General features: G+C 73.8%; 59 protein-coding genes, 1 tRNA gene, 2 pseudogenes and 1 riboswitch (2 of these 63 only partly in view). Of the genes and pseudogenes, 39 read left to right on the top strand and 23 right to left on the bottom strand.

Annotated elements, in window-relative coordinates:
• On the top strand, positions 1–72 hold the 3' portion of the coding sequence (gene cysS, locus HCJ94_RS06165; RefSeq protein WP_167999974.1) for a cysteine--tRNA ligase. 1,344 nt of this gene lie to the left of the window's left edge; 72 of the gene's 1,416 nt are visible here — the last part of the coding sequence; its start codon lies off the left edge, out of view; the stop codon is at positions 70–72.
• The gene (rlmB, locus tag HCJ94_RS06160; RefSeq protein WP_167999973.1) at positions 72–1,193 is read left to right on the top strand and encodes a 23S rRNA (guanosine(2251)-2'-O)-methyltransferase RlmB; all 1,122 of its coding nucleotides are present in this window, start codon (positions 72–74) and stop codon (positions 1,191–1,193) included. The genes cysS and rlmB overlap by 1 nt, the downstream gene beginning before the upstream one ends.
• A 60-nt stretch (positions 1,194–1,253) precedes the next feature.
• Here the strand turns inward: rlmB and HCJ94_RS06155 are convergent, their stop codons facing one another.
• Positions 1,254–2,345: an ABC transporter ATP-binding protein gene (locus tag HCJ94_RS06155; protein ID WP_167999972.1), complete on the bottom strand. Its 1,092-nt coding sequence runs from the start codon at positions 2,343–2,345 to the stop codon at positions 1,254–1,256.
• Between the two features lie 333 nt (positions 2,346–2,678).
• On the opposite strand from HCJ94_RS06155, the gene HCJ94_RS06150 reads away from it, so the two are divergent.
• Positions 2,679–2,755 (top strand) — tRNA-Thr (locus tag HCJ94_RS06150).
• Positions 2,756–2,810: 55 nt separating this feature from the next.
• Here the strand turns inward: HCJ94_RS06150 and HCJ94_RS06145 are convergent.
• A complete protein-coding gene (locus tag HCJ94_RS06145) occupies positions 2,811–3,386 on the bottom strand; it encodes a DinB family protein (protein ID WP_167999971.1) in 576 nt (191 codons plus the stop codon).
• Between the two features lie 247 nt (positions 3,387–3,633).
• Between HCJ94_RS06145 and HCJ94_RS06140 the strand changes: the two genes are divergently transcribed.
• Positions 3,634–4,101 (top strand): hypothetical protein, encoded by a 468-nt coding sequence (locus tag HCJ94_RS06140; RefSeq protein ID WP_167999970.1) that lies wholly within the window; start codon positions 3,634–3,636, stop codon positions 4,099–4,101.
• A 62-nt stretch (positions 4,102–4,163) separates the two neighbouring features.
• Here HCJ94_RS06140 and HCJ94_RS06135 read toward each other — a convergent pair whose 3' ends face one another.
• Positions 4,164–5,000 (bottom strand): hypothetical protein, encoded by an 837-nt coding sequence (locus tag HCJ94_RS06135; RefSeq protein ID WP_309227162.1) that lies wholly within the window; start codon positions 4,998–5,000, stop codon positions 4,164–4,166.
• Between the two features lie 206 nt (positions 5,001–5,206).
• On the opposite strand from HCJ94_RS06135, the gene HCJ94_RS06130 reads away from it, so the two are divergent.
• Both HCJ94_RS06130 and HCJ94_RS06125 read left to right on the top strand, forming a co-directional pair.
• The gene (locus HCJ94_RS06130) at positions 5,207–6,250 is read left to right on the top strand and encodes an ice-binding family protein (protein WP_167999969.1); all 1,044 of its coding nucleotides are present in this window, start codon (positions 5,207–5,209) and stop codon (positions 6,248–6,250) included.
• Positions 6,251–6,338: 88 nt separating this feature from the next.
• The gene (locus tag HCJ94_RS06125) at positions 6,339–6,557 is read left to right on the top strand and encodes an alpha/beta fold hydrolase (protein WP_240943977.1); all 219 of its coding nucleotides are present in this window, start codon (positions 6,339–6,341) and stop codon (positions 6,555–6,557) included.
• Positions 6,558–6,628: 71 nt separating this feature from the next.
• On the opposite strand, the gene HCJ94_RS06120 is transcribed toward HCJ94_RS06125, so the two are convergent.
• The 3 genes from HCJ94_RS06120 to HCJ94_RS06110 all read right to left on the bottom strand — a co-directional run bounded on the left by HCJ94_RS06120 (position 6,629) and on the right by HCJ94_RS06110 (position 7,867).
• A complete protein-coding gene (locus HCJ94_RS06120; protein WP_167999968.1) occupies positions 6,629–7,342 on the bottom strand; it encodes a poly-gamma-glutamate hydrolase family protein in 714 nt (237 codons plus the stop codon).
• Positions 7,343–7,406: 64 nt separating this feature from the next.
• The gene (locus HCJ94_RS06115) at positions 7,407–7,655 is read right to left on the bottom strand and encodes a flavin reductase (protein ID WP_167999967.1); all 249 of its coding nucleotides are present in this window, start codon (positions 7,653–7,655) and stop codon (positions 7,407–7,409) included.
• Positions 7,655–7,867, bottom strand: coding sequence for a hypothetical protein (locus HCJ94_RS06110; RefSeq protein WP_167999966.1), 213 nt, complete (start codon positions 7,865–7,867; stop codon positions 7,655–7,657). Before HCJ94_RS06110 ends, HCJ94_RS06115 begins: the two co-directional genes overlap by 1 nt.
• A 203-nt stretch (positions 7,868–8,070) precedes the next feature.
• Between HCJ94_RS06110 and HCJ94_RS06105 the strand changes: the two genes are divergently transcribed.
• From HCJ94_RS06105 to HCJ94_RS31415, 6 genes and pseudogenes are all read left to right on the top strand, one after another.
• Positions 8,071–8,817: a DUF5753 domain-containing protein gene (locus HCJ94_RS06105; RefSeq protein WP_167999965.1), complete on the top strand. Its 747-nt coding sequence runs from the start codon at positions 8,071–8,073 to the stop codon at positions 8,815–8,817.
• A complete protein-coding gene (locus HCJ94_RS06100) occupies positions 8,805–8,999 on the top strand; it encodes a DUF397 domain-containing protein (RefSeq protein ID WP_167999964.1) in 195 nt (64 codons plus the stop codon). Before HCJ94_RS06105 ends, HCJ94_RS06100 begins: the two co-directional genes overlap by 13 nt.
• 18 nt (positions 9,000–9,017) lie before the next feature.
• Positions 9,018–9,422 (top strand): helix-turn-helix domain-containing protein, encoded by a 405-nt coding sequence (locus HCJ94_RS06095; RefSeq protein ID WP_167999963.1) that lies wholly within the window; start codon positions 9,018–9,020, stop codon positions 9,420–9,422.
• Between the two features lie 35 nt (positions 9,423–9,457).
• Positions 9,458–9,877, top strand: coding sequence for a VOC family protein (locus HCJ94_RS06090; protein WP_167999962.1), 420 nt, complete (start codon positions 9,458–9,460; stop codon positions 9,875–9,877).
• A 5-nt stretch (positions 9,878–9,882) separates the two neighbouring features.
• Positions 9,883–10,320 (top strand): DUF998 domain-containing protein, encoded by a 438-nt coding sequence (locus HCJ94_RS06085; RefSeq protein WP_167999961.1) that lies wholly within the window; start codon positions 9,883–9,885, stop codon positions 10,318–10,320.
• Between the two features lie 87 nt (positions 10,321–10,407).
• Positions 10,408–10,941, top strand: a pseudogene (locus HCJ94_RS31415) (low temperature requirement protein A); the annotation flags it as partial.
• An 84-nt stretch (positions 10,942–11,025) separates the two neighbouring features.
• Here HCJ94_RS31415 and HCJ94_RS06075 read toward each other — a convergent pair.
• Positions 11,026–11,688 carry a type 1 glutamine amidotransferase domain-containing protein gene (locus tag HCJ94_RS06075; protein ID WP_240943976.1) on the bottom strand — a complete coding sequence of 221 codons (663 nt, stop codon included), beginning with the start codon at positions 11,686–11,688 and terminating at the stop codon, positions 11,026–11,028.
• 72 nt (positions 11,689–11,760) lie between these two features.
• Here HCJ94_RS06075 and HCJ94_RS06070 point away from each other — a divergent pair, with 72 nt between their 5' ends.
• The 3 genes from HCJ94_RS06070 to HCJ94_RS29530 all read left to right on the top strand — a co-directional run bounded on the left by HCJ94_RS06070 (position 11,761) and on the right by HCJ94_RS29530 (position 15,190).
• Positions 11,761–12,645, top strand: coding sequence for a LysR family transcriptional regulator (locus HCJ94_RS06070; RefSeq protein ID WP_167999960.1), 885 nt, complete (start codon positions 11,761–11,763; stop codon positions 12,643–12,645).
• Between the two features lie 89 nt (positions 12,646–12,734).
• Positions 12,735–13,505 (top strand): enoyl-CoA hydratase/isomerase family protein, encoded by a 771-nt coding sequence (locus tag HCJ94_RS06065; RefSeq protein ID WP_167999959.1) that lies wholly within the window; start codon positions 12,735–12,737, stop codon positions 13,503–13,505.
• A 131-nt stretch (positions 13,506–13,636) separates the two neighbouring features.
• Positions 13,637–15,190 carry a protein kinase domain-containing protein gene (locus HCJ94_RS29530; RefSeq protein WP_309227161.1) on the top strand — a complete coding sequence of 518 codons (1,554 nt, stop codon included), beginning with the start codon at positions 13,637–13,639 and terminating at the stop codon, positions 15,188–15,190.
• A gap of 39 nt (positions 15,191–15,229) precedes the next feature.
• On the opposite strand, the gene HCJ94_RS06055 is transcribed toward HCJ94_RS29530, so the two are convergent.
• The 3 genes from HCJ94_RS06055 to HCJ94_RS06045 form a co-directional block, all read right to left on the bottom strand.
• Positions 15,230–15,673, bottom strand: coding sequence for an HNH endonuclease (locus HCJ94_RS06055; RefSeq protein WP_167999958.1), 444 nt, complete (start codon positions 15,671–15,673; stop codon positions 15,230–15,232).
• A gap of 381 nt (positions 15,674–16,054) precedes the next feature.
• Entirely contained in the window at positions 16,055–17,581 is a 1,527-nt protein-coding gene (locus HCJ94_RS06050; RefSeq protein WP_167999957.1) for an FAD-dependent oxidoreductase, read from the bottom strand.
• Between the two features lie 30 nt (positions 17,582–17,611).
• Positions 17,612–18,100 (bottom strand): MSMEG_6728 family protein, encoded by a 489-nt coding sequence (locus HCJ94_RS06045; RefSeq protein WP_167999956.1) that lies wholly within the window; start codon positions 18,098–18,100, stop codon positions 17,612–17,614.
• Between the two features lie 77 nt (positions 18,101–18,177).
• Between HCJ94_RS06045 and HCJ94_RS06040 the strand changes: the two genes are divergently transcribed.
• Entirely contained in the window at positions 18,178–19,974 is a 1,797-nt protein-coding gene (locus HCJ94_RS06040; protein ID WP_167999955.1) for a potassium channel protein, read from the top strand.
• A 3-nt stretch (positions 19,975–19,977) separates the two neighbouring features.
• Here HCJ94_RS06040 and HCJ94_RS06035 read toward each other — a convergent pair whose 3' ends face one another.
• Both HCJ94_RS06035 and HCJ94_RS06030 read right to left on the bottom strand, forming a co-directional pair.
• A complete protein-coding gene (locus HCJ94_RS06035) occupies positions 19,978–21,201 on the bottom strand; it encodes an APC family permease (protein WP_167999954.1) in 1,224 nt (407 codons plus the stop codon).
• A gap of 10 nt (positions 21,202–21,211) precedes the next feature.
• The gene (locus HCJ94_RS06030; protein WP_167999953.1) at positions 21,212–21,979 is read right to left on the bottom strand and encodes a phosphatase PAP2 family protein; all 768 of its coding nucleotides are present in this window, start codon (positions 21,977–21,979) and stop codon (positions 21,212–21,214) included.
• Positions 21,980–22,090: 111 nt separating this feature from the next.
• Here HCJ94_RS06030 and HCJ94_RS06025 point away from each other — a divergent pair, with 111 nt between their 5' ends.
• A complete protein-coding gene (locus tag HCJ94_RS06025; RefSeq protein ID WP_167999952.1) occupies positions 22,091–23,302 on the top strand; it encodes a DUF4032 domain-containing protein in 1,212 nt (403 codons plus the stop codon).
• Positions 23,303–23,414: 112 nt separating this feature from the next.
• Here the strand turns inward: HCJ94_RS06025 and nagA are convergent, their stop codons facing one another.
• From nagA to HCJ94_RS06010, 3 genes are read right to left on the bottom strand one after another with little or no spacing between them, the layout of a single operon-like run.
• On the bottom strand, positions 23,415–24,524 hold the full coding sequence (nagA, locus tag HCJ94_RS06020) for an N-acetylglucosamine-6-phosphate deacetylase (protein ID WP_167999951.1): 1,110 nt from the start codon (positions 24,522–24,524) through the stop codon (positions 23,415–23,417).
• Complete coding sequence (locus tag HCJ94_RS06015) at positions 24,521–25,411, bottom strand: ROK family protein (protein ID WP_167999997.1); 891 nt, start codon at positions 25,409–25,411, stop codon at positions 24,521–24,523. Before HCJ94_RS06015 ends, nagA begins: the two co-directional genes overlap by 4 nt.
• A gap of 41 nt (positions 25,412–25,452) precedes the next feature.
• Positions 25,453–26,382, bottom strand: a complete 930-nt coding sequence (locus HCJ94_RS06010; protein WP_167999950.1) for an SIS domain-containing protein — start codon at positions 26,380–26,382, stop codon at positions 25,453–25,455.
• Positions 26,383–26,573: 191 nt separating this feature from the next.
• Here HCJ94_RS06010 and HCJ94_RS06005 point away from each other — a divergent pair, with 191 nt between their 5' ends.
• The 16 genes from HCJ94_RS06005 (at position 26,574) to HCJ94_RS05930 (ending at position 37,693) form a co-directional block, all read left to right on the top strand.
• Complete coding sequence (locus HCJ94_RS06005) at positions 26,574–27,359, top strand: DeoR/GlpR family DNA-binding transcription regulator (protein WP_167999949.1); 786 nt, start codon at positions 26,574–26,576, stop codon at positions 27,357–27,359.
• Between the two features lie 119 nt (positions 27,360–27,478).
• On the top strand, positions 27,479–28,486 hold the full coding sequence (locus HCJ94_RS06000) for an ATP-binding cassette domain-containing protein (RefSeq protein ID WP_167999948.1): 1,008 nt from the start codon (positions 27,479–27,481) through the stop codon (positions 28,484–28,486).
• Positions 28,483–29,502 carry an ABC transporter permease subunit gene (locus tag HCJ94_RS05995; RefSeq protein WP_167999947.1) on the top strand — a complete coding sequence of 340 codons (1,020 nt, stop codon included), beginning with the start codon at positions 28,483–28,485 and terminating at the stop codon, positions 29,500–29,502. The genes HCJ94_RS06000 and HCJ94_RS05995 overlap by 4 nt, the downstream gene beginning before the upstream one ends.
• Before the next feature lie 188 nt (positions 29,503–29,690).
• Positions 29,691–30,125, top strand: coding sequence for a DUF3263 domain-containing protein (locus HCJ94_RS05990; protein WP_167999946.1), 435 nt, complete (start codon positions 29,691–29,693; stop codon positions 30,123–30,125).
• A 465-nt stretch (positions 30,126–30,590) separates the two neighbouring features.
• Positions 30,591–31,421, top strand: coding sequence for a hypothetical protein (locus tag HCJ94_RS05985; protein WP_167999996.1), 831 nt, complete (start codon positions 30,591–30,593; stop codon positions 31,419–31,421).
• Between the two features lie 103 nt (positions 31,422–31,524).
• Complete coding sequence (locus HCJ94_RS05980) at positions 31,525–32,034, top strand: GNAT family N-acetyltransferase (RefSeq protein WP_167999945.1); 510 nt, start codon at positions 31,525–31,527, stop codon at positions 32,032–32,034.
• A gap of 264 nt (positions 32,035–32,298) precedes the next feature.
• Entirely contained in the window at positions 32,299–32,721 is a 423-nt protein-coding gene (locus HCJ94_RS05975; protein WP_167999944.1) for a hypothetical protein, read from the top strand.
• A 2-nt stretch (positions 32,722–32,723) separates the two neighbouring features.
• Entirely contained in the window at positions 32,724–33,935 is a 1,212-nt protein-coding gene (locus HCJ94_RS05970) for an SRPBCC family protein (protein WP_167999943.1), read from the top strand.
• Complete coding sequence (gvpJ, locus tag HCJ94_RS31630) at positions 33,932–34,354, top strand: gas vesicle protein GvpJ (protein WP_167999942.1); 423 nt, start codon at positions 33,932–33,934, stop codon at positions 34,352–34,354. Before HCJ94_RS05970 ends, gvpJ (HCJ94_RS31630) begins: the two co-directional genes overlap by 4 nt.
• 1 nt (position 34,355) lies before the next feature.
• Positions 34,356–35,132, top strand: coding sequence for a GvpL/GvpF family gas vesicle protein (locus HCJ94_RS05960; RefSeq protein ID WP_167999941.1), 777 nt, complete (start codon positions 34,356–34,358; stop codon positions 35,130–35,132).
• Positions 35,133–35,135: 3 nt separating this feature from the next.
• Positions 35,136–35,480: a gas vesicle protein GvpG gene (locus HCJ94_RS05955; RefSeq protein WP_167999940.1), complete on the top strand. Its 345-nt coding sequence runs from the start codon at positions 35,136–35,138 to the stop codon at positions 35,478–35,480.
• A gap of 1 nt (position 35,481) precedes the next feature.
• Complete coding sequence (locus HCJ94_RS05950) at positions 35,482–35,826, top strand: gas vesicle protein GvpO (RefSeq protein ID WP_167999939.1); 345 nt, start codon at positions 35,482–35,484, stop codon at positions 35,824–35,826.
• Between the two features lies 1 nt (position 35,827).
• Positions 35,828–36,187 carry a gas vesicle protein GvpJ gene (gvpJ, locus tag HCJ94_RS31625; RefSeq protein WP_167999938.1) on the top strand — a complete coding sequence of 120 codons (360 nt, stop codon included), beginning with the start codon at positions 35,828–35,830 and terminating at the stop codon, positions 36,185–36,187.
• Positions 36,184–37,008 (top strand): GvpL/GvpF family gas vesicle protein, encoded by an 825-nt coding sequence (locus HCJ94_RS05940; RefSeq protein ID WP_167999937.1) that lies wholly within the window; start codon positions 36,184–36,186, stop codon positions 37,006–37,008. The genes gvpJ (HCJ94_RS31625) and HCJ94_RS05940 overlap by 4 nt, the downstream gene beginning before the upstream one ends.
• On the top strand, positions 37,005–37,322 hold the full coding sequence (locus HCJ94_RS29525; RefSeq protein WP_240943974.1) for a gas vesicle protein: 318 nt from the start codon (positions 37,005–37,007) through the stop codon (positions 37,320–37,322). The genes HCJ94_RS05940 and HCJ94_RS29525 overlap by 4 nt, the downstream gene beginning before the upstream one ends.
• Positions 37,319–37,693: a gas vesicle protein K gene (locus HCJ94_RS05930; protein WP_167999936.1), complete on the top strand. Its 375-nt coding sequence runs from the start codon at positions 37,319–37,321 to the stop codon at positions 37,691–37,693. Before HCJ94_RS29525 ends, HCJ94_RS05930 begins: the two co-directional genes overlap by 4 nt.
• An 8-nt stretch (positions 37,694–37,701) precedes the next feature.
• Here the strand turns inward: HCJ94_RS05930 and HCJ94_RS05925 are convergent, their stop codons facing one another.
• From HCJ94_RS05925 to HCJ94_RS05895, 7 genes are all read right to left on the bottom strand, one after another.
• The gene (locus tag HCJ94_RS05925; protein ID WP_167999935.1) at positions 37,702–39,990 is read right to left on the bottom strand and encodes an AAA family ATPase; all 2,289 of its coding nucleotides are present in this window, start codon (positions 39,988–39,990) and stop codon (positions 37,702–37,704) included.
• Between the two features lie 63 nt (positions 39,991–40,053).
• Positions 40,054–40,701, bottom strand: coding sequence for a hypothetical protein (locus HCJ94_RS05920; protein ID WP_167999744.1), 648 nt, complete (start codon positions 40,699–40,701; stop codon positions 40,054–40,056).
• Positions 40,702–40,746: 45 nt separating this feature from the next.
• A complete protein-coding gene (locus HCJ94_RS05915; RefSeq protein ID WP_205800703.1) occupies positions 40,747–41,505 on the bottom strand; it encodes a GTP-binding protein in 759 nt (252 codons plus the stop codon).
• A complete protein-coding gene (locus tag HCJ94_RS05910) occupies positions 41,483–41,962 on the bottom strand; it encodes a DUF742 domain-containing protein (RefSeq protein WP_167999934.1) in 480 nt (159 codons plus the stop codon). Before HCJ94_RS05910 ends, HCJ94_RS05915 begins: the two co-directional genes overlap by 23 nt.
• Complete coding sequence (locus tag HCJ94_RS05905) at positions 41,959–42,429, bottom strand: roadblock/LC7 domain-containing protein (RefSeq protein WP_167999933.1); 471 nt, start codon at positions 42,427–42,429, stop codon at positions 41,959–41,961. The genes HCJ94_RS05910 and HCJ94_RS05905 overlap by 4 nt, the downstream gene beginning before the upstream one ends.
• Positions 42,426–45,122 (bottom strand): sensor histidine kinase, encoded by a 2,697-nt coding sequence (locus tag HCJ94_RS05900; RefSeq protein WP_167999932.1) that lies wholly within the window; start codon positions 45,120–45,122, stop codon positions 42,426–42,428. The genes HCJ94_RS05905 and HCJ94_RS05900 overlap by 4 nt, the downstream gene beginning before the upstream one ends.
• The gene (locus tag HCJ94_RS05895) at positions 45,109–46,281 is read right to left on the bottom strand and encodes a hypothetical protein (RefSeq protein WP_167999931.1); all 1,173 of its coding nucleotides are present in this window, start codon (positions 46,279–46,281) and stop codon (positions 45,109–45,111) included. The genes HCJ94_RS05900 and HCJ94_RS05895 overlap by 14 nt, the downstream gene beginning before the upstream one ends.
• Positions 46,282–46,656: 375 nt before the next feature.
• Between HCJ94_RS05895 and HCJ94_RS05890 the strand changes: the two genes are divergently transcribed.
• Together HCJ94_RS05890 and HCJ94_RS05885 are read left to right on the top strand one after the other, a co-directional pair.
• The gene (locus HCJ94_RS05890; protein ID WP_167999930.1) at positions 46,657–49,524 is read left to right on the top strand and encodes an alpha/beta fold hydrolase; all 2,868 of its coding nucleotides are present in this window, start codon (positions 46,657–46,659) and stop codon (positions 49,522–49,524) included.
• Complete coding sequence (locus HCJ94_RS05885; RefSeq protein WP_167999929.1) at positions 49,524–50,456, top strand: ABC transporter permease; 933 nt, start codon at positions 49,524–49,526, stop codon at positions 50,454–50,456. The genes HCJ94_RS05890 and HCJ94_RS05885 overlap by 1 nt, the downstream gene beginning before the upstream one ends.
• Positions 50,457–50,649: 193 nt before the next feature.
• Here the strand turns inward: HCJ94_RS05885 and HCJ94_RS31400 are convergent.
• Positions 50,650–50,886 (bottom strand): annotated as a pseudogene (locus HCJ94_RS31400) (hypothetical protein); the annotation flags it as partial.
• Positions 50,887–51,205: 319 nt separating this feature from the next.
• On the opposite strand from HCJ94_RS31400, the gene HCJ94_RS05875 reads away from it, so the two are divergent.
• The 4 genes from HCJ94_RS05875 to paaN form a co-directional block, all read left to right on the top strand.
• Positions 51,206–51,430, top strand: coding sequence for a winged helix-turn-helix domain-containing protein (locus HCJ94_RS05875; RefSeq protein WP_167999928.1), 225 nt, complete (start codon positions 51,206–51,208; stop codon positions 51,428–51,430).
• Between the two features lie 205 nt (positions 51,431–51,635).
• Positions 51,636–51,771: riboswitch (SAM riboswitch) on the top strand.
• Between the two features lie 10 nt (positions 51,772–51,781).
• Positions 51,782–53,068, top strand: coding sequence for a threonine synthase (gene thrC / locus HCJ94_RS05870; RefSeq protein ID WP_167999927.1), 1,287 nt, complete (start codon positions 51,782–51,784; stop codon positions 53,066–53,068).
• Between the two features lie 274 nt (positions 53,069–53,342).
• Positions 53,343–54,362, top strand: coding sequence for a GNAT family N-acetyltransferase (locus HCJ94_RS05865; protein WP_167999926.1), 1,020 nt, complete (start codon positions 53,343–53,345; stop codon positions 54,360–54,362).
• Between the two features lie 52 nt (positions 54,363–54,414).
• On the top strand, positions 54,415–54,487 hold the start of the coding sequence (gene paaN / locus HCJ94_RS05860; RefSeq protein WP_205800701.1) for a phenylacetic acid degradation protein PaaN. The gene runs 1,601 nt beyond the window's last position; 73 of the gene's 1,674 nt are visible here — the first part of the coding sequence; it begins with the start codon at positions 54,415–54,417; its stop codon lies off the right edge, out of view.

Raw genomic sequence — 54,487 nt, 5'->3', positions numbered from 1 at the left:
CTCAAGCAGGCCGGCGTGGTGGTCGAGGACACCCCCCAGGGCCCCCGTTGGACTATTGGAGAGCAGGACTGATGGCCGGCAACTCGCAGCGCCGTGGCCGGCGACTGACGCCGAAGGCAGGCGCCCCGAAGGGCTCCGGCGGCAAGGGCAAGGACGCCCTCGCCGGCCGGGGCCGCACCCTGCCCGCCGACGAGCGGCCCTGGCACAAGGCGTACTCGGGCACCGAGAAGCTGCCCCAGCGCACCGCCTGGAAGCAGGACAAGGAGCGCCGGGCCGCCGCCGAGGAGGGGCGCGCCCCCAAGATCGGCAAGCCTGGCACGAAGGACACCACCTGGGGCAAGGGCGGTGGCCGGGGCGTACCCGCCGGCAAGGGCGGCGGGCGGGGCAAGCCGGCCGGCCGGAGCGGCCCCCGGGTCGCCCCCGGCCGCAAGGCGAACCCGGCCAAGGACGCGCCGGAGCTGCTGGTCGGCCGTAACCCGGTGCTGGAGTCGCTGCGCGCGAACGTGCCGGCGACCGCCCTCTACGTCGCGCAGGGCATCGACATCGACGACCGGGTCAACGAGATCATCCGCACCGCCGCCGACCGGGGCATCGCCCTCCTGGAGGTCAGCCGCGCCGAGCTGGACCGGATGACCGGCGGTGTGCTGCACCAGGGGATCGGCCTCCAGGTGCCGCCGTTCGCGTACGAGCCCTTCGAGGATCTGATGGCGGCCGCACTGGAACAGGCCGCGCCGCTGCTGGTCGCGCTCGACGGGGTCACCGACCCGCGCAACCTGGGCGCCGTGATCCGGTCCGCCGCCGCGTTCGGCGCGCAGGGTGTGTTCGTACCCGAGCGGCGGGCCGCCGGGATCACCGCGACCGCCTGGCGGACCAGCGCCGGCGCGGCGGCGCGTGTCCCGGTCGCCCAGGTGACCAACCTGACCCGGTCGCTGAAGGCCTGCAAGGACGCCGGCTTCGTCGTGGTCGGCCTGGACGCCGACGGCGAGACCGACCTGTACGACCTGGAAGCCGCCGTCGGCCCGCTGGTCGTCGTGGTCGGCTCCGAGGGGCGCGGGCTGTCCCGGCTGGTCGGCGAGACCTGCGACCTGACCGTCAGCATCCCCATGATCTCCGACGTCGAGTCGCTCAACGCCAGCGTCGCGGCGGCCGTGACCCTCGCCGAGGTGGCGCGCCGCCGGGCCGTCGAGGGCTGACGGTTCCGCAGACACGAAAAGGGGCGGTCCGCCGAAGCGGGCCGCCCCTTTTCTCGTACGTCAGATCCGGGTGCCGGTCTTCGCGTGGAAGACGTGGCTGCGGCCGGTACGCGGCTTGACGAACACGGTGTCACCCATGTTCGGCATGTGGCGCCGGTCGGTGCGGACCACGAAGCGCTCGTTGGCGCCGCCCAGGGCCGCGTGGCCGTAGACGTTGGCGTCCGAGCCGAGGTCCTCGACCAGTTCGACGACGACCGGCATGCCGCCCTCGGTCGGGCTGACCAGGTCGCAGTCCTCCGGGCGGAAGCCCACGGTCACCTTGCCGTCGCCGCCCTCGGCGCGGGCCGCCTCGACCTGCTCACGGGTGAGCGGGATGTACATCTCGGCGAACTCGGCGCCCTTGTCGTTCAGCGGCACGGTCTTGATGTTCATGGCCGGGGAGCCCATGAAGCCGGCGACGAAGACGTTCGCCGGGGTGTCGTAGAGCGCCCGCGGGGTGTCGACCTGCTGGAGCTCACCGTCGAGCAGGACGGCCACCCGGTGACCCATGGTCATGGCCTCGACCTGGTCGTGGGTGACGTAGACGGTGGTGACGCCGAGCTTGGCCTGGAGCGACGCGATCTGCGTACGGGTCTGGACCCGGAGCTTGGCGTCGAGGTTCGACAGGGGCTCGTCCATGAGGAAGACCTGCGGCTCGCGGACGATCGCCCGGCCCATGGCCACCCGCTGGCGCTGGCCGCCGGAGAGCGCCTTCGGCTTGCGGCCGAGGAACTCCTCGAGCTGGAGCAGCGCCGCCGCCTCCTTGACCCGCCGGTCGATCTCCGACTTCGAGGTCTTGCGCAGCTTGAGCGCGAACGCCATGTTCTCGTACACCGTCATGTGCGGGTAGAGGGCGTAGTTCTGGAAGACCATCGCGATGTCGCGGGCCTTCGGCGGCAGGTGCGTGACGTCCCGGTCGTCGATGTAGATCGAGCCCTGGTCGACGTCCTCGAGGCCGGCGAGCATGCGCAGGCTGGTGGACTTGCCGCAACCGGAGGGACCGACCAGGACCAGGAACTCGCCGTCGCCGATCTCCAGGTCGAGCTGGTTGACGGCGGGCCGCTCGGTGCCCGGGTAGATCCGGGACGCCTTGCTGTAGGTGACCGTAGCCATGGGGGGATGCTTCCTTTCACCGGCAGGAACGTGCCGGACGATCCGAGTGAAGGAGCGACCGGTACCCTGCGGGTACCGGCCAACGGCCGGCGCCCCGTTGCCGAGGTGTCGACCGTGTCACTGCACGGTAAACGCCTTTTCCTGCGCTGCCAAGGCGGGGAAGCGGCGGGTGGGACGGACGGCATACGCATACCGGTCACTCGGGCACGGTGCGGCAGCAATCGCCGCAAGCTCCAGCCGGCTCGGGTCGGCATGTTGACGTTTCCCGTGCTCGGGACGCCTGGCGCACGGGAAATCCGGACGTCAGTCGCTATGCTGACCACGGCACCACGCGCCCCTGTAGCTCAGCTGGCCAGAGCACTCGCCTTGTAAGCGAGATGTCGCCGGTTCGATCCCGGCCGGGGGCTCCAATTCCACCAGGCAATTCCCGGCGGGCGTCCGTGGGCGGACGCCAAGCTCCATCAACTAGGCGCTGCGTTTGCTGGCGTCGAGGGCGGCCTGCTCCACTCGCTGACGGTAGTCGAGCCACCACGACTCGTCGGCGGGGGGCAGGTTGTCGTTCCTGGGCAGCAGCCCGGCCGCGCCGTCGATGAGTTCCCGCACGATGTCAGCGTGGCCGGCGTGCCGTTGCGTTTCCGCGACGACGTGAACCAGGACGTGGTGCAACGTGACCACTGCGTCGCCCCACCACGGCACGCGGCCGACATCATCCAGTGCGAGGGCTTCAATGGTGGTGTCGGCGTGGGCGATCGCGCGACGGTACAGGTCGACGATCTCCTCGCGGGTCTCGTCCGCGGTCGCCCACATGTCGGCATTGGTCTCCGCCGCCTCGCCGACGTACGGCAGTTCCTGCTCGAACGGCCGGCCGAACACGACGCCGAAGTAGAGGATCTCGCAGACCGCCGAGTGTTTCACCAGACCGAGCAGGTTGGTGGCGGTCCGGGTCAGCGGGCGCCGGATGTCGTATTCGCTCAGCCCGTCGAGCTTCCACAGCAGCGCGTCGCGACCGCCCTTCAAGTAACTGTGCAGGTCTGCCTTCATGGGCGGCACTATGGCATCCGGTTCGGTGTCGGCGCCGCCCCGGATGATCACAGAGGGCATGATCGGCAGGACGTGCCCTAACTCCTGAGCCAGCTTGCCGCGCCATGGCGGCGCTTTCGATCCCGGGCGGGGCCTGCTGGCGGGTTGCGCCCTGGCTCCGCCCGGCGGACCGGGGTATGTTGATCATCATCCGATGTGGATCTTCGGGCGCCGGACGGCTCTGTCCGCGCCCAGCTTGGAGGACTGTGTGCGTACCCTGGCACGACGACTGTCGACCTCGGTTCTCGCGGTGGCTGTCGCGGTGACGACGTTCGGGTCGCCGGCCCATGCGGCGAACCCGTACACCCCGGCGGAAGCCTGCAACGCCGACTTCGGTGGCTCGTGGACCCAGGTCTCCGACGGTCACCGGTCGATCATCGCCGACGACGGCACCGACCTGGGCGACGTCTACCTGATGTACAACAGCGCGACCGGCTACAACTGCGTCACCATGATCAAGGTGCGGGCCGCCGGAACGGCAACCCAGATCAAAGCCAGCATCAAGGTGGACGTGGAAGGCACCACGAGGGTGTGGGTGTCCGACTCGGGCAGCTACAAGTACTACGCCGCGGTTCAGCGCTACGCGCGGGACATGTGCGTCCAGTACGCGGGATCTGCCCTGTACGGCGGGTACTGGCAGGGGAACGGCCGGTACACCTGGGGCAACTGCATCTGACACGCCATGAGCTGCGGGTACGCGGCGCACGGCCGCGTACCCGCAACCAGCCAGCCCTTCTGTCAACGTTCGCCGATCTCCGGGTGCCGCAGGCCGGTGCAGTGGGCGACCGTGGCGTCGTCGGGAACCGGAGCATCGGGGCCTCCGGCGGTGCGGGCTTCGGCCTGCCGGACCCGGCGGATGATGTCGGCCGGCCCGCCGGCGCCGAGCAGTTCCAGTACCCCGGGCCAGTCGGTCAGGCCGTACGGGCTGACGATGCGGCTGGCGCCGTTGCTGAGCAGCGTGACGCCGTCCAGGTCGTCAAGGGGCCGGCTGCCGGTCACCGCTTCCTCCGCCGCGTGCGGATCGTCCTTGGCGATCCAGTAGCCGCCCGGCTGGTTCCGGCGAGCCCGCATGGTCTGGGAGCAGAAGGCTCGGACGCGGTCGTACTCCGGCGTCCCCGGGGGAACGCCATCCAGCGGTGCTGAGCAGATGCGCCTGGCGGCGACCTCACGCTCGTCGGTGACGACCTGCGGGCCACCGCGGACCTGGTCGAGGACGAGGAAGGAGTCCGCGAGCAGGAGGTAGTCCAGGCGCCCCCGGTGGGCGCGGACGACCACCACGGTCGCCTGCGGGCTGTTGGGGTGCGTGATGTCGCAGGTGCCGCGGTGCTCGGCGGCTGTCTCGCCGATCGCGCTGGCGAGGATCGCCGCGAGGGCCCGCCCGTCGGCACGCGACAGCCGGCCGAGCAGCGCACCGCCGAGACGGTGGGTGTACCAGGCGACACCGTGGTAGCAGATCGACTCGGCTCCCGGAATGCCGGCGCCGTCCAGCAGCACCGCAGCGCCGGGAACGGCGCCGACGAAGTCCTCGTTCGGCTTGCCGACCGTACCGGCGCTGGTCGTCATGGTGACGTGCACTGATGAACCCCTCGCCCAGAGATGGCCCTACCTCAGCATGACTGTTCCGGTCCTCCCGTTTGCCAGGCGGCGAAGGGCGTCCGCAGCTCTCGGGACCGGTGCCGCAGGTTTGCCGGCGGGGTCGACGGGGAGGCGGTAGCGCGGACCGGCCGCCGGGAAGCGGACGGTTCGGATGCCATCACCGTCACAGCGAACGGATGCCAGCCATGACAAGCGACTTCGCACGTACCGCCGGCACGGGACTTCGCTTTGCCCGGTCGGCCTTCCTGGGGTCGAGTCTGGTCCTCGCCGGACTGGCCCCCACACCTTCGGCGACCGCCACCGCAGCCGACGCCCCGGTCGATCTCAGGACGGCGGGCACCTACGCCGTCCTCGCCGACGGTTCGGTGACGAACACCGGTGACACCGTCGTCAACGGGGATCTGGGGGTACATCCGGGCACGGAGGTGACCGGGTTCCCGCCGGGCGTCGTGAACGGCCAGGTGAACGCCGGCAACGCCGCGGCGGAACGGGCGCAGTCCGACCTGACCACCGCGTACGAGGATGCGGCGGGACGACCGTCGAGCCGGATCGTCGGCCCGCAGCTCGAAGGCCAGACGCTCACTCCTGGCGTGTACCGCGCCTCGGCGGACGCGAGTCTGGACGGAACGCTCACGCTGGACGCCCAGGGCAATGCCGGCGCGGTCTTCATCATCCAGGTTGACTCCGGCCTGACCACCGCGCAGAACAGCGACGTACGCGTGGTCAACTCGCCCGGACCGGCCTGCAACGTCTTCTGGACGGTCGGCGACTCCGCCAACCTGGGCACCAACACGTCCTTCGTGGGCCGGATCATGGCCGTCAACGCGGTCACGCTCGAATCCACCGCGAGGATCGAGCAGGGTGGCGCCCTGAGCCGTGACGGTGCGGTCACCTTGGACACCAACGCGGTCACCCGGTCCGACTGTGCGGCGCCGGCGGCACCGACCCGGGCGCCGAGCCCGACCAGCCCGACGCCGTCGCCGACCGTGAGCCCGACGTCGCCGAGCCCGAGCCCGACGACGCCGCGCCCGACCCGGACCACGCCGCGCCCGACGTCGCCGACCCCGAGCCCGACCACGCCGAGCCCGACCGGCACGACGCCGAGCCCGACGACCCCGGAGCCGGACGAGACGGAGACGGAGACCGCCGCGCCGGGGCCGGACCTGACGGTCCCGGGGGCACCGGAGGTGGAGGTCCCGCCGGAGGCAGCGGGGTCTGACAACGAATGATCCAGCCGGCCGGAGTGGCGTCGCAGCGGGCGCCACTCCGGCCGACGGCCGACGTTTCCGCGCGTACCCGTCGGGGTACGCGCGGATCATGCCGGCCGTGCCCGTGGCGTACCGCACCGTCGACGTCGACGGCATCCGGACCTTCTACCGGGAGACCGGGCTGGCAGACGCCCCCGTGGTCCTGCTGCCGCACGGCTACCCGTCGTCGTCGTTCCAGTTCCGCAACCTCATGCTGCTTGCGGGGCGAGAAGCCGACCAGCGGCCAGTCGCCCCGTCACCGGCTGCTTCGATGTCGCCACGCCCGTGATGCTTCCACGCCCGTACGACACCGTGAGCATCAGCGACTGAGCGGCACCGGATCGACGGCGTCGACCTCGGTCATGCGTACACGTCGCGTACCGCGTTGACGAACGCCTGACCGAGTGACGACGGCGGTCCGTCCTTCGTCGGGAACAGCTCCATTCGTAGCTCCAGTGTCAGCTCGAGCTGGACGCCGGCGCCGTCCGCGTCCTTGTTGACGAAGTTGTCGATTGACGTGCCGGCGATCTCGTCGGGGGCGGGCTGGACGACGGTGAAGCCGGCGGCGCGCAGGGCGGTCGCCAGCGCGGCACCCGTGGTGGTGTCCCGTCCACCGATGTAGACGACCTTGCCCGGCTTGGAAGTGCCGTGCACGGCCAGCGCGTGGCGTCGCTGACCAATCAGGATCAAGCACTCCTCGACGTCCCAGTTCGTGCTCGTGACGTGCAGTCGTGGATAGTTCTGACCGCTGGGCAACTTGCCCTTGAACTGGCACTGGCTGTGGTCGGTGCCCGCCACAGCACTGGTGATCTCGCTGGTGCGTGACTCGATCGCCCCACCGTGTGGGGCGACGACGATCAGCGGCGATCCGGTGATCGTCCAGGTGAGGTCGTACGCCACGCCGGCCTGCTCGACCTTGCGCAGTGCGGTCATCGACGGGTACTCCGCGACGTCGGGCACGGGATCGTTTGCCACCTGCGTCGACGTGCGACCCACCTGGGCGACGCCGTACCCGGCGAGCAGCGCGAGCGGAACGGCAAGGGCACTGAGGATCCATTGCGGACGCCGAGTCATGGAACTCTCCTGTCGGCACTGGGGGAGCTGTGCCAGCAGTCTCGGCCATGATCCCTGATCGGCGCTAGCCCCGGGCACGGGCCCAGCAGATGAAGCGTTCCGCGAGGCGGGCCGGCGGGACATCGTGGTCGAGTGCGGCGAGCTGTTCGGCGGCCTCGGCCTGGAGGGTGGCGAGGTAGATCAGCAGGGCGGCCCGGTCGTGGCGGTACTCGCCGAGGAGCCGCAGCTTCGCCGGCGAGCAGGGCCAGGCGATCCCGCAGGCCGCGCAGCGCCAGGTCGGCCGGGAAGGTACGTGCTCGGGGCGGCGCGGCATCAGGGCCGGGCCTCGTCGCGGGCCCACGGCAGGGCCGCCGGCACGGGGAAGGGCCAGGCCCGGAACACGACCGTCCCCGCGCCCTTCCAGCACTCGTGCGGGCCGCCGTGCCCCGGGACGAGATTGCAGGTCGCGCGCCAGCGTCCCGCGCCGTCGACCGCACCGCAGATCTCTCCGAGTACGCGGGCCGCGTCGTAATCCGCAAGGCTCACCAGCCTGCCGCCTCCCTCGTCCGTTGGAGGGGGCCGCCCCACCGTCCTGCCGGGACGGCCCCGCGACTGGACGCGACCGCCGGGCTTCGGGTCGCCTCCACCGGCCGCGCCGTCCACAGTCACCCTGCTCTCCGTTGCCTTCCGAATACACAGCGTTGCAGTATGTGCCTCGGACGTTCGGGACGAAGAAGGGTCGGCTAGGGATGAATCGCTCGGTCATGGTGGCAATGACGGAGGCCGGTGAGACGGCCGAGAGTCTGGCTGCCCAGGTTGGCGTGGACCCGAAGACCGCACAGCGCTGGGTGACTCACGGACGGATCCCGCAGACCCGGCACCGGGCCCAGGTGGCGGCCATCCTCGGGAAGGACGTCCTGGAGCTGTGGCCGGACGCGTTGAAGCGGCGGGAACCGGCCTGGTTCCGGCCCTGGACGGACATCGAGCGCGAGGCGACGGGGCTTCGCTGGTACGAACACGCGGTTCTACCGGGACTCCTTCAGACCGAGACATATGCCCGAGCCGTTCTCGCCAGCGGTCCACTCAACGCCGATGCGGAGGTGTATGTCGAGTCCCGGCTCCGGCGGCAGGCTGCGGTGCTCGACCGTCCCCGACCGCCGTTGACGGTGTTCGTGATCGACGAAGCGGCGTTGCGCCGGGGTCGCGCCGAGATCATGCACCCGCAACTCGATCATCTCGTGGCGATGGCCGAGCGGCCCAACGTCATGGTGCACGTGGTGCCGTTCACGGCGGGGCTGCACCCGGGCCAGGCCGGCCCGTTCATCATCGCGACGACGACGGACGGTGAAGAGGTCGGTTACCTCGATGATCAAGCGGCCGGGCGCATCACAAACGACGTTGCGGCCCTCTGGGCCGTCTGGGATACCGTGAGGTCCGTTGCACTTCCGCGAGACCAGTCCATCGACTTTCTGCGAGCACGAACATGGCTGACCTGACCCGCGCGCGATGGCGTACGAGCACCCGCAGCAGTTCGAACGGCGGCGCGTGTGTGGAGGTCGCCGACAACCTGCCCGACGTCGTCCTCGTGCGCGACACGAAGGACCGCGACGGCGGCACCCTGGCGTTCACGCCGGCCGCCTGGCGCTCCTTCGTCGTCCGGGTCGCCGAGCGTGCCTGAGCCGGCCCCGAAGAGCGCGTGAGCAGGGCTACCGAGGAGACCAACCGGGCGATGCTGCGCGCCCGGGACGCGATGGACCGGGCGTACGCGGAGCCGCTCGACATCCCCGCCCTCGCGAAGATCGCGTACGTCTCCGAGGCGCACTTCATTCGGACCTTCCGGGCCACGTTCGGCGAGACCCCGCATCGCTACCTGCAACGGCGGCGGGTGGAGCGGGCCATGGACCTGCTCCTGAACACCGGCCAGGACGTGACGGACATCTGCTACGCCGTCGGCTTCAGCAGCCTCGGCACGTTCAGCCGTACCTTCCGGCAGATCGTCGGCGAGTCGCCCACCGACTTCCGCAAGCGGCGGACGGCGCCTGCCGCGCCGGTGCCGAGCTGCTTCACCAAGGCCTGGACCCGGCCCAGCAGTTTTGGATAAGCAGCAGGTCAGGGGCGACCACTAGCGTTCTCCGCATGACGATGAACGCGATTTCCCGCTCGCAGATCTACGTCCTCGACCAGGACGAGGCGCTCGACTTCTACGTCGGCAAGCTCGGCCTGGAGGTCAACACCGACCAGGACCTCGGCTTCATGCGCTGGCTGACGGTCAACGTTCCCGGCGACCCGCAGCGCGAGATCCTGCTGGAGCGGCCCGGCCCGCCGAACCTCGACCCGGCCACCGCCGAGCAGGTCCGTGAGCTGCTCACGAAGGGCGCGATGGGTGGCTTCCTGTTCATGACCACCGACGACGCCCACAAGACGTACGAGGATCTGGTCGCCAAGGGCGTCGACATCACCGACGAGCCGATGGAGCGCCCGTACGGGATCGACTTCGGCATCCGCGACCCGTTCGGCAACAAGATCCGCATCGGCCAGATGTTCCCCCGGAGCTGAGACCGATGGACGAGGCGATCAGCGTCGCCCGGCCGGTGGACCGGGCCGGTTGGGACCGGGCACTGCTGGCCGGCGGCGTGCTGGCCGGGCCGCTGTGGGTCACGGTGGCGCTGGTGCAGGGGCTCACCCGGGAGGGCTTCGACTTCCGGCGGTACCCGGTCAGCGTGCTGAGCAACGGCGACCTGGGCTGGCTCCAGATCGCCAACTTCATCGCCGCCGGCCTGCTCTGCGTCGGCGCGGCGGTGGCCCTGCGCCGGGCCCGGCATCCCGGGCTCGGCCCGCGTACCGGCCCCTGGCTGATCGGCCAGTACGGCGTCGGGCTGGTGCTGTCCGGCGTCTTCGTCGCCGATCCGCTCGACGGCTTCCCCGCCGGCACCCCGGCCGGGCCGAGCGGTTCCGGGTGGTCGAACGGCTCTGACCCGGGTATGCCTGGCGGCCCCTGAGTCGAGCCGGAGCGACTCCCGACGTACGCGGGACGTGGTACGACGGGTGGGAGCAGGTGCCGCAAAGCGAGCAGAACGGGCGTACCGATGACCGCCGGGGACGCGGGCAGCATGCTGCGGCACCACGGCGAGCCGCAGCGCGCCACCTACGTCGAACTCTTCTTCGACGTGATCCTCGTCTTCGCGTTCACCCGGCTGTCGCACACCCTGTTCGACGACCTCACCTGGCTCGGCGCCCTGCACACGGTGATCCTGCTCGCCGCGTTCTGGTGGGTCTGGGTCTTCACCGCCTGGACCACGAACCGCCTCGACCCGGCCCAGCCGGCGATCCAGCTTGTGATCATCCCGATCATGCTCGGCACCCTGATCATGGCGGTCGCGGTGCCCGGAGCCTTCGGCGGGGACGGCATTGTCTTCGCCGCCACCTACGTCGCCATCCAGGCCGGCCGGGCTCTCTTCGTCACGGTCGCGATGCGCGGGCGGGAGGTGGCGATCGGCTCGCTGCAACAACTCGTCTGGTCCTGCTTCTCGGGCACGCTGTGGATCACGGGCGCACTCACCGAGGGCACCACCCGGGTGGTGATCTGGCTCCTCGCGGCGGCCCTCGGCTACACCATGAGCCGGCTGGAGTTCCGGCTGCCCAAACTCGACCCCGGGAGGAGGAGGCCACTACTTCAGGGGTCCGGCGTGATCAGGCCCGTTGCGTCAGGCCGCCTGGACGGCCTTCACCAACGCTTCGGCCAGCGCGCGGGCGGACTGCGGGTTCTGGCCGGTGACCAGGCGGCCGTCGACGACGACCTGCTCGGTGAAGTTCGGGGCCGGGACGTGCGTGGCGCCGGCCTCGGCGAGCTTGTCGGCGAGCAGGAACGGCACCTCGTCGGTCAGCCCGACGGCGGCCTCCTCCTCGTTGGTGAAGCCGGCCACCCGCTTGCCCGCGACCAGGTGCGAGCCGTCCGAGAGGCGCAGGTTCACGAGGGCACTGGGGCCGTGGCAGACCGCCGCGACGACACCGCCGCGCTCGTAGATCGAGGCGGCGATCCGGGCCAGGTCCGGGTCGTCGGGGAAGTCCCACATGGTGCCGTGGCCGCCCGCGAACACGATCACGTCGTACCCGGACGGGTCGACCTCGGCCGCCTTCGGCGTGTTCTCGACGCCGGCGGCGGCGAGGAAGGCGTTCTGGGTCGCGTCGTCCGGGTCGTGGCCGTCCACCGGCGGCTGGCCGCCGGCCACGGAGACGAGGTCGACGTCCCATCCGGCGGCCCGGAACACCTCCCACGGTTCCGCGGCCTCACCGACGTAGAAGCCGGTCTCCCGGCCGGTGTTCCCGAGCTGACGGTGACTGGTCAGGGCGATGAGTGCACGAGTCATGCCGACCATGCTGGCGCGCCGGTCCATAGCTGACCAATAGACAACGGGAACCCCTGCGATAGGTTTCCTGATGTGAAGGTCTCGCTCGACCTGCTCCGCAGCTTCCTCGCCGTCCACCGCACCGGGTCGGTCACCGGCGGGGCGCAGCTGCTCGGGCTCGCCCAGCCGACCGTCACCGCGCAGTTGCGGGCGCTGGAGGAGGCGGTGGGCCGGCCCCTCTTCGAGCGCCTGCCCCGGGGAGTGGCCCCCACAGCCGCCGGGGACGAGTTGGCCCGGCGGGTCGCCGAGCCGCTGGACCGGCTGGACGAGGTCCTGGCCGAGGACCCGGCCGAGCCGTACCCCCGGACGGTCTTCCTCGGCGGGCCGGCCGAGTTCCTGGCCGAGCGGGTGGTGCCGGCGCTCGCGGGTCCGGTGGCCGACGGGCTGGAGCTGCGGGTCACCGCCGGTCTGCCCGAGCGGCTGGCCGACGATCTCGCCACCGGCCGGCTCGACCTCGCGGTGACCAGCGTGCGCCCGCGCCGGCGCGGGCTGACCACCGAGCCGCTCTACGACGAGGAGTTCGCGCTGGTCGCCGCCCCGGCGTGGCGGGACCGGCTGCCGACCCCGGTCACCCCGTCCGCGCTGCGGGAGGTGCCGCTGGTCGCGTACGCCGAGGAGGCCCCGATCCTGCGCCGCTGGTGGCGTACGGTCTTCGACACCCGGCTGACCCGTACGCCGAATCTGGTGGTGGCCGACCTGCGGGCGGTGCTCGGCGCGGTCGTGGCCGGTGCCGGGGCGAGCGTGCTGCCGACGTACCTGTGCGACCGGCACCTGGCCTCCGGCGAGCTGGTGGCGCTGCTGCGACCGGCCGTGCCCCCGCTCAACACGCTGTTCCTCGCCACCCGCCCGCCGGCGGCCGGCCGGCGTGAGGTCCAGGCGGTACGCCGGACGCTGCTGGCGGCGGCCGCCGGCTGGTGACGGGCGCCACTCACCGCGCCCGGGGCGGAGTCCGCGCCGATATGGTCGCCGAACCGGGGCCGGCGGTGACCCGGCCGGGCGGAGGGAGAGTGGCGGTGGCGGACGCGGAACTCCTCGTCGAGGTGACCGGTGCGGTGGCGACGGTGGTGATCCACAACCCGGCCCGGCGCAACGCGATGACCGCCGCGATGTGGCGGCAACTGCCGGAGGTGCTGGACCGCCTGGCGGCCGACCCGGCCGTGCGGGCCCTGGTGCTCACCGGCGCGGACGGCACCTTCTGCGCCGGGGCGGACCTCGGCGACCTCGACGAACTGCTGGACGCCGGTGACGCCAGCATCGCCGTGGAGGCGGAGGAGCGGCTCGCCGCCTTCGCGAAGCCGACCGTCGCCGCGATCCGGGGCGCCTGCGTGGGTGGCGGGTGCCAGCTCGCCGTCGCCTGCGACCTGCGGATCGCCGCCGGCGACGCGCGGTTCGGCGTACCGCCGGCACGGCTGGGCCTGGTCTACCCGGCGCCCACCACGCGGCGGCTGACCCGGCTGGTCGGTCCGTCCGCCGCGAAGCACCTGCTCTTCACGTCGGAGCTGATCGACACCGAGCGGGCGTTGCGGATCGGGCTGGTCGACGAGGTGCTGCCCGCCGACCGGCTGGCCGCCCGGGTGGACGAGATCACCTCGGCGGTGGCGGCCCGCTCGCAGCTCACCGTCGCCGCCGCCAAGGAGATCGTCGACGGCCGCGCGGACGCCGACCGGATCGCCTGGTGGCACGGGCAGGTCCGGGCCAGTGGCGAGGCCCGCGAGGGCGTGGCCGCCGCCAACGAACGCCGCCCGGCCCGCTTCGCCTGGACGCCGCCGGTCGCCTGACCGCGTCACGTCGTGCGCCGACGACGAGCCGGGCCACACGGGACGGTCCGGCACTCCGTCGATCTGGATCGACGCGAGTCGACGGATTCCGGGTCGTGCCATACGTCGGCGGCTCTGGCAGGCTGTCCACCGTGCAGCGTGATCAGTTGCTCGCAGGCCGCTACCGCCTGACCGATCGTCTCGGCACGGGCGGGATGTCGACCGTCTGGCGGGCCCACGACGAGGTGCTGGAACGGGACGTGGCGGTGAAGGTCCTCACCGCGACCGACCCGGCCGCCCGGTGGCGGATCCGCGCGGAGGCGAAGGCGGCGGCCCGGATGTCGCACCCCAACCTCACCAACGTGTACGACTTCGGGGAGTCCCCGCTCGCCGGGGACCGGGTTCCCTTCGTCGTCATGGAACTGCTCACCGGCACCACGCTCGCGCGGCGCCTCACCACCGGTCCGCTGCCGCCGAGGGACGCCCTGCGGGTGTGCGCGGACGTGGCCGCCGGCCTGGCCGCGGCACACGCCCAGCATCTGGTGCACCGGGACGTGAAGCCCGAGAACGTGATGTTGACCCCGACCGGGGCCAAGGTCCTCGACTTCGGCATCGCCGCCGGCGTCGGGCAGCCCGAGATCGACGTGGAGGGGCGACTCCTCGGGACCCCGGCCTACACCGCACCGGAGCGGCTCGCCGCGGGGGAGGTGCTGTCCGCCGCCGACGTGTACGCGCTCGGCCTGCTCGTCCACCACGTGCTCGTCGGCCGGCTTCCGTGGCGGCGGAGGACCCGGACCGGTTTCCTGCGTGCCCACGCGTACGACGAGCCGGGGCCGCTGCCCGACGTCGACGGGGTGCCGTCCGAGGTGGGTCGCCTCTACCGGCGGTGCCTGGCGAAGAACCCGGCGGACCGGCCCACGGCCGCGGAGGCGGCGCGCATCCTGACCGGGGCGCTGCTCCGGATGCCCGGACCCGAGACGGGCGACGCCCCGGAGGAGGCGCCCGACCGGTCCTCCGACGCGTCCCCGCCGGCCGGTCCCGCCCTACGACCGCTGGTGACCGCGCCGGAGGGTCGCCCGGCGACGGCAGCCCGCCGGACCCGGTACGGCACCCGCCTTCTCGTCGCGGTCGCCGCCGCGATGCTCGGCGCGGTGGCGCTCGCCGGCACGCTCGGGAGCCCGGCGTTCCGGCGGCCCGGCACGATCGAGGAGCCGGAGACCGGTCTCGGTACGAGCGGCACGTCGAGCGTGGCGTTGCCGGTCACCGGCGACGCGCCAGGGCCGTCCAGTCGGCCCGGCGCACCGGCGGCCTCCTCGGCGGTCCGGTCCATCCCGGTGCCGACCTCCACCGCCGTCCCGGGCACCGGCTCGACACCCACCGGTGGTGCGACGGGCGCCCCGTCGACCGGGGGCCCGTCCCCGACCGAGGTCGTGGCGCGCGGCGGCACCGTCTCGGTCCGCTGCGACGGGAGGACGGCACTGATCGTGGACGTCGCACCGGCAGCCGGCCACCAGCTCGGGCAGTACGAGCCCGGCCCCGCACGGGAGGTGCGGGTCGAGCTGGTGTCCGCCGGCAGCCGCAGCGTCGTCACCGCCCGGTGCGCCAACGGCCGGCCGGTGGCCCGGGTGCAGGAGGACCCTCCGGTGACCGAGCCGGGCCGGCCGGTCACCGGAGGGAGGCCGGCGGGTGCCGCGCCCAGGTCGTAGCCTCCCGACGCGGCCCCCCGTACCCCGCCGGCCGGTCGGTCACCGCCCCGCGAGCGCGGCCCAGGTCGGGGTCACCGGCTCGCGCCGCAGCGGCATGCCCGCCTCGGCGGGCGTCCGGTCACCCTTGCGCTGGTTGCATTCGTAGCAGGCGGCCGTCGTGTTCCGCCACGTGTTCCGGCCGCCGCGCGAGCGGGGCAGGATGTGGTCGATGGTGCTGGCCGGGCCGCCGCAGTACGCGCAGCACCGGCCGTCCCGCCGCAGCACACCGGCCCGCGACCAGGCGGGGCCGGCGCTGAACCGCCAGCGGGTCACCACGTACCGGACGAGCCGCACCACCCGGGGAACCGGGAACACGCCGATCACCCGGTCCGGCTCGGCCTCGTGGATCTCGGCGACCCGGCGGCAGAGCATCCGGATCGCGTGCTGGACGGTGACCCGGTGCAGCGGGCCGAGGTCGGCGTTGACGACGAGGACGGCGTTCACCGGAATCTCCCTCCCTGACTGGCGGTCCCCCCGGACGACGGGAGCCGCCCGGTCCTGCTGCGGCGGACGGGCGGCTCGACGTGGGTACGCGTCAGTCGGGCCGGCCACCTCCACCGGCACGGCAACCGTCGCCGGGCTGCACCGACGGCACACGGCTGACGTGCGACATCGACATGAACAGCTCCCGCAGCGGTGGTTGTCCTTGCGCGATCACGGTAGGTGCGGCTGGTGAACCCGGGCAACGCATTTCGATCTCCGCCCCGCCGGTGACGCACGTCGATCATGATGTTGGCGGGTGATTTGGAGATCAGCTCACCCGCCAACACCATGATCAACGGGGCGGGAAGCGTGGCGGGCGACAGGGACGGCCGGTCGGGCCGGTCAGGTTCGGCGAGTCAGTAGGCCGCGGGGGCGGATCGAGCGGACCGGCTCCGCCGCCCCGCCCTCCGCCCGCAGGATGTGGTTCGCCGCGATGATGCCGGTCGCCGCGGACCGCTCCATGAGGGCGCTCGGGAACTCGGTGCGGATCCCGTCGCCGGCCAGGTAGAGGCCGTCGGCCTCGGTGCGGACGCCCGGCCGCCACGCGTGGCTGCCGGGGGTGAACGCCGGCGCCCGCGCCTCGACCCGGGCGCGCAGTTCGCGGACCCGCAGCCGGGTCGCCTCCGGCCACAGCGTGCCCAGCTCGGCCCACATCAGCTCGGCCAGCTCCGCGGCGGGCACGCCGGCAGCACAGGCGTACGCGTGCAGCTCCACCACCGATCCGCCGGTGCGTTCGGCCCAGCGGCGGGGCTCGTTCTCCAGCCGGTGGTAGAGCGTCACCGAGTCCAGGGTGGTCTGTCGGGACACACCGCTGAACACCGCCCGCCCCGGGTCCACGTCCCCGTCGCACCAGTAGCGCGCCACCGCGTACGGCGGGCCGGGCCGGCCGAAGGCGGGCATCCGCGCCACCAACTCGGGAGCGACCTCGACCAGCGCCGGGGAGGCCGCGACCAGCGCGGCGAGTGCTGGCGGGTCGAGGGCGAGCACGACGTGGCGGGCGTCGTACGCCCCGTCGGTGGTCTCGACCCGCCAGCCGGCGGCGTCGCGGTGCAGCCCGGTGGCGGCGGTGCCGGTGACGATCCGGCCGCCGTGCTTCTCGACGTGGCGGGCGAGCGGCTGCCAGACGGCGGTGGCGTAGTCCTCGTCGGGGCAGTCGAACGCGAGCCCCTCCGGGTTCCCGAGCAGGTAGAAGTGGAACTGCGCGATCATCTCGGCGGCCGACATCTCCGCCTCGTGGTTGAAGAACGAGTGGGAGAAGACCTCGAAGAGCATCGCCCGCGCCCGGTCCGGCAGCTTGAGCGAGGCGAGCAGCGCGTCGGCGGTGGTGTCGTCGAACTCGGCGTACGTGCGGTCCGGGTCGTAGGTGAGCAGCGGCAGCGCGGCGTCCCGGTCCATGCGGCGCAGGTCGGCGAGGCGCAGGCTGGGGCTGCGCAGCAGGAGGGTGAGCAGGTTCGCCGGGGGAGCGGGCGGGAGCCGGCCGAACTCCTCGGTGGGCCACTCGGCGGAGAGGACCGGGTAGCCGGGGATCGGCTTGAGGAAGCCCAGCGCCGGGTCGATCCGGCGGAGGATCGACCGCCAGTTGTAGTACTGCCGGAAGAACGCGTGGAATCCGTGCTCGTTCATCTGCGTGCCGTCGGGCAGGGCCTCCGGCCAGGCGCCGAGCCGGCCGCCGAGGGCGGGGGCCGCCTCCAGCACGGTGACCGGCACGCCCCGTTCGGCGAGCACCACGGCCGCCGACATGCCGGCGATCCCGCCGCCGACCACGACGGCCGGGACCGGGTGCGGCACGCGGGGTGCGCCACCGCCGCCGGGGTCGACCAGGTGCTGGCGTACGCCGATGAGCCGGCCGACCACTTGGGACAGCGCCATGCGGCCCAGTCTGCCGGAAGTCGACGCCGGTCACTCGGTTTGCAGACAGCGACGTTCCCGGTCGGAGGGAGGCCAGACGTACTCCAGGTCGGGCGGGACGTCGTCACCGAAGATCGGGCGGTAGTGGCCGGGGTCCTTGCGCAGCAGGGACGACCGGTGGCTGAGGTGCAGGTCCTCGCGGCCCAGCCAGGGCGGCAGCTCGCCGGCCCCGGCCAGCTCCGCCTGGCCGCGGATGCGGGTGATGCCGCAGGCGGTGGCGAGGTCGGTCGTCATCGTGGCGGCGCAGGTGTCCGCCCGGCCGGGTTCGGACCAGACCGCGCACATGTCCAGCCCGTACCGGGTCAGCGCCTCCTCGTACCCGGCCCACATCTTCACCGCCGGGTGGTTGCGCCACCCGTACGTCGGTCGGGTGAGGCCCCGCAGCACCTGGATGGTCTCCACGCGCTGCTTGCCCAGCCGCTTCTGGTCCAGCACCCGGGCGCTCGCCAGGAAGTCCGGATACGGGAGGAATGTCTGCATGCCGGTGCTCTACCCGCCGTGAAGTCGGACATTCGTCATGATCGCGGGGCTGCGCGCGCCGCTGTCGGCTGACTACGATGCGGCACATGGCGGAGCCCCTGCTCGATCGCGCGCGGCGGGCCGGCCGTCGGTTCCGGGGCAACGGCGATCCCCGGACGCACTACGTCATCTGCGGGCACGACGCCCTGGCGTACTGGGTGGTGAAGGCCCTGCTCGCCACCGAGCTGCAGACCGCCCGGCTCCGCGTCACCCTGGTCGTCCCCGAGCGGCGGCGTACGGACAGCCCCGACGGGCGGGACATCGAGGGCGTCGAGGTGATCCGGGCCGACCGGCTGGACGAGGTGACGTTCCGCCGGGCCGGCCTGGCCGGCGCCGACGGGCTCGCGCTGCTGCACCAGGACGACGTCGGCAACATGCACGCCGCCCTGTGCGCGCAGGAGGTGGAGCCCCGGCTGCGGCTGGTGGTGCGCATGTTCAACACGGGCCTGGCCAACGGCGTACGGGAGATCTTCCCCGACTCGGCGGTGCTCTCCGACGCGTCGATGGCCGCCCCCGCCTTCGTGGCCGCCGCCCTCGGCGAGGTCGCACCGACCCACTTCCGGCACGGCGGGCGCACCCTCTACGTGGCCCGCCGCGACGACGTACGCGCCCAGGACGTCGTGTGCGGGGTGGCCGACACGAGCGACCCGCAGGAGGTCCGGGTGCTCCCCGCCGACGAGCGCAGCGCCGACGTGGTGCTCGCCGAGGCGACCGGCGCCCCGCCGGGCACCGAGGTGGCGGCGCGCCGGCTGCGGCGGGCCCGGCGCCGGCGCCGGCCGATCGCGATGCTGCTGCGGGCGGTCCGCAGCTTCGCCACCCGCAAGATCGGCATCGCGGTGCTGGTGCTGCTGGCGGTGATCGTCGTGCTCGGCGGCCTGTACGCGGGCACCGCCCACGTCGGCTGGGGTGAGGCGCTCTACCTGACCCTGGTCACTACCCTCAGCGGGCAGGACCCGGACGCCGGCAAGCCGGTCGGCGAACAGATCCTCCAGGTGGTGCTCAACCTCGCCGGGCTGGCACTGATCCCGCTGATCACGGCGGTGGTGGTCGACGGCATCGTCAACGCCCGGCTGGCCCTGCACTCCGGGCGGATCCTGCCCGAGCGCTCCGGCCACGTCGTGGTCGTCGGCCTCGGCAACATCGGCATGCGGGTGATGGCCCAGCTCAACGACTTCGGCGTCGAGGTGGTCGCCATCGACAAGAACCCCGACGCCCGGGGCGCCGGCCTGGCCCGGCGGCTCGGCGTGCCGCTGGTGGTGGGGGACGCCGCGACGGAGGAGACGCTGCGCGCCGCCTCGGTCGGTGCCTGCCAGGCCCTGGTCGTGGCCTCCACCGACGACGGTGCCAACCTCCGGGCCGCCCTGAACGCCCGCGCCCTCAACGACGAGGTCCAGGTCGTGCTGCGCCTGTTCGACGGGCACTTCGCCGAGCGCATCCAGCGGGCCTTCGGCATCGGCGTCTCCCGCAGCGTGTCGTACCTCGCGGCACCCTCGTTCGTCGCCGCGCTGCTCGACCGCGCCGTGATCGCCACGATCTCCGTGGGCCGGCACGCCCTCCTGGTCACCGACGTCTCGGTGGCCGCCGGGTCGGCGCTGGACGGGCGGCCACTCGGAGCGGTGGGCCGGGTGGAGAGCGTACGGCTGCTCGCCCACGCGCGCGCCGGCCAGCGGTACGACTGGTCGCCCGACCGGCGTCTGGTGATCGTGGCCGGCGACCGGCTGACCGTGGTGGCCCGGCGGGCCGGGCTGAACGCCCTGCTCCGTGCGGCCGGCCCACCCGAGCCCCCACCTCCGGCCCCGGCCGGCACCCCGACCCCGCGCGAGGCGGAGGAGTGAGGGTCAGCGGCGGACGGCGTACCAGAGGGCGCCGAGGGCGAGCACGCCGAAGCCCGCGAGCACGCTCGACAGCGGCAGGTTGACCGCGAGCAGCAGGCACCCGGCCAGCCCCGCCACGGCCAGTGCCCGCACCGGCAGCTTCCGCTCCGGCTCCCGGCCCAGGGTCAGCGCCGCCGTGTTGGTGATCGTGTAGTAGACCAGCACCGTGACGCTGGAGAAGCCGATCGCGTCCCGGACGTCACCGAGAAGGACGACCACGACGACCACGGCGGCGACGGCCAGCTCGGCCCGGTGCGGCACCCGGTGGACCGGGTGGACCGCGTCGAGCGCGCCGGGCAGGTCACGGCGGCGGGCCATCGCGAGGGCGGTGCGGCCGACCCCGGCCACCAGGGACAGCAGCACGCCGGTGACCGCGACGGCCGCCCCGGCGCGGACCACCCAGGCGAGGCCGGGCAGCCCGGCGGCGGTCACCACGTCCGCCAGGGGCGCGGCGGAGCCGGCGAGCCGGTCCGGCCCGAGGACGCCGAGGGCGATCACGGCCAGCGCCAGGTAGACGACCAGCACCAGGCCGAGCGCCAGCGGCACCGCCCGGGGGATCGTCCGCTCCGGGTCGCGGACCTCCTCGCCGAGGGTGGCGACGCGCGCGTACCCGGCGAAGGCGAAGAACAGCAGGCCCGCCGCGGTGAGCACCCCTCGGGTGGAGCCGCCGGGCGCGCCGATCCGGTCGAGGGACACGCCGGTCGCGCCGGCCACCGCGACCAGGGCCAGCACCGCCAGCACGACCACCACGAGGACCCGGGTGGCCGTCGCGGTCTTCGTGACGCCGCGCAGGTTCACGGCGGTCACCGCCACGACCGCGGCGACGGCGACGAGCCGGGCCTGGCCCGGCCAGAGGTACGCCCCGATGGTCAGCGCCATCGCCGCGCAGCTCGCCGTCTTGCCGACGACGAAGCCCCAGCCGGCGAGGAAGCCGGCGAACGGGCCGAGACGTTCCCGGCCGTAGACGTAGGTGCCGCCGGACTCGGGGTACCGGGCGGCGAGCCGCGCCGAGCTGGTCGCGTTGCAGAACGCGATGAAGCCGGCGAGCGCCAGCGCCACCAGCAGGCCGACCCCACCGGCCGCCGCCGCGGCGGGGGCGAACACCACGAAGACACCCGCGCCGAGCATCGAGCCGAGGCCGATGACCACCGCGTCGCGTACGCCGAGCCGGCGTGCCAGTCGTTCCACGCGCGGGAGCCTAGGGGGTCGAGATGAACGGCCGGTTCCAGCGGTCGACCGCCCCGGGCAGGGGAACGTCGTCCCAGGGCACCCGGTGCAGCAGCCGGTCCAGGAGCAGGCCGAGCAGCAGCCCGGCCACCGAGTCGGTCAGCCAGTGCCAGCCCAGGTACGTCGTCGTGCAGAGCACCACGAGGGGCGGGACGATCCGGACCACGGTCACCAGTCGGGTCGGCGCGGCCCGGCCGTAGGTGCGCAGCAGCGGGGCGAGCAGCAGGGCGATCACCGCGTACCAGACGATCGCGTTGGCGACGTGCCCGGACGGGTACGACTGGGCGAAGCGCAGCGGCAGGTCGTCCTGGAAGAGCGGCAGCGTCCGCTCCGGCGGCAGGAACGGCTCCTGCCTGCTGGCGCTGGGCGCGGGCCGGGCCGTCCACACCTTGAGCGGCCCGATCGTCAGGTAGGTGGCCGCGAACCCGGCCACCGGCGGCAGCAGCGGGCGGACCGACCGGAGGCGGACGGCCAGCAGGGCGCCCAGCCCGGCCGCGATCAGGGTCAGCGGGGTGCCCTGCCCGAGGTAGTTGAGGATCCGCGCGACCCAGTAGGCGACCGCCGGGCGATGCGCGTCGGACCAGTCGTCGACCGCCCGGTCGAGGCCGAAGAGGTGGCCCGCGGCGAGTGCGGCGGTCAGCGCCACGAGACCAGCCAGCAGCACCACGTCGAACCACCACCCGGCCGGGCGGACCGGCCGGAGTCGCGGCTTCCGCCGCACCGTCGTGGGCTCCCGCACGCCGCTACGCTACCGGCCCCGGGCGACGGCTGGCCCGCACGGTCCGGGGCGGCTGTGCGCCCGGCCACGTGGGGAGGCGCTCCGGCGGGGGTACGCGTCAGACTTGACGCCGTGCGGATCACCTCGGCCCTCGTCGACCCGGCGCTGCTCGACCTCCCCTGGTCGACCCCGCTGGAGGAGTGGCCTGCGCAACACCTGGTGGCGCTGCCGCAGGGCATCTCCCGGCACGTCGTCCGATTCGTCCGGCTCGGCGGGTACGTGTACGCGGTCAAGGAGACGGGCGAGCGGGTCGCCGAGCGGGAGTACGACCTGCTGCGGGCCCTGGAGCGGATCGACTTCCCGTCGGTGGAGGCGGTGGCGATCGTCGCCGACCGGCGGACCGACGATGGGGAACCCCTCGATCCGGTGCTGATCACCCGGCACCTCCAGTTCTCCCTGCCGTACCGGGCGCTGTTCTCCCACACGCTGCGTCCCGAGACGATGCAGCGCCTGCTCGACGCGCTGGCCGCCCTGCTGGTGCGGATGCATCTGACCGGCTTCTTCTGGGGTGACTGTTCGCTGTCCAACACGCTGTTCCGCCGGGACGCGGGTGCCTTCGCCGCGTACCTGGTGGACGCGGAGACCGGGGCCCTGCACAGCTCGCTCTCCAAGGGGCAGCGCGGGGAGGACCTGGAGATCGCCCGGGTGAACATCTTCGGGGAGGCGCTGGACCTCCAGGCCGCCGGGCTGCTGCACGAGTCGATCGACCCCGAGGTGGTCTGCGAGGAGGTCGTGCAGCGCTACGAGCGGCTCTGGCACGAGATCACCTACGAGCAGCAGGTCGAGCGCGAGGCCCGGCACGACATCGAGGGCCGCATCCGCCGGCTCAACGAGATGGGCTTCGACGTCGCCGAGATCGCGGTGTCGACCATCGACGACGGGCGGTACCTGGTGCGGCCGAAGGTGGTCGACGCCGGCTACCACACCCGGCGGCTGCTCCGCCTGACCGGGCTGGACGCCGAGGAGAACCAGGCCCGCCGGCTGCTCAACGACCTGGACGCGTACCGGGCGGAGAGCGACCTGACCGACGAGCAGCAGGCGGCGCACCGCTGGCTGACCGAGGTCTTCGAGCCGGTGGTCCGGGCGGTGCCCGCGCACCTGCGCCGGAAGCTGGAGCCGCAGGAGATCTTCGCGCAGATCATCGAGCACAAGTGGCTGCTCTCCGAGCAGGCCGGCCGCGACGTCGGCATGGCGCCCGCGGTGCAGTCGTACCTGTCCGACGTCCTGGTGCACCGCCCGGACGAGCAGGCCGTCCTCGGCATGGAGATCCCCACCCCACGCTGACGCCGCCCCACGCTGACCCCGCCCCCGCGATCTTGCACTTCCGGTCCTCGTTTCGCGGCTTCCGCCCGGAATGCCGGGGCGGAAAGTGCAAGATCGCGGGAGTGGGGTGGGTTCAGTCCAGCCAGGCTCCGGCGCGCATCACCCGGACCACGTTCAGGTCGTCGTCGAGCACCACCAGGTCGGCGCGCAGCCCCGTCTGGAGCGCGCCCAGCCGGTCGCCGAGACCGATGGCGCGGGCGGGCGTGGTGGCCACCATGCGGGCCGCGTCCGCGATCTGGATGCCGGCGGCGACCGCGTGCCGCAGGGCGGCGTCCATGGTCAGGGTGCTGCCGGCGATCGCACCGTCGCGGGCCAGCCGGGCCACCCCGTCGGCGACCGTGACGGACTGGCCGCCCAGCTCGTACTCGCCGTCGGGCATGCCGGCGGCGGCCATCGCGTCGGTGATCAGGGCGGCCCGCTCCGGACCGGCCGTGGCGGCCGCGAACGCCAGCATGCCGTCGTGCAGGTGCACCCCGTCGGCGACCAGCTCGCACACGACGTTCGGGGCGTCCAGCAGCGCCACCACCGGGCCGGGCTCGCGGTGGTGCACCGGACGCATCCCGTTGAACAGGTGGGTGGCGACGCTGGCGCCGGCCGCGACGGCGGCGCGGGTCTGGTCGTACGTGGCGTCGGTGTGCCCGACGGCGGCGACCACGCCGTGCCCGGTGAGCAGCTTGACCGCCTCCAGCGCGCCGTCCCGTTCGGGGGCGAGGGTGACCATCCGGACCGCACCGCCGCCCAGCTCGATCAGCTCGGCCAGCTCCTCCGTCGACGGGTCGCGCAGGTAGTCCGGGTTCTGCGCGCCGCAGCGGGCCGCCGACAGGTACGGGCCCTCGAAGTGGACGCCGGCCAGCACCCCCTCGGCGAACAGCGGGCGGTACGCGGTGGTGGCGGACCGCATCAGCTCGAAGGGCGAACTCACCAGGCTGGCCAGCAGCGTGGTGGTGCCGTGCCGCAGGTGGAACGCGGCGGCCTCCCGCGCCTCGTCGGCCTCGCCGGTGGTGAAGGTGTGTCCACCGCCGCCGTGGGTGTGCATGTCCACGAAGCCGGGCAGGACCCAGTGCCCGTCGCGCACCGACGGGTACTCGGCGACCGCGGTGATCCGCTCACCGTTGATCTCCACGCAGCCCTGCCGGATCACCCCGTTCGGGGTCACCACCTTGCCGGTCACCCGTACGGTCATCGCTTCTCCAGAGTGTCGAGGGCGAGCAGGGCGGCGCCGAGACAACCGGCCTCGTCACCGAGGGCCGCCGCGACCAGCCGTGGCTCGCGGTGAAACGTCATGCGGTCGTGCAGCGCGGCCCGCAGCGGGTCGAACAGTTGCGTGCCGGCCTGCGCGAGGCCACCGCCCAGCACGATCGCCTCGACGTCGAAGAGTGCCTGACCGGTGGCGAGGCCGTCGGCGAGCGCCTCGACCGCCTCCGACCAGACCTGGCGGGCCGGCGGGTCACCGGCGGCGGCCAGCGCCGCCACCTGCGCCGCGCTCACCGTCGGACCGGTGGCGACCGGGTCGGTCAGCTCCGCGTACCGGCGGGCCACCGCCGACGCCGACGAGACGGCCTCCAGGCAGCCGGCCCGGCCGCAGCCGCAGAGCGGGCCGCCGGGGCGTACCAGGATGTGGCCGATCTCGCCGGCGGCGCCGTGCGCGCCGGCGGCGGCCGACCCGTCGACCACGTGGGCGGCGGCGATGCCCGTGCCGATCGCGACGAAGAGGCTGTGCCGGGCTCCCCGGCCGGCACCGAGCCGGGCCTCGGCGAGGCCGCCGGCGCGGACGTCGTGGCCGAGCGCCGCCGGCAGCCCGAGCCGGGCCTCGGCCAGCTCCCGCAGGGGTACGTCCCGGAAGCCGACGTTCGCCGACCAGACGGCGACACCCCGCCCCTCGTCGACCACGCCCGGGACGGCGACGCCGAGCGCGACCGGGGTGAGCCCGTCCAGGCGGGCCTTGCCGGCGAGGGCGTCGGCGACGTCCAGGATCGTCTCCACGACGGCGGCGGGCCCCCGCGCGGCGTCCGTCGGGTGCCGTTCGCTGTGTACGACCGTGCCGCCCCGGCGGACCAGGGCGCACTTCATCCCGGTGCCGCCGACGTCGAGCGCGACGACGACCTCGTCGGTCACGCGAGAACCACGGAGCGGCTGAGGTGCCGGGGGGCGTCCGGGTCGAGGCCCCGGGTGGTGGCGACCGTGACCGCGAAGCGCTGCGCCAGGATCAGGTCGGCCATCGGGTCCAGCGGCGTCCGGCCGGCGGCCCAGTTGCCGATCACGCTGCGGCAGCCGTGGGTGCGGCTGTGCACGAACGCGGCGCCGGTGGCCGCGACGTCCTCCGCGAGCCCGTCCGGCAGGTCGCCGAAGGCCCAGACCAGCCGGCCCGGGGCGGCGATCGAGATCGGGCCGTGCCGGTAGTCCATGGCCGGGTACGCCTCGGCCCAGAAGGTGGCCGCCTCGCGGCACTTCAGGGCGGCCTCGTGGGCCAGGCCGACCGTCCAGCCCCGACCGAGGAAGGTGACCTGCTCGATCCGGGCCGGGTCGATCGGCAGGGGAGCGCGGACGGCCACCTCCGCGTCGGCGGAGAGCGCGCCGATGTTGTCGCCGAGGTGGGCCCGGAGCAGGGCCAGCGCCGTGGTGGCGAACCGGGTCTGCACCACGGAGCGCTCGTCGGCGAAGGGCAGGGGCACCGTGGCGTCGGCCAGCTCGACGGCGGGCGAGCTGGGGTCGCCGACCAGGACGGTGGTGGGCAGCACCCCGCGCAGTCCGGCGAGCAGGTCGGTGACCTCGGTGGTGGTGCCGGAGCGGGTGATCGCGACGACCCGGTCGTACCGCCGGGCGACGGGGAACTCGCTGGCCTGGAAGGCGTCGGTCTCGCCCTGGCCGGCGTGCTCGCGGCGGGCCGCGTACGCCATCGCCATGAACCAGGACGTGCCGCAGCCCACGACGGCGACCCGCTCACCGGGGCGCGGCAGGTGCTCGGCCACGGTGGCGGCCAGTCGCGCCGCCTCCCGCCAGCAGTCGGGCTGGCTCGCGATCTCCGCGTCGACGTACGACATGAGAACTCTCCAGAGAGCGGTGCGCAATACGGCTCGTTAGGGCCGTCTTTCGCGCGTTATTCTGCGCGAACCCGGGTGGCCGTGGCAACCGTGCCGGGGATCGAGCAGAGCAGAGTTTTGCCTCCGCGTAGTTTCGCGCACTAGTGTGCACGCAATCAATCACCGACCGCGCAGTAACTGGAGGACCTGGGGTGGACCGGTACGCCAGATGGAACGCCCTGCTCGAGATGCTGACCGACAGCGGCCGGGTCAGCGTCGAGGAGGCCGCCGAGCGGCTGGACGTCTCCCAGGCCACCATCCGGCGCGACTTCGACCAGCTCGCCCAGCAGCAGATGATCACGCGTACCCGGGGCGGCGCGGTCGCCAACGGCGTCTCGTACGACCTCCCGCTGCGCTACAAGACCGCCAAGCACTCGGCGGAGAAGCAGCGGATCGGTACGGCCGCCGCGGCCCTCGTGGCGCCGGGCACCGTGGTCGGCCTCAACGGGGGGACCACCAGCACCGAGGTGGCGCGCGCCCTGGCCGTCCGGCCGGACCTGAACACCAGCGCCGAGGGCGCCCAGCTCACCGTCGTGACCAACGCCCTGAACATCGCCAACGAGCTGCTGGTCCGCTCGCGGATGAAGGTCGTGGTGGCCGGCGGCGTGGTGCGGCCGAAGTCCTTCGAGCTGGTCGGTCCGCTGGGCGGGGCGCTGCTGCGCGAGGTCACCCTGGACATCGCCCTGCTCGGCGTCGACGCGATCGACCCGCAGCTCGGCGCCGCCGCCCACCACGAGGGTGAGGCGGCGATGAACAACCTGATGGTGGCGCGGGCCAAGCGGGTCGTCATCATCGCGGACTCGTCCAAGCTGGGCGGTCACGCCTTCGCCCGGATCTGCCCGGTCGACCGGGTGGAGACGCTGGTCACCGACTCCGGGGCGGCCCCCGAGGTGGTCGACGCCTTCCGCGCGGCCGGAGTGCACGTCATCTGCGCCTGACCGGATCGTTGAATCACTGTCGGTAGCGACTTGATGCGCCAATGCATACTGGGTATTGCGCCCAGTTGTATACCGAGTATGGTGTCGCTCGTCGCCCAACCCAACGGGGGAGGTGCAGCTTGCCAGCTGTCCTGGAAATCGAAGGTCTACGAAAGACCTACAAGAGTCGCCGGCGCGGCACCCGCAACGCGCTCGACGGCTTCGACATGCGGGTCGAGGCGGGCCAGGTGCACGGCTTCCTCGGGCCGAACGGATCGGGGAAGACGACCACCCTGCGTACGCTGCTCGGCCTGATCCGGCCCGACGGCGGCCGGATGGCGATCCTCGGTCAGGAGGTGCCGGCGGCCCTGCCGGCGGTCGCCGGCCACATCGGCGCGATCGTGGAGAGCCCGCAGTTCTTCCCGCACTTCACCGCCCGGGACACGCTGTCCCTGCTTGCCAGCGCCGGTGACGTGCCGGCCCCGCGCATCGACGAGGTGCTGGAGCTGGTGGGGCTGCGCGACCGGGCCGGCGAGCGGGTGAAGACGTACTCGCTCGGCATGAAGCAGCGCCTCGCGGTCGCGTCCGCCCTGCTGAAGAACCCGAAGCTGCTGATCCTCGACGAGCCGGCCAACGGCCTCGACCCGGGCGGCATCCGGGAGATGCGCACGCTCATGCGCAACCTGGCCGAGTCCGGCATGACCGTCGTGCTCTCCAGCCACATCCTCGGCGAGATCCAGCTGATCTGCGACTCGGTCACGATCATCTCGCTCGGCCGCCGGGTCGCCTCCGGCCCGGTCGACGAGGTGCTGGCCCGGCACTCGTCCGGCGCCGTCCGCGTCCGCGTCGAGGCGGCCACCGACCTGCCGGTCGCCGCCGAGGCGCTGACCCGGGCGGGAATCCGGGTCACCGGCACCGAGCCGGACCACCTGATGCTCACCGGGGTGGACAAGCCCGCCACGGTGACCCGGCTCCTCGCCGAGCAGGGCCTCTACGTCAGCGAGCTGACCCGGGTCGCCGCCGACCTGGAGAGCGTCTTCCTCGACCTGACCGCCACCGCGCCGGTCCCCGGCCAGCACCGGCAGGTCGACCAGTCCACGAAGGTCGGTGGGACCGAGCAGCCCACCTCGGGAGGGTGGGGCGCGTGAGTCTCTACCGTACGGAGCTGCGCCGGCTTGTGAAGCGGCGCTTCACCCGCTGGATGACCGTGCTCGGCCTGCTGGTGCTGGCCGCCGTGGTCGGCGGGGTGTTCCTCACCAACGAGAAGATCGACGCCACGGCGCGGGCGAAGGCCGAGGCCGCCGCCGAACAGCAGTACCAGGAGCAGACGCGCTGGGCGGAACAGGAGCGGGCCGCGTGCGAGGCGGCGAAGTCAGGCGGGACGGCGGCCGACCCCGGCCGGTTCCCGGATGACTGCTCGGTGATCACCGCGCCGCCGCGTGAGTCGATCGAGGTCGACTGGTTCCTGCCGTCCACGTTCGACTTCCGGGAGAACTTCGGCTTCACCCTGCTGCCGCTCGCGGCGATCCTGGCGCTGGTCGGGTTCGTGGTCGGCGCGTCCTTCGTCGGGGCCGAGTGGAGCACCGGCGGCATGATGAACCTGCTGCTGTGGCGGCCGAAGCGGCTCACCGTACTCCTGACCAAGCTGGCGGCGCTGCTCACCGGCCTGCTCGCGCTGGCCGTGACCACGACGGTGCTCTGGTTCGGCAGCTTCTGGATCGTCGCGACGCTGCGCGGCACCACCGAGAAGATGACGTCGGGCGCGTGGCAGTCGTTCGCCCTGACCGGGCTGCGCGGCGTGGTGCTCGCGCTGGTCGGCGCCACGGTCGGCTTCGCCGTGGCCTCGCTCGGCCGGCACACGGCGATGGCCCTGGGCGGGGCGATCGGGGTGATCGTGGTCGGGCAGTTCGGTGTCGCCATCCTGCTCGCGCTGGCCGGGGTCCGCTTCGCCGAGGTGTGGTTGCTGCCCACGTACGTGGCGGCGTGGATGGAAAAGAAGGTCACCCTGCAGAACTGGCAGGCCTGCCAGGCCACCTACTTCGGGGAGTGCAAGCCGGAGACGCTCGACATCACGTGGCAGCACTCGTCGCTGCTGCTCGGCGTCTCGCTCGTGCTGATCCTCGGCGCGGCGCTCTGGACGATGCGTCGGCGGGACATCTCCTGACGGCCGGCCGTGGAAGGCCCCGGTTCGGGGCCTTCCACGGCATGCCGCCGTCCGCGGCGCCGCCGGGCGGCGCCGTCCACGACCGGCCCGGACGGCGCGGGTCGACCCGTGCGGCCGGCAGGGAGTCCCACTAGGCTGGGTCTCCCCGGGTCGGCGTCGCCGCGCCGACCGTCCTCGCGAGGAGTGCCATGCCGCCGGACGCCGCCCCGACCGCCGCCGAGCCGTCCGGGGACGGCCGGACCGGCGGGCGGCCGACCGGCGACACCCGCACGCGGGCCGCCGTACCCCCGCCCCGTCCCGCGCCGGACGTGGAGGCGGTCCCGCCTGACGCCGAGGCGGTCCCGCCGGACGACGACGGCGCCGGCGACATGGTGCCGGCCACCGGGACGGCGGACGGCCTGACCGAACGCGAGCGGGGCATCCTCGACTTCGAGCAGCAGTGGTGGCGCCACGCGGGGGCCAAGGAGCAGGCCATCCGGGACCGGTTCGGTCTCTCCGCGACCCGCTACTACCAACTGTTGAACGCGCTGCTCGACAACCCGGCCGCGCTGGCCGCCGAGCCGGTGCTGGTCGGCCGGCTGCGCCGGCTGCGTTCCTCCCGTGCCCGCAACCGCCGCCGCTGAGCGGCGCGGGCGGGTCGCCCACACCGTCCTGGCCTCACCTCTCTCGGGACGGCGACGCGCAGGGTCGGTGAAGGGGCCGGTCCAGCGGGATCCGCACCCCGCCGAGCGCCCTGTCCGCGGTCCGGCGCGCGCCCGCGCGGCATGCCGGCCTCCGGTGCGGGTAGGCGGGGGCGTCGCACCGGCGCCGGCCGGCGGGACGGGCTGCGGCGGCGGCGGAGGAGGGAGCGGGCCATGGGTGGGACGGACCGGAGCGGGCGACCGGCGGGGCGGCCGGCTCGACCTGCCGCCCCGGCACCGGCGACGGCGACCGGGCCGCAGCCGCACGAGTGGGTGGTCGACGCGCCGTACACCGCCGAGGACCTGGGCACCGGCGTGAGCCGGGTCCGCGACCCGGCCGACCCGCGGGTCGGGAGCCGGGCCCCGGAGGCGGTGGACGACCCGCGACGGTCCGCGATCGCCCGGACGATGCGCGTGCGGTCGGCGTCGGCTCCGGCACCCGGCCGGCCGGTCAACGAGGACGTGGTGTTCCGGTTCGGGCCGCTGGTCGGCGTGCTCGACGGTGCCACCGTGCCGGAGGGTTTCGACACCGGCTGCGTGCACGGCCCCTCGTGGTACGTCCGGCATCTCGCGGCCCGGATCGGGCTGGCCGAGGCGGCCCGGCCGGCGGCGACGCTGATGAGCAACCTCGCGGCGGCCATCCTGGCGGTCCGGGCCGACCACGGCGACCAGTGCGACCTGGATCACCCGGGCACCCCGTCGAGCACGGTGTGCCTGCTGCGGGACGGCGGCGACCAGGTCGACTGGCTGGTGCTCTGCGACAGCCCGCTGGTGCTGGACGTCGGCGGCCAGGTGAACGTGGTGACCGACGACCGGCTGCACACCGCGCTGGCGGACCTGCGGACCACGGCGGCGGGGCTCCCGGACGACGCCGACCGGTCCACCCGGTTCCGGCACGCCGTCGGGGTGCAGCGGGAGCGGATGAACCGGACGCACGGCTACTGGGTGGCGGCGTCGGACCCGGACGCCGCGTACCACGCCCTGGCCGGAACGGTGCCGCTCGGCGGCCCGGGAGGGCTGCGCCGGGCGGCGCTGCTCAGCGACGGGGCCTCCGCGGCGGTGGAGCATTTCGGCCTGTTCGACTGGACCGGTCTGCTGGACCTGGTCACCGCCGAGGGTCCGGCGGCGCTGATCGACCGGGTACGGGCGGCCGAGCGGGACCTGCCGGACCGCCTCCGTCGGCACAAGGCCGCCGACGACGCCTCGGCCGTTCTCTGCGAGTTCGGCGACGGAGCGTGAGGAGGAACACGATGGGGGCCGACCGGCCGATACCTCCGACCGGACCGCCAGTCGGGTCCCAACGGGGTGGACTCGGGCCGGTAAGCCCGGCAGACTGCGGCACGTGGCAAGTGCGGTGCGGTTGGAGCCGGTGAGCGAAGGCAACCTGGAGTCGTTGCTCTCCGTAGCGGCTGCGGAGGCGGAGCCGGCCGACGTCATGCCCCCGGTCGAGGCGCCGGCCGGCTGGTCGCACGCGCGCCGGCAGGCGTTCCGCGAGTTCCACCGGGCGAGCTTCGGCGGGCTGGACGGCCCCACGGGCACCCAGATGTACGCGATCCTGGCGGGCGGCGAGGTCGTCGGGATGATCCGTATGACGCGCTGTGACGAGCCGGGCACGGTCGAGACCGGGCTGTGGCTCGGGCGCTCGGCGCGTGGCCAGGGCATCGGGCCGGCCGCGCTGCGGGGACTGCTCAACGAGGCGGCGGCCGCCGGGATGCGACAGGTCGTCGCCGAGACCACACCGGACAATTTCGGGGCGTTGTCGGTTCTTTCCAAATGCGGTGCGAAATTGCGCGAGGACGGCGGCCGAATGCGCGCCGAAATCTGCCTCGACTCCACGCCTCCGGCTCTCTGAGAATTCTCTTCCTGATCGCGTATTCCCTGTTCCTCGCTGCCTGGACGTCCTTTTTGCGAGGCTCTACCCCTCGATTCTGACTGCTCGTAAAAGGCATCGCCCGGGCCGTCCCCCAATAGGTTTTGCGAATCTGCCCCGGGGTACTGCCCGCCGGGTCCGCTTAACCGGGCACCTGATCGCGGGCCCCATGTGCTTCTCCCCGGTGGCTGTTTCTCGGTCCGCCGTCGATCAGGTGTCTCCGCTCCGGGGAGCGAAGGAGAACTGATGAACAGGGGAGCACGAATCGGTCTGGCGGTGGGCGTCGGCTACCTCCTCGGGCGCCGCCGCAAGATGCGGAAGGCCCTGGTCCTGGCGGCCGCGGTCGCCGCCGGCCGGGCCAGCCACAACTCCGGCGGGCTGCTGAAGGTCGGCCAGAACCTGTTGCAGTCGTCACCCCAACTGGCCAACCTCGGCAAGCTCGGCCGTCCGCTCGCCACCGCCGGCAAGGCGGCGGCGACCGCCGCCGCGGGCAGCGGCATCGACGCGCTCAGCGGCAAGCTGCGCGGCTCGGCCGACGCGCTGCGCCGCAAGGGCGGGGCCGCGGAGTCGGGTGCGGACCAGCCGTCGAACGAGGAGCAGTCGGGCGGTACGGACCGGTCGGGTGACGACACCGGCGCCGGCGCCGGCGCCGGCGAGCGGGGGCGGTGAGCATGACCGCGACCACGAACCCCGGCGGGCTGGCGGACAAGGTCCGGACCCAGCTCGGTGGCGAGGTGCGCAACCTGGCGAGCGCGATCGGTGAACGCGCCGTGCAGGTGGTGACCGAGCGGATCACCGGTGCCACGGGACGGCTGAGCGAGTACGCCAAGCAGGGCGGCGGCCCGGGGCTGATCGCCGCCGCGACCGGCGCGCAGAAGCTCGCCGAGGGCAGCTCACCGATGAAGGCGATGGTCCATGCCGGGATCGCCGGCGGTAAGGAGAAGCTCATGTCGGCCTTCGGCGGCGGTAAGGGCGGCAAGGGTGGCGGCGGCAAGAAGCTGAAGGTCACCAACATCGTCGAGACGATCGAGGTCGGGGTGCCGGTCCGGGTCGCGTACAACCAGTGGACCCAGTTCGCCGACTTCCCCAGCTTCATGAAGAAGGTCGAGCAGGCCGAGAAGGACTCCGACGAGAAGATGACCTGGAAGGCCCAGGTCTTCTGGTCGCACCGCACCTGGGAGTCGACGATCGTCCGGCAGATCCCGGACCGGCTGATTCACTGGCGGTCCAAGGGCGAGAAGGGCTCGGTGGACGGCACGGTCAGCTTCCACGAGGTCGCGCCGGAACTCACCCGGATCCTGGTGGTGCTGGAGTACCACCCGCAGGGTCTCTTCGAGCACACCGGCAACCTGTGGCGGGCCCAGGGGCGGCGCGTCCGGCTGGAGCTCAAGCACTTCGTCCGGCACGTGATGACGCAGACCGTGCTGGACCCGGACTCGGTCGAGGGCTGGCGCGGCGAGATCGAGGACTCGCAGGTGGTCAAGGACCACGAGACGGCCCTGCGCGAGGAGCAGGAGCAGCGCGAGCGCGCGGAGCGCGGCCGGCCCGAGCCGGAGCCGGAGGAAGAGGAGGAGATCGAGGAGGAGCCCCGCGAGGAGCGGCGGCCCGCCGCGCGTGGCCGGCGTCGCCCGGTCGTCCGTCGCCGTCCGGCGGAGGAGGACGAGTACGACGCCTACGACGAGGGCGAGGACTACGACGAGGGGTACGGCGAAGAGGAGGAGCCCGAGGAGGAGGCGCCCCCGCCGCGTCGCCGGCAGCCGGAACGGGCCCGTCGCGCACAGCCCCGCGAGGAGGCCCCGGAGCGGCCCCGCCCGGTCCGCCGTACCCCCGAAGCCCCCCGACGGCCGGTGGTGCGCCGCCGGCGAGAGGAGCGTGACGAATGACAGTGGCGACAACGACCGGCGGTCAGCCAGGTGGTGCGCTGGAGCGCGCCGGCAGCGGTGGCAGCAATCTCGCCGACGTCGTGGAGACGGTGCTGGACAAGGGCATCGTGATCGACGCGCAGGTGTCCGTCGCCGTCGTCGGGATCCAGCTCCTGGAGATCAACGCCCGGATCGTGATCGCCAGCGTCGAGACGTACCTGCGGTTCGCCGAGGCGGTCGACCGGCTGAGCATCGTCCCGGAGGACCAGAAGGGGCTGCCCGACCTGCTGGAGGACGCCTCCGGCGCGGTCACCAAGGGCAAGGCCGTCGGTGGGCTCGGCAAGGCCGCCAAGGAGATCAGCGGTGCGGTGGTGGATTCCCTCACCGACCGCGGCTCGGAGCGGGAGCGGCCCCGCCAGCGGCGGGACGAGGAGCGGTGAGATGAGCGACCAGAACGTCCAGGGGACCGGCGAGACCGGTCTGTTCATCTACGGCATCGTGCCGTCCGACGTGGAGCCGACCCCCGACGCGCAGGGGGTCGGCGACCCGCCGGGCGACGTCGACGTGGTCCGGCACGGCGAACTCGCGGCACTGGTCAGCGAGGTGGCGCTGGAAGAGCCGGTGGGCCGGCCGGCCGACCTGACCGCGTACGAGGCCCTGCTGGACGGGACGGCGGCGGTGGCGCCGGTGCTGCCGGTGCGGTTCGGCACGGTGGTGACCGGGCCGGACGCCGTGCAGGACCTGCTGGAGGCGCACCACGACCGGTTCGCCGCCGCCCTCGACGAGTTCGAGAACCGGGTCCAGTACACGGTGCACGGCCGGTTCGACGAGCAGGAGGTGCTCAGCGAGATCCTGGCCGCCGACCGGCGCGCCGCCGACCTCGCCGAGCAGGTGCGCGGGCGGCCGGAGGCGGAGACCCGCGAGCAGCGGATCCGGTTCGGCGAGATGATCAGCCAGGCGGTGGAGCTGCGGCGGGAGGCGGCCAACAGCGAGCTGGTCGAGGCCCTCACTCCGTACGCGGTGCTGAACGCGCCCCGTGCGCCGAGCCACGAGATGGACGCGGTGAACGTCGCCTTCCTGGTCGAGGCCGACGGCGAGGAGGACTTCGTCCGGGAGCTGGAGGACTTCGCCGAGCAGCGGCGGGATCTGATCCGGATGCGGATCCTCGGTCCGCTCGCCCCGTACGACTTCGTCAGCGCGCACCAGTTGGTGGAGTGACCGGTGGACATCCTCTGGGCGCTGCTGACCCTGCCGTACGCCCCGGTAAGGGGGCTGACGGCGGTCGTCAAGGTGATCGCCCGGGAGGCGGAGTCGCAGCAGTACAACCCGGTCAACATCCGGCGTGAGCTGGAGGAGCTGGACCACGCGGCGGAGGCCGGCGACATCACGCCGGAGGAGCGTGACCGGAGACAGCAGCAGGTCCTGGAGCGGCTGACCGGGCCGGCGGTCGGCGGCGGGGGAACACCTCCCGCCGCCGGCCGGCGGTCGCCACCGGGCGGTCGACGGCAGGCAGCCGGACGACGGCCCGTGCGGCGGGGCGGCCAGGACCGCGGGCGAGGGAGATGAGATGGCATCAGGACGGATCCGCGGCGACCGCGCCCCGGAGCGCGGGCCCGACCGGGGCGACGACCGCTACACCGAGGAGGAGTACGAGGAGGTGACCGTCGCCGAGGCGGCCCGGGAGGGGCTGCGGCAGATCGTGTCGTTGACCGGCAAGGACCCCCTCGGGATCACCTCGATCGAGCCCACCGACGACGGCTGGCTGGTCGGCGTGGAGGTGGTCGAGGACCACCGCATCCCCGCCTCGACCGACCTGCTCGGCCTCTACGAGGTGGAGCTGGACATGACGGGCAGCCTGCTGGGCTACCGGCGAACGCGCCGCTACCAGCGCGGCAAGGGGGATGGGAGCTGAGATGAGCACGATGCGGCAACCCTCCGTGGTGCAGAACTCCGGGCAGGTCCTGCCCGCCGGACACGAGCCGGCGAACCTCGGCGACATCCTGGAGCGCGTCCTCGACCGGGGCATCGTCATCGCCGGTGACATCCGGGTGAGCCTGCTCGACATCGAGCTGCTGACGCTCAAGCTGCGCCTGGTCATCGCCTCCGTCGACACCGCGCGCCAGATCGGCATCGACTGGTGGGAGCACGACCCGTGGCTCAGCTCGCGGGCCAGACCGCCGGTCGAGCCCGGACCCCGCGACCCGGAGGAGGTGGAGGCCGCGCGCCAGCCGCGCGTCGCCCGGCGGGCTGCCGCGAGGGAGGAGTGGGAATGAGCGCGACAGCCGAGGTGGTCACCGCCGACTGGCTGCACGGCGTGGTCCGGGACGTCCCGCCGGAGACGCTCGCCGCGACCGCCGGCATGGCCGGCACCCCGGTGCGCGCGGTGCGTGCCGCCGGCCTGGCCGCCGTGGTCAGTGCCGCGCCCCTCACCGAGTACGGCGAGGAGCCGCTGCGCCGCAACCTGGAGGACCTGGCGTGGCTGGAACGGGCGGCGCGGACCCACCACGGGGTGGTGGCGGCGCTGGCGCGGACCGGCCCGGTCGTGCCGGCCCGGCTCGCCACCGTGTACCACGACGACGAGCGGGTCGCCGGGCTGCTCACCGCCCGCCGGGACGAACTGGCCGCGGTCCTGGACCGGCTCGCCGGCCGCGAGGAGTGGGGCGTCAAGGGGTACGTCGTGCCCGGTGCGGCTCCGGCCCCGACCGCCGAGCCGGGATCGGGCGGTGCCGGGGCGGCGTACCTGCGCCGGCGGCGCGCCCAGCTCACCGCGCGGGAGGAGGGGCAGCGGGTGGCGGGTGCCGCCGCGGCGGCCGTCCACGACGCCCTGGCCGGCCACGCGGTCGCCGCCCGGCGGCACCCGCCGCAGGACCGCCGGCTGTCCGGCGCGCCGACCCCGATGATGCTCAACGGCGCGTACCTGGTCGACACGGCGGACCTCCCCGGCTTCACCGCGCTGGTCGGTGAGCTGGGGGAGCGGCATCCGGAGCTGCGGCTGGAGCTGACCGGTCCCTGGCCCGCGTACTCCTTCGTGGACGGGACCGGCCCGGCGGACCCGACGCCCATCGGCGCTCCGGTGGACGGGGTGCCGGCGTGACCACACAGCTTGCGCCGAACAGTGCGGACGGGCCGCTCGGGTACCGGCCGGTCGCCCTGGTCGACCTGCTCGACCGGGTGCTCGCCACCGGGGTGGTGATCAGCGGTGACATCACGATCGCGATCGCCGACGTCGAACTCGTCCGCATCTCATTGCGCGCTCTGGTCGCGTCCGTCGGCGCCCTCGCGGCACCGCCCGACGACGCCGCGGCTTCCCCGGCGACCGCCGTTCCGCCCGGCGGATCGGCCGTGCCGCCCGGGGTTTCGGCCGTGGCGCCTGACGGGTCGACCGTGCTCTCCGGGGAGGTGACATGACCGAGCGGGACGAGGCGGCCGAGCTGGCTGCGGCGGTGCACGGGCCGGCCGCGGCCCTGGACGGGCCGGCGTGGCGGACGCCACGGGTGACGCCGCTGGACCGGCGGCTGGCGGTGGACCAGGACTCCGTCGAGCGGGGACTGGCCAGCCTCGTGCTCACCGTGATCGAGCTGCTGCGGCAGCTCATGGAACGGCAGGCGCTGCGCCGCGTCGACCTCGGCGACCTCACCGAGGAGCAGGTCGAACGGATCGGCACGACGCTGATGGCCCTGGAGGAGCAGATGGCGGAGCTGCGGACGTACTTCGGCCTCGCCCCGGAGGACCTCAACCTCGACCTCGGCCCCCTGGGCCCCCTGCTCCCCACCGACTGACCCGCCGCTCAGCGGGATGGGACCTCCTTCTCGGCGTACGCGGCCAGCCAGGCGACCTGGGCCGGGTCCAGGGAGGGGCGGACGCGGGAGCGGGCGGTCGCCACGTGGGCCGCCGTGACCGTGGCGGCGGCCAGCGACTCGCGCATCGCGGCCAGCGCCGCCTCCCGGACCAGCGCCGCGCAGTCCGCCGCGGAGAAGCCGTCCAGGTCCTCGGCGAGCCCGGCGAGGTCCACGTCGGGGGCGAGCGGCACGGTCCGGGACGCGGCGCGCAGGATCTCCGCCCGGGCCGGCCCGTCCGGCGGCGGGACGTAGACCAGCCGCTCCAGCCGGCCGGGACGCAGCAGGGCCGGGTCCACCAGGTCGGGCCGGTTGGTCGCGCCGACCACCACCACGTTGCGCAGCGCCTCCACGCCGTCCAGCTCGGTGAGCAGGGCGGCCACCACGCGGTCGGTCGTACCGCCGTCGGTGGCCTGCCCACGTACCGGCGCGAGCGCGTCCACCTCGTCGAGGAAGACCAGCGTCGGCGCGGCCTCCCGGGCCCGGCGAAACAGCTCGCGGACCGCACGCTCGCTCTCGCCCACCCACTTCGACAGCAGCTCCGCGCCCTTGACCGACAGCACGTTCGCCCGGCCCGTGCCGGCCAGCGCCGTCACCAGGTACGTCTTGCCGCACCCCGGCGGCCCGTAGAGCAGCACCCCGCGCGGCGGCCGCACGCCCAGCCGCGCGAACGTGTCCGGATAGGTCAGCGGCCACAGCACCGACTCGGTCAACGTCTGCTTGACCTCGACCAGGTCGCCCACGTCGTCGAGGGTGACCGACGCCAGCTCCAGCGTGGACGCCGCCATCGTGGTCGGGCGGACCACCTCCAGCGCGGCGGCGAAGTCGCCCATCGCCACCGTCGGGCGCTCCACCGCCTTCTGCCGCAACGCCGCCCGGACGCCGGCCTCGCGCACCAGCGCGGCCAGGTCCGCGGCGACGAATCCGGGGGTACGCGCGGCGACCTCGTCGAGCCGGACGTCCTCGGCGAGCGGTACCTGCCGGGTCAGCACGCCCAACTGCTCGCGGCGGAGGGCAGCGTCCGGCAGCGGCACGGTGATCCGCAGGGAGAGCAGGTCCGGAGCGCGCAGGGCCGGGTCGACGGCCTCGGGGCGGCCGGTCGTGCACACCACCGCGGCTCCGGCCGCGACGGTCTCGGCGACCACCTGCCGGAACACGGTGGCGACCGGGCCGGGCGTGTCGGCCGGCGCGAGCGCCTCGACGTCGGTGACCAGCAGCACCGCCGGGCCGTCCGCCCGTACGTCCGCCGCGGCGGCGCGCAGCCGCTCGGCCGCCGCCGCGTTGGTCAGCGCGGCCAGCTCGGGCCCCCACAACGGCCGCACCCGCGCCCGCACCCGGGCGGCGACCGCGCGTACCAGCGCCGACTTCCCGGAGCCGGCCGGGCCGTCGACCAGCACCCCGAGGGACACCGTGGTGCCGAGCCGCCGGAGCACCTCGCGGTGGTGGAAGCCGAGGTCGAGCAGCTCACCCAGCTCCTCGGCCTGCGCCCGCAACCCGGGCAACTCGTCCACCGAGGGCGCCTCCGCCGCCGCGTCCGCCCCCGCCGTGCCGCGCACCTTCGCGGAGAGAGTGGCGTCCGGCGCGGTGGCGGCCGCTCCGTCCTGGAGAACGCGCGGATCGCGGTCGCGGGCGGCGGTGGGTGCGGTGGTCGCGGAGCCGTGGGTGGCCGGGCCGTCCTCCCAGGCGACCACCGTGTCCATGGTGACCAGGGCGGCCGTGTCCGGCTCGGCGGTGACCACCGTGAGCAGCGTGCTGGTCCAGGCGTAGCCCACCCGGTTGGACAGGCTGTTCCGGGCCGCCTCGACGAGGCTGCGCACCGAGGTGTCGGGCAGTACGTCCTGCGGCAGCAGCGAGACGTCGTCCCCGGCGGTGACCATCTTGCCGAGCAGCGCGAGCCGGAGCATCTCCGGGGAGACCGCCGCGACCACCGGTGCCGGGCCGGCCAGTACCACCCGGCGCGCGGCGGCGACCGGCGTCGGGCGGACGGTCACCTGGCTCCCGTCGCGTACGCCGAGGTTGCCCAGCGTCAGGTCGTCGGCGTGGAGCAGCCCGGGGCCGGCACTCCGCTCGGCCGCCGCGACGATCCCGGCGGTCACCCGCCGGCCGGCGAGCCGGACCGGGTCACCGGGGCGCAGCCCGAGCGCGGTGAGCGCCTCCGGGTGCAGCCGTACGATGCCGCGCCGGGCGTCCAACGCGGCTGGCCGCAGGCTGGCGGTCAGGGTGAGCTCCGATTCCCCCACCCGCCGAACCCTAGCCGGTGCGGGGAAGCACGCCCTGCCGACGCGTGCCGCGGCGGAGGCGTCCTAGCGCGGCGGGTCGACGTCGGTCAGCAGCGACGGGTCGCGGCGGATCAGGTCCGCGAGCCGGGCCGCCGGGTCGGACCGCACGCCGTCCGGCCCGGACAGCGGGTCCGGCTCGGTCCGCACCGACAGCGGCCACGCCGGAGGAGACGTGACGGTGGGCTCCGCGCTGACCGTCACGCTCCCGCCCGACCAGGCCACCCGCAGCGGGTACGGCTCACCGCCGTGCTCCACCCGCAGCGCGACCGCCAGGTCCGGGTGCCGCGCGACGATCCGGCGTACCGCCTCGGCGACCTCCTCGACCGGGTCCGGTCCGGGCGTCTCGGCCCGGTGCTGGCCGCCCGACCGGCCGGTCGGGTCACCCCGCCGCCCCGCCGGCTGGTCACGGGCGGGCGCCTCGCCGCGCCGTACCCCCGCGTCCCGGTGGCCCGGCCACGCCGGCCCGGCGTTCCGGCCGGCCTCGCCGCGCCCGGTGTCACCGCGCCCGACGTCCCCGCCCCCGGTGTCGCCGTGCCCGGCCTCCCGGCGGCCCGCCTCCGGGGCGGGCAGCCGGACGGTGTCCCCCTCCGCCGCCGGCTCGGCGCCCCGCCGCCGCAGCGCCTCCTCGCGCCGGGCCAGCCGGGCCAGTGTCTCGTCCAGTCCACCCCTCATCACGACCACCCCTCATCGAGGAAACGGGCCTGACCGCCCGTCGGTTCAGCTCCCCCTCGCCCGGTTGGCGCGGTCCAGCGCCCGGTCCAGGACGACGAGCAGGGCGTCCCGCACCGAGAGCCGGTCCCGGGCGTCGAACCGCACCAGCGGCACGTGGTCCCCGATGGCCAGCGCCCACCGGATCGCGCCGAGGTCGTGCGCCACCTGCCCGTCGAACGCGTTGACGCCGACCACGAACGGCAGACGGGCCCGTTCGAAGAAGTCGATCGCCGGGTAGCAGTCGTCCAGCCGGGTGCTGTCCACGACGACGAGCGCGCCGAGCGCGCCGCGGGCCAGGTCGTCCCACATGAACCCGAACCGGGCCTGGCCGGGGGTGCCGAACAGGTACAGCTTGAGGCTGCGGTCGATCGTGACGCAGCCGAAGTCCATGGCCACGGTGGTCGTCGTCTTCCCCGAGCGCCCGCCGGGGTCGTCGACACCGATCGCGGCGCTGGTCATCTCCGCCTCGGTCGTCAGCGGGACGATCTCGGAGATCGCGCCCACCGTCGTGGTCTTGCCGACACCGAACCCACCGGCGACGAGGATCTTCACCGGGACCGGCGGTGCGGCCGGCGGCGTCACGCCCGACGGGGCCGCGGCATCGGGTTCGGTCGAGGGCCGGTACGGCGGTGGCGCCGGTGCGGCCACGCCCCGGGCGGTGGGCGGGTGCGGTGCCGGTGGGCTGCTGTACCGGGCGGCGGCGCTGTTGGCGGCGAGCCCGCCCAGCGGGGCGACCGGCCAGTCAGGAGATCGCACGGAGTCCATCAATCACTCGCAGGATGATGTCGGGGTCGAGGGCGTCGTCGTCGGCGTTGACGTGCACGTCGAGATGGCCGGCGGCGCGGAGGTCACCGACCAGGACCCGGGCCACACCGAAGTGCATCCGCATCCGGGCGGAGATCTCCGCTACCGAGATCGGCGAGCCGCAGAGCGCGACGATCGCCTGGAGTTCCGGCGCCAGCCGGGCGACCGGAGCCGACCACTCCGTGACCGGCCGGGCCGTCACCTGGGTCTCCAGCCCGATGTCCGGATCCCCGCCGGTCACCCGGCCCGCCGTGAGCACGAACGGGCGGGGACCCGAGGGATCGTCCGGCTCCAGCTCCGGCTCGGCGGTCGCCGCCGGTACGCGCGGGGCCGGCTCGCCGGCCGGCGCGGGCACCCGCAGGTAGGGGCGGATCCGGACCATGGGGTCCGGTTCCTCTCCGGCGACGTCGGGGATCACTGCTGGACGGCGTTCTTCAGCTCGGCGATCAGGCGGGGTGTGAGCGCGCCACCGGCGCGACCGGCGAAGAGCGTCATCTCGTACGCGACGGTGCCCAGGTTCGCCGACCGGTCGGCGACGACGCCGAGCACCGACCCGCTGCTGATGGCGCTGATCAGCAGGTACCCCTCGGCCATGTCGACGACCACCCGGTTCAGGCCGCCGAGCGCGTACCAGCTCGCGGCCCCGCCGGCGAGGCTGGTCATGCCGGAGACCACGGCGGCGAGCCGTTCGGCGTTGGACCGGTCCTTGATCGCGGACATGGCCATCAGCAGACCGTCCGAGGAGACCGCGATCGCCTCCAGCACCCCCGCTGTGCTGGAGGTGAAGGAGTCCAGCAGCCAGTTGAAGGTGCGGGCCTCCGGGCTGAGGTCCGTCCCGGGGTGGGCCGGCTGGTCGACGTTGTCGTGCAGGAAGGGGCTGGTCACCGTGATGATCCCTCTTCGTTACGGCGGTCTGGACTGACTTCACGCAGAGCGCGGGCGACACCCGCCTCGAACTCGGTCATGCGGTCGCGGACCTCGGCCGGGTCGCCGGGGCCCTCCGCGGTCGGCGGGTGGGACGGAGTGACGGTCAGGTTCGCCCCGGGCACGCGGCGCGTGAGCCGGGGCCGCCCGGGTGTCGGGTCGGCCGCGGACCCGTCGTACGCGGGCGGCGCGGAACCGGCCAGCTCCGCCCGGCGTACGCCCGCCTCGACGGCCTCGACGAGCGCCCGGGCGGCGGCCGGGTCCGCGCCGGTGGCGTCGACCGGCCCGACCCGGGGGCCGGTCGGCGGCAGGCTCGCCCCGGGCACCCGCTGCCGGATCCCCGGCACGAGGGGCGCGGGGAAGCGGGTGGGACCGGTCGGAATTGCGGGCGTGACCGCGGGGCCGGGTGGGGGAGCACCCGGCCCCGCGGGGACCGGCCGGCGGGGCAGCCCGTTCACGGTGCGCCCGGGCGCCGTGATCTCCAGGTACGCCGTCGCGCCGTTCGCCGTCGTCGGGGCGCCCGTCGGGGTCGGGGCGTCCACCGCTGTCGGGGCGTCCACCGCCGTCGGGTCGCCCGCCATGGGTGGGTGCGTCTCCGGGACGGTGAACGCGTCCCAGGAATCGCCCGCCGCCATCGTCCGGGTGGCCCGGCTGAGCAGTGCCGGGTCGAAGCCGGACGGCGGCGGCGGGCCGGCGAGGGCGGGCAGTGCGCCCCGGGACGGGATGGCGGGACCGGCGGGGGAGCGCCGGTCCCGGTCCGGTACGGTCGCCCGCGCCACCGTGGCGCCGGCCCGGTCCGCCCGCCGGAGCACCAGGGACGCCTGCGGGATCTCCAGCTGGGCGGTGACGCCACCGCCGGCGGTCGCCGCGAGGCGGACCGCCCAGCCGTGCCGCCGGGCCAGCCGGCCCACGACGAAGAGCCCGAGCACCTCGGTGGGGGCGAGGTCCAGCCGCTCGCGCCGGGCCAACCGGGCGTTCTCCTCTCCGAGCCGCTCCTCGGTCATCCCGATGCCCCGGTCCACCACGCTGAGCCGGGCCCCGATGCCGGTCACCTCACCGGCCACGATCACGCGGGTGTGCGGCGGGGAGAACACGGTCGCGTTCTCCATCAGCTCGGCGAGCGCCAGGACGAGGTCGCCGACCGTGCCCGGAGACACCGAGACGCCATCCGGGACCTGGACGTCCACCCGGGTGTAGTCCTCGATCTCGCCGAGCGCCAGCCGGACCACGTCGGCCAGCGGCACCGGCGCCACGTGCGGGTCGTCGCCGGTGGAGCCGGAGAGCACCACCAGGCTGCTCGCGTTGCGGCGCAGGCGGCTGGAGATGTGGTCGAGCCGGTACAGGTGCTCCAGCCGGGCCGGGTCGGTCTCCTGCCGTTCCAGCCGGTCGATCAGGGTGATCTGCCGGCCGACGAGGTTCTGCGTACGGCGGCCGACGTGCCCGAACATCTGCGCCACGTTGCGCCGGCCGGCCACCTGGCGCTCCACCAGCCGGGCGGCGGTGGTCTGCACCCGCTCGAAGGCGCGGGCCAGGTCGCCGATCTCGTCGCGCGCCCGGACGTCCACCGGGTCGAGCCGGATCGCCTGGACGCTCTCGGACTCGTCGTCGGCGACCCGGGTCAGCTCGGCCTCGGCGACCCGGGCGACCCGGTCCGCCGATCGGGTGAGCCGGCTCAGCGGCCGGGCGACCGTCCGCGCGACCGCCACGCTGAGCAGCACCACCAGGGCGAGCACCAGCAATGCCCCGCCGCCCACCAGGTACGCGACGGTCAGCGCCCGGCGCTGCTCGTCGGTCACCTGGGCGATGACGTCCGCGACGATCTTCTTCTCCACGAACTGCCCGAGGGTGATCATCGAGCGGGCCGAGGGGAAGAGCGCGTCCAGCGGCACGTCCTTCACCGCGCCGGCCGGGTCGAGCGGGCTCGTGGCGAGGAAGTCGGGGCTGGTCCGCGCGGCCACCGCCGCGTCGTTGAGCAGCGCCAGCTGGAACTGTTCCGGGGTGATGAGGCTGCGGTAGCGCAGGCTGTCCACCCGGAGAGCGGCCATGCAGGCGACGTAGCGAGTGATCGCCGGCGGGTCGTCGGTGGCCTTCACCAGCACGATCAGCGTCGTGCAGGTGGCGAGCCCCTCGTGGGCGCGGAGCAGCGCGTCCAGGGCGAGCACCTGCCGGCCGGCGGCCGTGTTCGTGTCCACGCTGAACGGAAGCCGCAGCGAATCGATCAGGGTCCGGTTGACCGACCCGTACGTGTCCATGACCCGGCCGGGGGTGGCGGCGCCGGCGAGCACCGCGGCCCGCAGGTCGGTGAGCGTACGGACGCCGTCGAGCGCGGCGGCGACCCGGGACGGCAGCGCGTCGCCCTGGGTGGCACGCAGGTCGGCGACCCGGTCGTCGACGGCGGCCGACTTCTGCACCAGTTCGGCGCGGGGCACCCGGCCGAGCAGCAGGCCGACCGAGAGGATCCGCTCCTGTTGCAGGTCCTGCACGAGACTGCCGACCCGGCTGGCCACGCGTACCCCGTCGGCGATGTCGGCGGCGCGCTGGGCGGCGGCGACCCGGTCGAGCACCACCGGGACCGCCAGGCCCACCACGCTGAGCAGCGGGATGACCACCAGCAGGGCGAGCCTGCCCCGGATCCGGAGCCTACCGAGCAGCATCGAACGGCCCCCACTGCGCGGGTTCCGGCTTTCGGGCCGCGCCGGCCGGCTGGAGTGGGCGGACCTCGTCGGGCCGCCCGGCCGCCGGCTGCCAGCCGTCGGCGGCCGGGGCGGCGGGTCCGTCCGTCGCGCGCCGGGCCTCGGCGGCCCGGCGGAACTCGGCGAGCAGCACCAGCGCCAGCACGACCAGCAGGACGACGCCGACCGCGGCGGCACCCACCGCGAGCCAGCGGTCGCGGTCGAGCGCGTCGAGGCGGTCGGCGAGCAGCGCGTCGAGTTCGTCGAGGATGACCGGTTGCAGCTGGTTGGCGGCGGCCTGCGCGGCGGAGCGGGCGGCGGCGAGTCGGGGAGCGTCCACGGTGCCGGTGGCGCCGGTCGGCGTGGAGTACGCCGCCAGCGCCTCCACCGACCGCTGGTAGGTGTCCAGTGGAGTGAGCACGTTGGCGCCCAGGTCGGTGCTCTCCGAGCTGTCCACGGCGGCGCGCAGGTCAGCCACCAGGGCGCCGGCTGGCGCGAGCGCGGCGACCCGGACGGCCGCCAGTTCGGCCACGCTCCGGGGCCGCTGCTCGGCCGGCCGGCGGGCGGCGAGCACGGTCAGGTCGGCGAGCCGTCCGGCCGCGACGACCGCCTCGGGCAGTTCCCCACCGACGCCGTCCTGCAGGAAGAAGGAGTCCGACTCCGGGTCGCGGACCAGGCCGGAGGTCTCGCGGACCTTCCGGTGCAGGGCCAGCAGCAGGTCGGTGACCTCCCCGTACGCGGCGTACGCGGCCTCCGGGTCCGCCGGTCGCCGGTCCCGGAGCGCCTCGATCTTGGCCCGCAGGCCGGCCCAGCGTTCGCGGCTGCGCAGCTCGTCGCCGATCCGCGCGTCCACCGCCGCGGCGGTCCCGACCGCGCGGGTGAGCGCGTCGCCGGACACCGGCCGGCCGGTGACGGTGGCCGTCTGGGCGTCCACCAGCGCGTCGGTCACCGGGGCGAGCGCTCGCAGGTACTCGACGCCGAGGCGCTCGGTGACGACGAGGTCCCGGTCGTCGTCGGTGGACCGCCAGGACTGGCCGAAGAGGACGGACAGCGGTGCGAGGAGCGCCAGCACCAGCAGCATCGGCAGCAGGCGGCCGGCGGCGGAGGGTCGCCGACGGGCCTGCGGCGCGGGGACGGTCATGGTCCGTACTCCTCCGGCGGAGGCGAGGGGTGGGGGCTGGCACCGGGATCGACGTCCTAGTCCCATGCACCGGACCCGGAAACTAACCGACGGTCCGCACAGCCTTCCCGCCGTCAATCAGTCAGTTTCGCGTCACATAGCCCAAAGTGACGTCTTGCCGACCATGCCGGCACACTGCGTGTGGTCGGCGGGAGCGATCTGAAGTGATCGGCGTCTTTTCGGCTGAAGATCCGAATTCACGTGATACGAATTCATCTCGCTGGATGGACCGACCGGGACGCGGTCGCCTTGGTGCGGCGCGCCGATCGGGCCAACCGGACGAACGTACGGAGGATCTCAGGCAACGCTCAGGATCCGGGCCGTACCGTGTGCCGCATGAGATCGCCGTTCTCGGCCGCGCGGATCCGGCGTGCCCTGCCCACCCGCCGGCGCGCGGTGGCCGCCGCGGCGGTCGTCGTCCTGCTCGCCGCGGGCGTGGCCTGGGCCGTCCGGCCGCAGGGGCCGGACCTGCGCACCGAGTCGGCGCTGCTCACCGTCCGGTCCGGACCGTCCGGCGACGAGCCGGTGGACCTGGACACCACGCTCTACCTGCCGGATGGGGCGGCCGCCGACGCCAAGGTGCCCGCGGTGCTGCTCGCGCACGGCTTCGGCGGCACGAAGGAGTCGGTACGTGCCGACGCCGAGGAGATCGCCGGCCGGGGGTACGCCGTGCTGGCCTGGACGGCGCGCGGCTTCGGGCGCAGCGGCGGGCAGATCCACCTGGACCACCCGGACTACGAGGTGCGCGACGCGCAGCGGCTGCTGGACTGGCTGGCCGCCCGACCGGAGATCCGCACCGACAACGCCGGCGACCCGAGGGTCGGCGTCGTGGGCGGCTCGTACGGCGGCGGCCTGGCGCTGCTGCTCGCCGCGCAGGATCCGCGGGTCGACGCGATCGTCCCCATGATCACCTGGAACGACCTCTCCCGTGCGTTCCTGCCGGAGAGCACCGGCAAGGAGCCGGTCAACGGCGTGTTCAAGAAGAGCTGGGCGGGACTGTTCTTCGGCGGAGGCGGGAACGTCGGCTCCGGGCCGGCCGGCATCTCCGGCGCGACCGGCGCCCAGCCGGAGGGCGCCCCCGCCTCGGCCGGGCCGCCCAGCCCCGGCCCGACCGCCGGCCCCGGGACCGGCCCGGGTCGCGCCCCGGCCGGCGCCGCCGACCCGTCGTGCGGGCGGTTCGCCGCCGAGGTCTGCGCCGCGTACCTGCGGATCGCCACCAGCGGCCGGGCCGACCAGGCGGGCGTGGACCTGCTGCGCCGGTCCAGTCCCGCCGGGGTCCTCGACCGGATCGACGCGCCGACCCTGCTCGTGCAGGGCGCGGCGGACAGCCTCTTCCCGCTCGCCGAGGCCGACGCCAACGCGCGGGGCATCGCCGCGAACGGCACCCCGGTGCGGGTCGCCTGGTACACCGGCGGCCACGACGGCGGGGAGGGCCCGACCACCGACTCGGACCGGGTGAAGTTCCTGACCGTGCAGTGGCTCGACCACTACGTCAAGGGCGCGGGCGCGGCACCGGGCGACGACTTCACCTTCTCCCGGATCGCCGGGTTCGACGCGCTCGACCGGGGCCTGGTCGCCAGCGGCTACCGCACGGCCGACTACCCCGGGATCACCGGCACCGGCCGCCGCGAGGTGGTGGTGGCCGGCCCGCCGCAGCGGATCGCCAACCCGCCGGCGGGTAACCCGGCCGCGATCTCCTCGGTGCCGTTCGCCGGGGAACTCTCCTCGCTGCTGGGCGGGGTCGCCGGCGACATCCCCGGCCAGCACGCCCGCTTCGAGTCCGCCCCGCTGCCCGAGGCGGTGGACGTGGTCGGCGCGCCGACCGTCTCGATCCGCGCCGCGTCCCCGACCGGCGAGGCGGTGCTCTTCGTCAAGCTCTACGACGTCGACCCCAGCGGCACTGCCACGCTGCCCAACGGGCTCGTCGCGCCGGTCCGGCTCACCGGGCTCCCGCGTGCCGTCGAGGACGCCGCGCCGGTCACCGTCACCCTGCCGGCGATCGTCCGCCGAATCGAGGCCGGGCACCGGCTGCGGCTGGTGGTGGCGACCTCCGACCAGGCGTACGCCACCCCGGTCGAGCCGACCGTGCACACCGTGGCCCTCGGCGCCGGCGCGGTCACCCTGCCCACGGTCACCGGCGAGCCGATCCCCACCACGGCCACCGTCTGGCGCTGGGTCCTCGCCGGCCTGCTCGCCGCGATCGCGGTCGGGCTCGTCGCGCTCGTCGCCGTCCTCCGCCGCCGGCACCGCCGCCAGGAGAGCAGCGTCCACCCGGCGTACGCGGACACGCCGCTGGTCGTCCGGGAACTCCGCAAGGAGTACGCGGACGGCTTCGTCGCGGTCTCGAACGTGGACTTCGAGGTGCACCCGGGGCAGGTCGTCGGCCTGCTCGGCCCGAACGGCGCCGGCAAGACGACCACCCTGCGGGTGCTGATGGGGCTGACCCAGCCCACCGCCGGGGAGATCTACGTGTTCGGGCACCGGCTGGTGCCCGGCTCGCCGGTGCTGTCCCGGATCGGCGCGCTGGTCGAGGGGCCCGGCTTCCTGCCGCACCTGTCCGGCCTGGACAACCTGAAGGCGTACTGGCGGGCGACCGGCCGGCCCTGGGACGACGCGCACTTCGACGAGGCGCTGGAGATCGCCGGGCTGGGCGCGTCCGTGCACCGGAAGATCAAGACGTACAGCCACGGCATGAAACAGCGGCTCGCGATCGCGCAGGCCATGCTCGGCCTGCCGGAGCTGCTGGTCCTCGACGAGCCGACCGACGGGCTCGACCCGCCGCAGATCGCCGAGATGCGCCGGGTCCTCCAGCGGTACGCCACCGGCGGGCGCGCCGTGCTGGTCTCCAGCCACCTGCTCGCCGAGGTGGAGCAGACCTGCACCCACGCCGTCGTGGTGAACAAGGGCCGGATCGTCGCGTCCGGCCCGGTCGAGGAGATCGTCGGCGAGTCGCCGAGCGTCCTCGTCGAGGTGACCGACCCGGAGGCCGCGCGGAACGTGCTGGACCGCCTCGCGGGCGTCCGGGTGCTCCCCGAGGGTGACGGCCAGCTCGTCGTGGACACCAACGGCACCGCCCGCAGCGAGGTGGTGGCCGAGCTGGTCCGGGCCGGCATCGGGGTGGACCGGGTGGTGCCCCGGCGCCGCCTGGAGGACGCGTTCCTCGCCCTGGTCGGCGAGAACTCTCGGGGAAGCGGGGACCGGTGATGGCGGGTACGACGGTCGAGCCCGGCACGGGCGGTGCCGGGGGCGCGGCTCGCGGCGGCTCGGGTCCGGGCGGCGCGGCGTCCGGTGCCGCGGCGGGCTACCGCCCGTCCGCCACCCTGCCGTTCGTCGCCGAGTTCCGGCGGCAGGCGTCGCGGCGGCGTACGCAGCTCGCGCTCGGGTTCATGGTGCTGCTGCCGCTGATCATCCTGATCGCGTTCCAGTTCGACTCGGGCGACGACGACGACAACGGGCGGGGCGAGTTCGGCAGCCTGATCGAGTTCGCCACCACCGGCGGGCTCAACTTCACCCTGTTCACGATCTTCGTCTCGGCGTCGTTCCTGCTGGTGGTCGTGGTGGCGCTGTTCTGCGGTGACACCGTGGCGAGCGAGGCGAGCTGGGGCAGCCTGCGCTACCTGCTCGCCGTGCCGGTGCCCCGGGCCCGGCTGCTCACCGTGAAGCTGGTGGTCGCGCTCGCGTACTCGGCCCTCGCCCTGCTGCTGCTCGCCGGCACCGCCCTGCTGCTCGGCACCCTCCGGTACGGGTGGGAGCCGCTGCGCAGCACCGTCGCCGCCCAGTTGGAGCCGGGGGAGGGGCTGCTGCGGCTGCTGGCGGTGCTCGGGTACCTCGCCGTCGTGCTCCTGGTCGTGGCCGGCCTGGCGTTCCTGCTGTCGGTGTCGACAGACGCCGCGCTCGGCGCGGTCGGCGGCGCGGTGCTGCTGTGGATCCTGTCCAGCATCCTCGACCAGATCACCGCGCTCGGGGTGCTGCGCACCTTCCTGCCGACGCACTACAGCACCGCCTGGCTGGGCCTGCTGTCGACGCCCGTGCAGACCGACGACGTGGTCCGGGGGACGATCTCGGCGGTCTGCTACGCGACGCTGTTCTGGGGCCTGGCGTTCTGGCGCTTCACCCGCAAGGACGTCGTGTCATAGCAGCGACGGGGCCGGCGCGGTCGGCGGGCGCTTCTTCCAAGCGCTGACGCCGACCCGGTCAGTGTTCCCGAGGTCGATTCCGCCCGTGCGGGTCGGCCTGCTGAGCGGGTCGAGGGCGGGCGCTGCGGTGAACCGGGGCAGGCGGGCCGGTGGTCGGAGGCTTTGGAGCTGAGTCAGATACGTCATCGGGTGTTGAGCAGTCACCGGGATGGTCGGCGTGGCGGATGCAGCGAGCGCCGTCGGGCAGGCGGTGGTCACACCACACCCGGATACGCCGGAACTGCCGGTCCTCCTCGCTCAGCGTCGTCTCGCCGAAGTCGATGGCGGTCACGTGCCCGAGCGAGTTGCGCAGCGCCTCGGCCAGCGTGGCGGCCGCGTCCCGACTGGTGAGTGCCGTGGGCAGGTGGATGATCCAGCGCGGCCCGTCCATGGTTCTCCTGGTCTTCTAGGCGCCGAGGCGGGCGGGGTCGCACGACAACCGCCCGGGTAGCTGTCGTCCGGAGCCCGGCACCCGCCCCGGGCCAGCTCGGGGGGTACGGATTGATGCGGACGAGTGCCGGGGCGACCGGCCGTGCCGCCCCGGCAACCCGGGCGTCCACCCGGGTGAGCCGGTCCTGTTTGCCGACGAGGGCCGCCTCGCGGGTCGACATATGATACCTAGTATCAAGAGAGCAAGAGCTGCGATACCAAGAACTTGATGTCATAAGCGCGCGGTGGTCACATGGTGGTGCCGACGAGGGAGCACCACCATGCCAGTGACGCCGTACTACGAGCGCATCGCCAACGAGATCCGGGACCGCATCAGGTCGGGCGATCTGAAGGCGGGCGACAAGCTGCCGTCGATCTCCGAGCTCTGCGCTCATTACGGGGTTTCCACGCAGGTCATCCGCTCCGCGATGTTGATCCTGCGAGCAGAGGGACTGGTGGAGGGCCACCAAGGGCGCGGCGTCTACGTTCGGGAGCGGGGGGACTGATCACAGATCTTGGAAAGGTCCGGCCCTTCCGGGGTCGCTTCTTTCCAGGATCTCGACTGGCCGGGGCGATTGCACAGATGAATCAGCTCCATAGCCGACCAACCAGCATCTCCGTCCCTGCGGCGTAGGTCACATCTGGCCACAGCGTGGGAACGAGCGGTGGACAGGGCCCGGCCGTTGCCTAGACTCGGCGGCACAACTGAATACCTCATCCAGAGGGGCTGAGGGATACGGCCCGACGACGCCCCGGCAACCACCCCGCGCGCTCATCGCAGAGCGACCGGCGGGGCAGGTGCCAATTCCGTCCCCGCCGCAGAGTGCGACGCGGGGGAAGATGAGAGGACTCTCGACATGACGTCGACGCTCGCCGCCTCCGGCATCGACACCGCCGCCAGCCCCGCCCGCGCCCTGGTCTGCCGCGCCTGTTCGGCCCGCTACCCGCTCGCCGCCCAGCACGCCTGTTACGAGTGTTTCGGGCCGCTGGAGGTCGACTACGACGCCGCCGCCCTCGCCGCCGTCACCCGCGAGCAGATCGAGGGGGGCCCGCAGAACATCTGGCGGTACGCGGCGCTCCTCCCCGCCGGTCAGGACCCGGCGACCCGGGTGACCCTCGACCCGGGGCTGACGCCGCTGGTGGCCGCCCCGCACCTCGCCGCCGAGCTGGGCATCACCGCGCCGCTGTGGGTCAAGGACGACAGCGCCAACCCGACGCACTCCTTCAAGGACCGGGTGGTCTCGGTCGCGCTGACCGCCGCGCGGGCGCTCGGCTTCACGCGGTTCGCCTGCGCCTCCACCGGCAACCTGGCCAACTCGGTCGCCGCGCACGCGGCCCGGGCGGGCGCGCCGTCGGTGGTCTTCATCCCCAGCGACCTGGAACAGGGCAAGGTCATCACCACCGCCGTGTACGGGGGTGACCTGGTCGCCATCGACGGCTCGTACGACGACGTGAACCGGCTCTGCGGTGAGCTGGTGGAGACCGACGAGTTCGAGGACACGGCGTTCGTCAACGTGAACGTGCGGCCCTACTACGCCGAGGGGTCGAAGACGCTCGGGTACGAGGTGGCCGAGCAGCTCGGGTGGCGGATCCCCGCCCAGGTGGTGATCCCGATGGCCTCCGGCGAGCTGCTGACGAAGATCGACAAGGCGTTCAGCGAGCTGGTCGAGATCGGGCTGGTGGAGGCGCCGGCCGGCGGCTGGAAGGTGTTCGGCGCACAGTCGGCCGGCTGCAACCCGATCGCCACCGCGCTCCACGAGAACAGCGACACCATCACCCCGGTCAAGCCGACCGGCATCGCGAAGTCGCTGAACATCGGCGACCCGGCCGCCGGCCTGTACGCCCTCGAAGCCGTCCGCCGCACCGGGGGCTGGATGGAGTACGTCGACGACGACGAGATCCGCGCCGGGATCCAACTGCTCGCCCGGACCACCGGTGTCTTCGCCGAGACGGCCGGCGGGGTGACCGTGGCCGTGCTGCGCAAGCTCGTCGAGTCCGGCCGCCTCGACCCGGCCGCCGAGACGGTCGTCTTCAACACCGGCGAGGGCCTCAAGACGCTCGACGCGGTCGCCGGCCAGGTCGGCCCCACCCACCGGATCAAGCCGTCCCTCCGCGCCGCCCGGGACGCCGGCCTCCTCGGCTGACCCGCGGCGTCGAATCGCCCGAACGGGGGATCGGGCGATCCGCGCAGTAATCGGCTTTTAGCGCTGAGTGCGGAAAACGCGCCGTCAAGGACTTGACGACAGCAATCGGGCGGCGCAAGATGCTCCGTGCGGGAGGGCGTGTCGCCGGAGACTTTGCGAAGTTCTTACGACCCAGCGCCGGAGGCGTTGTGCGATCGTCCCTCCCGACCACGTCCGATCGGGGCCGGCGGAAAACCGCTGGCCCCGATCGCGTTTTCCGCGCACGCTCGGTGCCATGAGCATCGCCGTCACCCCGTACGACGCCGCCGACCCGGCCGCGATCGACGAGGCGCACCGGATCGCCGTCGCGGTCACCACCGTGGACCTGCCCGACTTCCCGGTCCCGACCCGGGACGAGTTCGCCGCGTACGCGCGCCACCCGATGCCGGGCTACGTCGTGACCCGCGCCCTGGCCCGGCTCGGTGGCGTGGCGGCCGGGCATCTCGAAGTGCGGTTCCCGCAGCTCGACAACACGGGCAACGCCAGCGTGAACCTGACCGTCCACCCGGAGCACCGGCGCCGGGGTGTGGGTCGGGCGCTGCTCGCGTACGCCGTCGAGGTGGCCCGGGAGCACGGCCGTAAGCGGCTCTACTGCGACACGGTGGTGGCGCTGCCGGACGGGCCGGCGCGCCCGGAGGCCGGCGGAGCCTTCGCCGCGGCCGCCGGCGCCCACGCCGCGCTGGCCGAGGTCCGGCGTCGGCTGGACGTCACGGCGCTCGACCACGCCGCGCTGGACGCGCTGCTGGCCGGCGCGCGCGCCCGCTCCACCGGCTACCGCACGGTCGGCTGGCACGGCCCCGTCCCGGAGGAGTACGTCGCCGACGTGGCCCGGTTGGAGAGCCGGATGAACACCGACGCGCCGATCGGGGACCTGACGCTGGAGGCGGAGAACATCGACGCCGGGCGGATCCGGGCGACCGAGGAGGCGCTCGCGGCCCGGGGGCGGCGCACTTACCACTACGGTGCGGTGGAGGAGGCGAGCGGGCGGCTGGTCGCCTGGACCATGGTCGACGTCAGCCCCGGCTCGCCGTGGCACGCCTGGCAGCAGACCACCATCGTCGACCCGGATCACCGTGGCCACCGGCTGGGTCTCCTCGTCAAGATCGAGAATCTCCGGTACGCGCTGGCGAACGAACCGCAGCTCCGCGCGGTCGACACCTGGAACGCGGCGGTCAACGAGCACATGATCCAGATCAACGAGCAGATGGGCTTCCGCCCGGTCGACGGCTGGACGGACTGGCAGCTGACGATCTGAGTTGTGACACGCCCCTACTGATCGTGCGGCTTCCTGTTGCATGATGGCGGGCATGACGGAGACCCCGCACCCCCTCTACGACCGGCACGCCGACACCCTCACCCGTGCGCTGACCGCCATCTCGG

This window comes from Micromonospora thermarum, assembly GCF_012034245.1.
Taxonomy (GTDB): domain Bacteria; phylum Actinomycetota; class Actinomycetes; order Mycobacteriales; family Micromonosporaceae; genus Micromonospora; species Micromonospora thermarum.
This window is presented reverse-complemented; position numbering and strand designations above follow the sequence as displayed.

What these genes read in the sequence shown, in the direction of transcription:
- HCJ94_RS06050 (WP_167999957.1), bottom strand. Translation starts at nt 17,581, where the DNA reads ATGGCGCTGTCCCAAGTGGTCGGCCGGCTCATCGGCGTACGCCAGCAC.
- HCJ94_RS05895 (WP_167999931.1), bottom strand. Translation starts at nt 46,281, where the DNA reads ATGACCGTCCCCGCGCCGCAGGCCCGTCGGCGACCCTCCGCCGCCGGC.
- HCJ94_RS05950 (WP_167999939.1), top strand. Translation starts at nt 35,482, where the DNA reads ATGGCATCAGGACGGATCCGCGGCGACCGCGCCCCGGAGCGCGGGCCC.
- HCJ94_RS06040 (WP_167999955.1), top strand. Translation starts at nt 18,178, where the DNA reads ATGCGGCACATGGCGGAGCCCCTGCTCGATCGCGCGCGGCGGGCCGGC.
- gvpJ (WP_167999938.1), top strand. Translation starts at nt 35,828, where the DNA reads ATGAGCACGATGCGGCAACCCTCCGTGGTGCAGAACTCCGGGCAGGTC.
- HCJ94_RS06155 (WP_167999972.1), bottom strand. Translation starts at nt 2,345, where the DNA reads ATGGCTACGGTCACCTACAGCAAGGCGTCCCGGATCTACCCGGGCACC.
- HCJ94_RS05900 (WP_167999932.1), bottom strand. Translation starts at nt 45,122, where the DNA reads ATGCTGCTCGGTAGGCTCCGGATCCGGGGCAGGCTCGCCCTGCTGGTG.
- HCJ94_RS06075 (WP_240943976.1), bottom strand. Translation starts at nt 11,688, where the DNA reads ATGACTCGTGCACTCATCGCCCTGACCAGTCACCGTCAGCTCGGGAAC.
- HCJ94_RS05930 (WP_167999936.1), top strand. Translation starts at nt 37,319, where the DNA reads ATGACCGAGCGGGACGAGGCGGCCGAGCTGGCTGCGGCGGTGCACGGG.
- HCJ94_RS05915 (WP_205800703.1), bottom strand. Translation starts at nt 41,505, where the DNA reads ATGGACTCCGTGCGATCTCCTGACTGGCCGGTCGCCCCGCTGGGCGGG.
- HCJ94_RS06105 (WP_167999965.1), top strand. Translation starts at nt 8,071, where the DNA reads ATGAATCGCTCGGTCATGGTGGCAATGACGGAGGCCGGTGAGACGGCC.
- HCJ94_RS05970 (WP_167999943.1), top strand. Translation starts at nt 32,724, where the DNA reads ATGACCGCGACCACGAACCCCGGCGGGCTGGCGGACAAGGTCCGGACC.
- HCJ94_RS05920 (WP_167999744.1), bottom strand. Translation starts at nt 40,701, where the DNA reads ATGAGGGGTGGACTGGACGAGACACTGGCCCGGCTGGCCCGGCGCGAG.
- HCJ94_RS05975 (WP_167999944.1), top strand. Translation starts at nt 32,299, where the DNA reads ATGAACAGGGGAGCACGAATCGGTCTGGCGGTGGGCGTCGGCTACCTC.
- rlmB (WP_167999973.1), top strand. Translation starts at nt 72, where the DNA reads ATGGCCGGCAACTCGCAGCGCCGTGGCCGGCGACTGACGCCGAAGGCA.
- HCJ94_RS05985 (WP_167999996.1), top strand. Translation starts at nt 30,591, where the DNA reads ATGCGCGTGCGGTCGGCGTCGGCTCCGGCACCCGGCCGGCCGGTCAAC.
- nagA (WP_167999951.1), bottom strand. Translation starts at nt 24,524, where the DNA reads ATGACCGTACGGGTGACCGGCAAGGTGGTGACCCCGAACGGGGTGATC.
- HCJ94_RS05990 (WP_167999946.1), top strand. Translation starts at nt 29,691, where the DNA reads ATGCCGCCGGACGCCGCCCCGACCGCCGCCGAGCCGTCCGGGGACGGC.
- HCJ94_RS06130 (WP_167999969.1), top strand. Translation starts at nt 5,207, where the DNA reads ATGACAAGCGACTTCGCACGTACCGCCGGCACGGGACTTCGCTTTGCC.
- HCJ94_RS05940 (WP_167999937.1), top strand. Translation starts at nt 36,184, where the DNA reads ATGAGCGCGACAGCCGAGGTGGTCACCGCCGACTGGCTGCACGGCGTG.
- HCJ94_RS06010 (WP_167999950.1), bottom strand. Translation starts at nt 26,382, where the DNA reads ATGTCGTACGTCGACGCGGAGATCGCGAGCCAGCCCGACTGCTGGCGG.
- HCJ94_RS05890 (WP_167999930.1), top strand. Translation starts at nt 46,657, where the DNA reads ATGAGATCGCCGTTCTCGGCCGCGCGGATCCGGCGTGCCCTGCCCACC.
- HCJ94_RS05865 (WP_167999926.1), top strand. Translation starts at nt 53,343, where the DNA reads ATGAGCATCGCCGTCACCCCGTACGACGCCGCCGACCCGGCCGCGATC.
- HCJ94_RS06120 (WP_167999968.1), bottom strand. Translation starts at nt 7,342, where the DNA reads ATGACTCGGCGTCCGCAATGGATCCTCAGTGCCCTTGCCGTTCCGCTC.
- HCJ94_RS06100 (WP_167999964.1), top strand. Translation starts at nt 8,805, where the DNA reads ATGGCTGACCTGACCCGCGCGCGATGGCGTACGAGCACCCGCAGCAGT.
- HCJ94_RS06125 (WP_240943977.1), top strand. Translation starts at nt 6,339, where the DNA reads ATGCCGGCCGTGCCCGTGGCGTACCGCACCGTCGACGTCGACGGCATC.
- HCJ94_RS05875 (WP_167999928.1), top strand. Translation starts at nt 51,206, where the DNA reads ATGCCAGTGACGCCGTACTACGAGCGCATCGCCAACGAGATCCGGGAC.
- HCJ94_RS06015 (WP_167999997.1), bottom strand. Translation starts at nt 25,411, where the DNA reads ATGAAGTGCGCCCTGGTCCGCCGGGGCGGCACGGTCGTACACAGCGAA.
- HCJ94_RS06085 (WP_167999961.1), top strand. Translation starts at nt 9,883, where the DNA reads ATGGACGAGGCGATCAGCGTCGCCCGGCCGGTGGACCGGGCCGGTTGG.
- thrC (WP_167999927.1), top strand. Translation starts at nt 51,782, where the DNA reads ATGACGTCGACGCTCGCCGCCTCCGGCATCGACACCGCCGCCAGCCCC.
- HCJ94_RS05960 (WP_167999941.1), top strand. Translation starts at nt 34,356, where the DNA reads ATGAGCGACCAGAACGTCCAGGGGACCGGCGAGACCGGTCTGTTCATC.
- HCJ94_RS05885 (WP_167999929.1), top strand. Translation starts at nt 49,524, where the DNA reads ATGGCGGGTACGACGGTCGAGCCCGGCACGGGCGGTGCCGGGGGCGCG.
- HCJ94_RS06090 (WP_167999962.1), top strand. Translation starts at nt 9,458, where the DNA reads ATGACGATGAACGCGATTTCCCGCTCGCAGATCTACGTCCTCGACCAG.
- gvpJ (WP_167999942.1), top strand. Translation starts at nt 33,932, where the DNA reads ATGACAGTGGCGACAACGACCGGCGGTCAGCCAGGTGGTGCGCTGGAG.
- HCJ94_RS06115 (WP_167999967.1), bottom strand. Translation starts at nt 7,655, where the DNA reads ATGCCGCGCCGCCCCGAGCACGTACCTTCCCGGCCGACCTGGCGCTGC.
- HCJ94_RS06145 (WP_167999971.1), bottom strand. Translation starts at nt 3,386, where the DNA reads ATGAAGGCAGACCTGCACAGTTACTTGAAGGGCGGTCGCGACGCGCTG.
- HCJ94_RS06045 (WP_167999956.1), bottom strand. Translation starts at nt 18,100, where the DNA reads ATGCAGACATTCCTCCCGTATCCGGACTTCCTGGCGAGCGCCCGGGTG.